The 46034-nt window shown below is 56.3% G+C and carries 37 protein-coding genes and 3 tRNA genes; 21 read left to right on the forward strand and 19 right to left on the reverse strand.

The genetic code is table 11. The features are described from left to right. Window positions 1-336: 336 nt before the first annotated feature. The 9 genes from ET418_RS17465 to gap all read right to left on the reverse strand — a co-directional run bounded on the left by ET418_RS17465 (window position 337) and on the right by gap (window position 10220). Window positions 337-1026 (reverse strand): HAD family hydrolase, encoded by a 690-nt coding sequence (locus ET418_RS17465; protein WP_149309847.1) that lies wholly within the window; start codon window positions 1024-1026, stop codon window positions 337-339. Continuing rightward, window positions 1020-1832 (reverse strand): phosphatase PAP2 family protein, encoded by an 813-nt coding sequence (locus ET418_RS17470; RefSeq protein WP_149309849.1) that lies wholly within the window; start codon window positions 1830-1832, stop codon window positions 1020-1022. Before ET418_RS17470 ends, ET418_RS17465 begins: the two co-directional genes overlap by 7 nt. Before the next feature lie 114 nt (window positions 1833-1946). Continuing rightward, window positions 1947-3146, reverse strand: coding sequence for a GumC family protein (locus ET418_RS17475; protein ID WP_149309851.1), 1200 nt, complete (start codon window positions 3144-3146; stop codon window positions 1947-1949). An 11-nt stretch (window positions 3147-3157) separates the two neighbouring features. After that, on the reverse strand, window positions 3158-5893 hold the full coding sequence (locus tag ET418_RS17480; protein ID WP_246153146.1) for an SLBB domain-containing protein: 2736 nt from the start codon (window positions 5891-5893) through the stop codon (window positions 3158-3160). 468 nt (window positions 5894-6361) lie between these two features. Next, window positions 6362-6448, reverse strand: a tRNA-Leu gene (locus ET418_RS17485). 62 nt (window positions 6449-6510) lie between these two features. Further along, the gene (gene secG / locus ET418_RS17490) at window positions 6511-6891 is read right to left on the reverse strand and encodes a preprotein translocase subunit SecG (protein ID WP_149309853.1); all 381 of its coding nucleotides are present in this window, start codon (window positions 6889-6891) and stop codon (window positions 6511-6513) included. 271 nt (window positions 6892-7162) lie between these two features. Then, window positions 7163-7918, reverse strand: a complete 756-nt coding sequence (gene tpiA, locus ET418_RS17495; protein ID WP_149309855.1) for a triose-phosphate isomerase — start codon at window positions 7916-7918, stop codon at window positions 7163-7165. Between the two features lie 8 nt (window positions 7919-7926). Then, a complete protein-coding gene (locus tag ET418_RS17500; RefSeq protein ID WP_149309857.1) occupies window positions 7927-9126 on the reverse strand; it encodes a phosphoglycerate kinase in 1200 nt (399 codons plus the stop codon). An 89-nt stretch (window positions 9127-9215) separates the two neighbouring features. Further along, window positions 9216-10220, reverse strand: a complete 1005-nt coding sequence (gene gap, locus ET418_RS17505) for a type I glyceraldehyde-3-phosphate dehydrogenase (protein WP_149309859.1) — start codon at window positions 10218-10220, stop codon at window positions 9216-9218. Between the two features lie 242 nt (window positions 10221-10462). On the opposite strand from gap, the gene ET418_RS17510 reads away from it, so the two are divergent. Further along, the gene (locus ET418_RS17510) at window positions 10463-12532 is read left to right on the forward strand and encodes an ATP-binding protein (protein WP_149309861.1); all 2070 of its coding nucleotides are present in this window, start codon (window positions 10463-10465) and stop codon (window positions 12530-12532) included. A gap of 146 nt (window positions 12533-12678) precedes the next feature. On the opposite strand, the gene ET418_RS17515 is transcribed toward ET418_RS17510, so the two are convergent. The 5 genes from ET418_RS17515 to ET418_RS17535 all read right to left on the reverse strand — a co-directional run bounded on the left by ET418_RS17515 (window position 12679) and on the right by ET418_RS17535 (window position 15584). Then, a tRNA-Gln gene (locus ET418_RS17515) sits at window positions 12679-12753 on the reverse strand. Window positions 12754-12794: 41 nt separating this feature from the next. Further along, window positions 12795-13346 carry a 2-oxoacid:acceptor oxidoreductase family protein gene (locus ET418_RS17520; protein ID WP_149309863.1) on the reverse strand — a complete coding sequence of 184 codons (552 nt, stop codon included), beginning with the start codon at window positions 13344-13346 and terminating at the stop codon, window positions 12795-12797. Window positions 13347-13505: 159 nt separating this feature from the next. Beyond that, window positions 13506-14249, reverse strand: a complete 744-nt coding sequence (locus tag ET418_RS17525) for a thiamine pyrophosphate-dependent enzyme (protein ID WP_149309864.1) — start codon at window positions 14247-14249, stop codon at window positions 13506-13508. Between the two features lie 46 nt (window positions 14250-14295). After that, window positions 14296-15354 carry a 3-methyl-2-oxobutanoate dehydrogenase subunit VorB gene (locus tag ET418_RS17530; RefSeq protein ID WP_149309866.1) on the reverse strand — a complete coding sequence of 353 codons (1059 nt, stop codon included), beginning with the start codon at window positions 15352-15354 and terminating at the stop codon, window positions 14296-14298. 14 nt (window positions 15355-15368) lie between these two features. After that, on the reverse strand, window positions 15369-15584 hold the full coding sequence (locus tag ET418_RS17535) for a 4Fe-4S dicluster domain-containing protein (RefSeq protein WP_149309868.1): 216 nt from the start codon (window positions 15582-15584) through the stop codon (window positions 15369-15371). 190 nt (window positions 15585-15774) lie between these two features. On the opposite strand from ET418_RS17535, the gene ET418_RS17540 reads away from it, so the two are divergent. From ET418_RS17540 to ET418_RS17565, 6 genes are all read left to right on the forward strand, one after another. Further along, window positions 15775-16791 (forward strand): energy-coupling factor ABC transporter permease, encoded by a 1017-nt coding sequence (locus tag ET418_RS17540; RefSeq protein ID WP_149309870.1) that lies wholly within the window; start codon window positions 15775-15777, stop codon window positions 16789-16791. A gap of 80 nt (window positions 16792-16871) precedes the next feature. Then, the gene (gene cbiQ / locus ET418_RS17545) at window positions 16872-17681 is read left to right on the forward strand and encodes a cobalt ECF transporter T component CbiQ (RefSeq protein ID WP_149309872.1); all 810 of its coding nucleotides are present in this window, start codon (window positions 16872-16874) and stop codon (window positions 17679-17681) included. After that, entirely contained in the window at window positions 17678-18433 is a 756-nt protein-coding gene (locus ET418_RS17550) for an energy-coupling factor ABC transporter ATP-binding protein (RefSeq protein WP_149309874.1), read from the forward strand. Before cbiQ ends, ET418_RS17550 begins: the two co-directional genes overlap by 4 nt. A gap of 448 nt (window positions 18434-18881) precedes the next feature. Beyond that, on the forward strand, window positions 18882-19499 hold the full coding sequence (locus ET418_RS17555) for a GIY-YIG nuclease family protein (protein ID WP_149309876.1): 618 nt from the start codon (window positions 18882-18884) through the stop codon (window positions 19497-19499). A gap of 320 nt (window positions 19500-19819) precedes the next feature. After that, a complete protein-coding gene (locus tag ET418_RS17560; protein WP_149309878.1) occupies window positions 19820-21001 on the forward strand; it encodes a hypothetical protein in 1182 nt (393 codons plus the stop codon). Window positions 21002-21066: 65 nt separating this feature from the next. Further along, window positions 21067-21588 (forward strand): coiled-coil domain-containing protein, encoded by a 522-nt coding sequence (locus ET418_RS17565; RefSeq protein WP_149309880.1) that lies wholly within the window; start codon window positions 21067-21069, stop codon window positions 21586-21588. A gap of 153 nt (window positions 21589-21741) precedes the next feature. Here the strand turns inward: ET418_RS17565 and ET418_RS17570 are convergent, their stop codons facing one another. The 3 genes from ET418_RS17570 to ET418_RS17580 all read right to left on the reverse strand — a co-directional run bounded on the left by ET418_RS17570 (window position 21742) and on the right by ET418_RS17580 (window position 24910). Continuing rightward, entirely contained in the window at window positions 21742-23121 is a 1380-nt protein-coding gene (locus ET418_RS17570; RefSeq protein WP_149309882.1) for a TatD family hydrolase, read from the reverse strand. Between the two features lie 92 nt (window positions 23122-23213). Continuing rightward, window positions 23214-24419, reverse strand: coding sequence for a tRNA pseudouridine(13) synthase TruD (gene truD, locus ET418_RS17575; protein WP_149309884.1), 1206 nt, complete (start codon window positions 24417-24419; stop codon window positions 23214-23216). Continuing rightward, window positions 24416-24910 carry a tRNA (cytidine(34)-2'-O)-methyltransferase gene (locus ET418_RS17580; RefSeq protein ID WP_149309886.1) on the reverse strand — a complete coding sequence of 165 codons (495 nt, stop codon included), beginning with the start codon at window positions 24908-24910 and terminating at the stop codon, window positions 24416-24418. Before ET418_RS17580 ends, truD begins: the two co-directional genes overlap by 4 nt. Window positions 24911-25064: 154 nt before the next feature. Here ET418_RS17580 and serA point away from each other — a divergent pair, with 154 nt between their 5' ends. The 5 genes from serA (at window position 25065) to ET418_RS17605 (ending at window position 28538) form a co-directional block, all read left to right on the forward strand. Continuing rightward, complete coding sequence (gene serA / locus ET418_RS17585; protein ID WP_149309887.1) at window positions 25065-26690, forward strand: phosphoglycerate dehydrogenase; 1626 nt, start codon at window positions 25065-25067, stop codon at window positions 26688-26690. 13 nt (window positions 26691-26703) lie between these two features. After that, a complete protein-coding gene (gene lgt, locus ET418_RS17590; RefSeq protein ID WP_149309889.1) occupies window positions 26704-27480 on the forward strand; it encodes a prolipoprotein diacylglyceryl transferase in 777 nt (258 codons plus the stop codon). A gap of 99 nt (window positions 27481-27579) precedes the next feature. After that, on the forward strand, window positions 27580-28101 hold the full coding sequence (locus ET418_RS17595) for a ferritin (protein ID WP_149309891.1): 522 nt from the start codon (window positions 27580-27582) through the stop codon (window positions 28099-28101). Between the two features lies 1 nt (window position 28102). Beyond that, complete coding sequence (locus ET418_RS17600; RefSeq protein WP_188055687.1) at window positions 28103-28333, forward strand: DUF1450 domain-containing protein; 231 nt, start codon at window positions 28103-28105, stop codon at window positions 28331-28333. Between the two features lie 128 nt (window positions 28334-28461). Beyond that, window positions 28462-28538: transfer RNA gene (locus tag ET418_RS17605), tRNA-Arg, on the forward strand. Window positions 28539-28618: 80 nt separating this feature from the next. Here the strand turns inward: ET418_RS17605 and ET418_RS17610 are convergent. Beyond that, window positions 28619-29548 (reverse strand): D-2-hydroxyacid dehydrogenase, encoded by a 930-nt coding sequence (locus ET418_RS17610; protein WP_149309895.1) that lies wholly within the window; start codon window positions 29546-29548, stop codon window positions 28619-28621. A 344-nt stretch (window positions 29549-29892) separates the two neighbouring features. On the opposite strand from ET418_RS17610, the gene ET418_RS17615 reads away from it, so the two are divergent. Further along, window positions 29893-30198 carry a cytochrome c3 family protein gene (locus ET418_RS17615; protein WP_149309897.1) on the forward strand — a complete coding sequence of 102 codons (306 nt, stop codon included), beginning with the start codon at window positions 29893-29895 and terminating at the stop codon, window positions 30196-30198. 112 nt (window positions 30199-30310) lie between these two features. On the opposite strand, the gene ET418_RS17620 is transcribed toward ET418_RS17615, so the two are convergent. Then, the gene (locus ET418_RS17620) at window positions 30311-31750 is read right to left on the reverse strand and encodes a sigma-54-dependent transcriptional regulator (protein WP_149309899.1); all 1440 of its coding nucleotides are present in this window, start codon (window positions 31748-31750) and stop codon (window positions 30311-30313) included. Window positions 31751-32170: 420 nt separating this feature from the next. Here ET418_RS17620 and ET418_RS17625 point away from each other — a divergent pair, with 420 nt between their 5' ends. The 8 genes from ET418_RS17625 to xerD all read left to right on the forward strand — a co-directional run bounded on the left by ET418_RS17625 (window position 32171) and on the right by xerD (window position 45801). Then, window positions 32171-34864 carry a PAS domain S-box protein gene (locus tag ET418_RS17625; protein ID WP_149309901.1) on the forward strand — a complete coding sequence of 898 codons (2694 nt, stop codon included), beginning with the start codon at window positions 32171-32173 and terminating at the stop codon, window positions 34862-34864. Window position 34865: 1 nt separating this feature from the next. Continuing rightward, window positions 34866-36368 (forward strand): sensor histidine kinase, encoded by a 1503-nt coding sequence (locus ET418_RS17630; RefSeq protein ID WP_188055689.1) that lies wholly within the window; start codon window positions 34866-34868, stop codon window positions 36366-36368. Window positions 36369-36639: 271 nt separating this feature from the next. Beyond that, complete coding sequence (locus tag ET418_RS17635; protein ID WP_149309905.1) at window positions 36640-40086, forward strand: pyruvate carboxylase; 3447 nt, start codon at window positions 36640-36642, stop codon at window positions 40084-40086. 183 nt (window positions 40087-40269) lie between these two features. Further along, window positions 40270-41262 (forward strand): ADP-ribosylglycohydrolase family protein, encoded by a 993-nt coding sequence (locus ET418_RS17640; protein ID WP_149309907.1) that lies wholly within the window; start codon window positions 40270-40272, stop codon window positions 41260-41262. Window positions 41263-41412: 150 nt separating this feature from the next. Continuing rightward, window positions 41413-44121 (forward strand): [protein-PII] uridylyltransferase, encoded by a 2709-nt coding sequence (glnD, locus tag ET418_RS17645; RefSeq protein WP_149309909.1) that lies wholly within the window; start codon window positions 41413-41415, stop codon window positions 44119-44121. Between the two features lie 24 nt (window positions 44122-44145). Further along, complete coding sequence (locus ET418_RS17650; protein ID WP_149309911.1) at window positions 44146-44577, forward strand: DUF2231 domain-containing protein; 432 nt, start codon at window positions 44146-44148, stop codon at window positions 44575-44577. A gap of 55 nt (window positions 44578-44632) precedes the next feature. Beyond that, window positions 44633-44860 (forward strand): VF530 family protein, encoded by a 228-nt coding sequence (locus ET418_RS17655; RefSeq protein WP_218043415.1) that lies wholly within the window; start codon window positions 44633-44635, stop codon window positions 44858-44860. 53 nt (window positions 44861-44913) lie between these two features. After that, the gene (gene xerD, locus ET418_RS17660) at window positions 44914-45801 is read left to right on the forward strand and encodes a site-specific tyrosine recombinase XerD (protein WP_149309913.1); all 888 of its coding nucleotides are present in this window, start codon (window positions 44914-44916) and stop codon (window positions 45799-45801) included. Window positions 45802-46034 lie beyond the last annotated feature (233 nt).

Genomic DNA, 46034 nt, shown 5'->3' on the forward strand with positions numbered 1-46034 from the left:
GCCGATGATACTGCACGGGTAGCTGTGTGGGAAAGTAGGTCGCCGCCGGGAATAATTAAAAACAACGAGCCCTTCAGGATCATACCTGAAGGGCTCGCTTGCGTTTGGACTCACGGAAATCGTGAATCGTGAATGGTGAATGGTGAATGGTGAATGGTGAATGGTGAATCGTGAATGAGGTCAGGCCAGGTCTTCATTCACGTCTCACTATTCACCATTCACAGACTCTTCTGTCATGCACAGACTATATTTCCCGCCACTAGTAAATGATGAATCTAACCGTAAGACTCCGCTATGCTGCGAACTTCGTCGCGATCCTGCTGATGATCAGGGGGATTAAGGATGTACCGTGAAGGGGATAAGTTCTTCGAGTGAATCGAGGACGACCGAGGCCTCAGAGATGAGCGCTTTCGGGTAGCTGTTGGTTAGGCCGATTACTTGTAGGCCGGCACCCTTTGCAGCGGTAATTCCCGCCGGCGTGTCCTCAATGGCGATGGTTCGGTCAGGCGTTAGGGCGGCATGAGAGGCGAGCTTTTCGAATGCGAGACGGTAGGTTTCCGGGTCTGGCTTGCTTTTCGTAACATCATCGGCGGTCACGATAACGTCAAAACAGTTGGCTATGCCAAGCTGCTCCACTATAGGAGCGATATCGGACTGCAGGGCACCGCTGCTGATGGCAAGGGGTACTTTCATATGGTGCAGTTTTTTGATCAACTCTACGACCCCTGGGTAGCTTGTAATGCCATCCTGGATGACGGTTTGGAAGATCTCAGCCTTGCGCTCCACGAGTGAGGAGAGTGTTGCGGTATCGAGCGGCCTGTTTTGAGTGGCGAACGCTTCTACAAAGGCGTCTCGATCATCAAAGCCCATATAGATATCCACATACTGCTGCCACGAAAAGCCGAGCCCGAGTGGTTCCAGGATGCGCTGGAACGCCTTGTAGTGCAGCGGTTCCGTATCCACGATAACGCCGTCGAAGTCGAAGATGACGGCATTGGCCTCCAGGCCCACCGGAAAAACTACCATTTCCCCACCATTGCCAGCCCTGCTCCATTCTCAAAGGCCTGAGGAACTATCGCCACTTTCTGTCCCGCTGCATGATAATGGGTGACGACCCGGCCGCACAACTCTCCCAAAGCCGCACCCATAATCACATCGCTGGCCCAGTGCTTGTTCTGGTACAGACGCGAGAACCCGACAAACGTCGCCGCCGTGTAATATGCGGTTTTCAGGGTGAGGCTCTCGGAGGTCGATGCCATGACGGAGGCCAGGGCAAAGGAACTGGCGGTGTGCATGGACGGGAATGAATCGTAATTGTTCTTGAACCGAAGCGGTTTGAAGTCGCCCTTGGACGTGGTGGTATCGGGGCGCCCCCGGCCGGTCGCCTCCTTGAGCAGGAAGGTCGAGGCATCGGTCAGGATGAGCGATTCTCCCAGCATCTCTCCGACCTCCTTCCACTTTGGCGAGTCCGCGGCGATGGCGCCGCCGTAGACCAGTGCCGCAAAACCCAGATGAATAAAAGGATCACCTGCCAGGGAACCGGCGTCGGCGGCCTTGTCGAGGGACTTGCCCCTGCGGGTCTGGAGTTTGTCGTGGATGTCCTTGTCAAACACGTAGGTAAGGCCGACAGCCCCCGCTACGCCGATTGTTACGAGGATATTGCCGTTATCGACTTGGAACGGCGTCCGGACCAGTTCAACGGTCTCATGCCCCAATCTCGAGACACCGCTGCCGATTTCATTACCAATGGTGATATCCCCAATTTCGGACGCATGCCCCAGTGCCGGGATCAGCAGGAGGAACGTTATCAGACCTACGATAGATTTTCTCAAGGTTGCTCCACAAACAGCGAAATAGACCGGCCGGATGGCGCGGTACACAGCGAGCCGACAAAGTCGGCGACAAAACAATGGCTATCTCCCGGAAAAAATGGTGACTTATGACGGTTAACGGTCATGGGGCCTGAACCGGAGTGAATTTTTGATGTCACGGATGATAACGGCATCTTCAGGGGATAGTTTCGAAAGATACTCCTGGATAAATACGAGGAATATGGAGGCAAAGAAGGCCGTAACGGCAGCGAGAATAACTATCATGGAGCGTCTTGGTTTGCTCTTCTTCAAGGGGGCAACCGCCTCATCCAGCACCTGCACCGAAGAGGAGTCCTTGGCTTCGCTGATCTTTGCCACCTCGTACTGCTTGGTGAGTTGTTCGAAAATGGCTTCTTGTGTCTTCAATTCGCGCATTTTGCGGACGTATTCCACACCCAGGCCTGGGATATTGCCAACCGCCGGAATCACATCGTTGCCACCGCTGCCGCTCATTGAGCCAAGCTGGCCCTTGAGACGGGCGATGCCGGCCTGAAGTGCCTTTACTTCACTGCTCTCATCGGTCATGGAATTGCGGAGCGTGGCGAGTTGCCCCTCCTTGGTGATGATCTCCGCCTTCAGGCGCGCTATCCCCTCAATGGCCACCGTTGCCTGGGAATCAACCTTGAAGGTCTTATACTTTTCCTGGAAGGCCTTCATGTCGTTCTCTGCGTTGCGCAGGTCCTGCTTTACCACTTCCAGCCGCTTCTCCAGAAACACGCGCTCCGCTCCCGCCTTGGAGAGGTTGAGCTCGACACTGCGTCGCCCCAACTCGGCCACGAAGGTATTGGCCAACTGCGCTGCCTTTTGGGGATCTCGGCTTTCGGCGTCGATACTGATGATCCCGTCCTTGCCGGCTTTGAACTTGACAGCGCCTTCAAGTTTTTTTCTGGTTTCGTCGATGGACTTGGCTTCGAATTCTTTTTGAAGGCTCAGCCGCTTAATGACGGAGTCCGCCACTGAGCGGCTCTTGAGGATGCCGAGGTAGAGGTCGGTAGAACCTCCCAAACCACCCATGCCACCCGCCAGGGAAGCCAGGCCGCCGGCTTGGCTGAGCAGAGCGGAAAGACCGCCGCCCGACTCCTTCTGAGGGGGGAGTATTTTTGCGCTGGCGCTGTAGATATTTTTCAGTGTCAGCGAATAGCAGACCGCTATGATCACGGCGGCAGTGCATATCTTGATAATGACCGACTTGCGCCTAGCGACCACCTGCAGGAGTTCGAGGAGGTTGATTTCCTCTTCTTCGGGAAGTGGGGATTGTTCTTGAGTTGCGTTCATGGGGTCACTCATCATTTGAGCCCTATCAGGACCGTGCCTGCCGTAAGGGCGATCTGGGATATGATCGTGGTGATATCCTTGATATCGCGAAGCCACGCCGTGCGCTCCAATTTTTGCGGTACAACCAGGGTATCGCCCGGCTCCAGGTAGGATGACATGAAACTGCCAAGGGTCCACTGCTTGGCATCGTCACTCCACTTTATGCCGAAGGATGCCTGTTGCCGGCTGAAAACCGTACCGTCGGCCTTGATGATGAACATCTCGTCGACTTCGGCATCACTGGTGGCTCCGCCGGCCTTGTTGAGATAGTTTCCCACGGAACTGCTTTCGGGAACATACACGAAAGAGATGGGGTTGTAGACCTGCCCCAAGACGTTGACCACATTGGTCCGGGTCGGGACTTCCAGGATGTCCCCGCCTTCCATTTCCAGGTCATAGCTGCTCTTCTTCAGTTCCCCCAACGGGGCAAGCCGGATGACCACGCGACCTTCGGCCTTCAATAGCTTCATCCGCTCAAGATCTTTTTGCAAGCCGTCCAGGGCGGATTTCGTGGCTTCAAGCTCTTCCTTGGAGGCGGCGACAGAGGCAAGGGCGGCCTGTTTCTGGTTGATTTCCTTTTCCGTCTTGACAAGGATCTCGTCCATCCGCTTCTGTTGTTCTTTTTGGACGGAGCGCCGGGTAAACTTTGCCCCTCTCAGGTAGGCCTTCTCGGTGAAACCGCCGGCACGGGCAATAACGGAACTTAGTTTCTCGCCTCTGGCCACCGAGTAGACGCCGGGATACTGCACTTCTCCCTTGAGTCGAATGAACTTATCCGTTGAATCGGTCCACCCGACAATGCCACGAACAATCAGTACATCGTCCGATTTAAGGGAAAGGTTGTGGGCGGGGTCGCCGCTGATGGCCTTGCCCAGGTCAATCTGCGTGCGTGACGCGGTCGCCTTGTCGCCGGCGACCTCCACGCGGCTGAGTTCGGCCATGTCGAGCAGGGCATTCCGTTTCGCGCTGCCGGCGGCGGAGACGAGATCTCGCACCGTCATGCCGGGGTGAAATTCGTATTTTCCCGGATTAACGACAAAACCGTTTATGATGACGCTCTGTTTTTCCTGCATCTCCCAGCGTGAAGATACCTTGATGGTGTCCTGCTCCTGGAGGGCGACGTTTTCGGCCTCATTGCCCTCCAGGGCTTTGCGGAGGTTGAAATGCAGCATTTCCTTATGATAATCGGGCAGGGCAAGACGGGTGATTTCGGCGGATTCCAGGTACGATTCGGGCAGCAGATCTGCAAAAGAGGAGATAAGGTCCTTTACACGCATTCCCTTGCGGAATTGATATTCGCCCGGCCTGGCGACATTCCCCTTGAGGCTGACAACTTGGCGAACCGCCTCCTGAACGGGAAATATCTTTACCATATCCCGATCCTGTATCCCTACGCCGGCTGTCGCGCTATCCATGTGACCATCCTTGGGTTCGTAATCAAGGGCGATCTTGGCGCTGTTGCCGGAGAAACGTTCTATCTGGATCCTGCCGGTAAATCCGCTGGCGGTAATGCCGCCCGCCATCTGGATGACATCGGCCAGCGTCTGGGTGCCTTTCACTTCGTAAATTGCGGGACGCTTTACCTCCCCCGCAACGGCCACGATGGGGCCGATAACCGGGACGAAGAGGGTGTCGCCGTTCTGGAGGCGGACATCCTTGCTGCGGTCCCCGGAAAGGAACATGTCGTAGAGATCGATATTCTCAGCCGGCTTGCCGTTGCGGGTGAGCTTGATCGCGCGCAACGAGCCGTTTTTCGTGGGCCCGCCCGCCGCCGACAGGGCGTTGACAACCGTGGCAAGGGAACTGATGGGGTAGCTGCCGGGTAATTCGACCTCGCCCACCACAAAAACCTGGATGGTCTTTAATTTTCCAAGGGAGATATTCATGTTGTAGTTTTTGAAGTAACGGGACATGACCTTCTCAATGGCCTCTTTGGCCTTTTCGTAGGAGAGTCCCCATACCTTAACAACCCCTGCCCGGGGAATCATGACCTCGCCATTGCGATCTACGGTAAGGGTGTACCGGGCATTGATGGACCCCCAGATGGAGAGGTTGAGGCTATCACCCGGCCCCATGACGTAATTGTCCCCCACGGGGAGGTTATCCGTCGCCTCGAGCAACTGGGCGCTGTTTTTGAAAAAGTCGTAGCCGAATTGCCGGAGTTCACGCTTGAACGGTTCGGGGGTGAGTTTGTCTTGCAATGTTTGGTTTTTACGGGAAAAGACTTTTTCCAGGGAAGAACCGAGCTCTTCAGCGGGAAGTGGGATGATCTTGATCTCTTCCGATTTTGTAATGCGCTTTTGCTCTCGGTTTATGGCAATGATCTGAATGAAGTAAACCTGGTGGTTCTTTAAATCACGCAGGGTATAGGTCGTGTCATTCCCGACATCGATGGCTTTGATCGGTTTGTTTGGAGCAAGCCCTATCTGGATTCGATATTGAACCGCTTCATCTTCCTGGGGCTTGCGATATCCTGATGGCTGCCAGCTGAGGCGGGTCAAGCCGTCGCCCGGCTCAGCCTTTACTACCAAACGGTTTTTCAGCTTGTTCTTGTCGGAGATGATCTTGCCGCTATCGGAAATTTTTTTCTCGTCAGCTTGTGCCCCCCCCAGAAGGTCGTTGTCAAAACTTTCCTCGGGTGTCAACTCCTGTTCCCGCATGCTGCCGTCAGGCTGGATGCGTTGATCATCCTGAAAAGTATTGTTCAAGGGGGAACGCTGATTGCCGGAATAGTTGCCGCTGTTCTGCTGAGGGGAATAGGTGTTCTGTTGGTAGGGGTCTGCTTGGGTTGCTTTTCTTGGAGTCTGTTCTTGAAAGATACTGTCTGTTTGGTCCGTAAGACCATCATACGAGTCAAGCGACCAAGCATTTGTCCCCACGCAGGCCGTTACTAGTGCCGTTGCCAGAAACATCTGCCGAAATAAATATGTTACTCGCGACATTTTTAAAAACCCCACAGTCATATTTGTCTATGTAAATATAAACTTATAACATTTTGCAGGGGATAAAAGCAATCCAAAACCGTGACGATGGCCATTTGTCGTGTAATGGCTGAATACATCGTACGGACAAATAACTCTTTAAGTATGCAAAAAACCGTTTTTACTTACTGACTGACGTAGTAGTAAAAACGGTTTCAAGGTTACTCTTATGTAGTTGTTTTCTTAATTGTGGGTTGGTGCCGAAGGCGAGACTCGAACTCGCATGGGCTATTGCCCGCCACCCCCTCAAGATGGTGTGTCTACCAGTTCCACCACTCCGGCAATTGAATTTACTCTAATAACATAACCACAGTGTGTAATCAAGTACAAACTAAGGTGCAAAATTATTTTTGCTGCTGGGGAGGCGCTGCCGGTGCGCCTGGCATGTCGGCCGGTTTGCTCTGCTGGGCAGGCGTCATCGGTTGCGGCATCTGAACCGGCATTTTCGTGGTGGCGGCGGATTTGCCTTTGCCTGACATGATCGAGGATGAGGACGGTTGACCTGAGATGTAGGCCAATGTCAGTGAGGTCAACATGAAAATGACGGCAGCACCCGTTGTCATTTTACTCAGGAATGTGGTGCCGCCGCCGGCACCGAAAACCGATTGGCTGCCGCCGCTACCGAATGATGCGCCCATTTCGGCGCCTTTGCCGGATTGCAGCAAGACAACGGCAATCATGAATATGCTGACCAGAACGTGCAGTAACGTAAGAGCAATAATCATCTCGTATCCTCTGGAAGTTTAATGCGAAAAATTTTTATACCACAGGAATTTCGAATTTGTAAAGTCTTTATCCTAGAAAAAGCATTTGCCACAGAGCTACAGGGACACGGAGGTAACAAAAACAAAATGTTGCATCATGGAGAAGCCTGTCGGTGCTTCTCCGTTTTGGTGCATGTTTTTGTTGAAAAAACTCTGTTATTTTCTCCGCTTCTTTGCGGCTCTGTGGCCTAACTGCCGTTGTACGGTTGGTGATTTTGTCAGGGCTGCGGCCCTATTCGGCAAAATTGGCTATGGCGGCAAACGATTCCGCCTTGAGGCTCGCTCCGCCCACCAGGGCACCATCGATATCGGGTTGCGTCATCAGCCCCTTGACGTTGTCCGGTTTGACACTACCGCCGTAGAGTATGCGCATGCCGTCGGCGCTGCCCTGGTCAAAACACCGTGCCATGAGGTTGCGGATAAAGGCGTGCACTTCTTGCGCCTGGGCATCGCTGGCGGTCTTTCCGGTCCCTATGGCCCAGACCGGTTCATAGGCGATGATCACCTTGGACAGGGCTTCCGGTGGGAGGCCTTCCAGGCCGCCCCGCACTTGAGACTCGATAACGGCAAAGGTCTTGTTTGCCTCACGCTCGGCCAGGGTTTCGCCAACGCAGACGATCGCTGTCAGGCCCGCATTTATGGCGGCCTTGACCTTCTTGTTGACGGTTGCGTCGGTCTCGCCAAAGTATTGGCGCCGTTCCGAATGCCCAATGATGACATGGCTGCAACCGACGTCTTTCAGCATTTTGGGGGCCACCTCGCCGGTGAAGGCACCTTCCTCCTCCCAGTAACAGTCTTGGGCGGCAAGGTGGACGTTGGACCCGGCAAGCGCGTCCGCCACACGGCTGAGGGCCGTGAATGGCGGAGCGACGACGATCTCGGTTCCTTTGGCCGCGGCCACAAGCGGTTTGAGGTCATTGACCATGCCGGTCGCTTCGCCGATGGTTTTGAACAGTTTCCAGTTTCCTGCAATGACAGGCGTGCGCATGGTCCCCCCTATTTTTTGGCCTTGATGTCGAGAGCTTTTACTCCCGGCAGGGTTTTGCCTTCCAGCAACTCCAGGAACGCGCCGCCGCCGGTTGATATGTAGCTGACCTTCCCGGCAACTCCCGCCTTGCGAACGGCCGCATCGGTGTCACCGCCGCCGATGATGGTGGTGGCGTAACAGTTGCCCACCGCCTCGGCCACTGAAAAGGTGCCCCGGGCAAAGGCGTCCATCTCGAATACCCCCATGGGGCCGTTCCAGATAACGGTCTTGGCATCCCGTAATGTCTCGGCAAAGAGGGTTGCCGAGGCTGGGCCGATGTCGAGGGCCATCCACCCCTCGGGTATCTCCTGCACGGGGGTGATGAAGTTGGTTGCCGTGGCTTCGAAGGCGTTGGCCACGATGCAATCCACCGGGAGGTAGAAGGTAACTCCGCGCTTTTGCGCCTTGTCCATGATCTTTTTGGCGGTGGGGATCAGTTCGTCCTCCACCAGGGACTTGCCGACAGAGTACCCCATGGCCTTGAGAAACGTGAAGGCCATGCCGCCGCCGATCACGATCTTGTCGACCTTGTTGACCAGTGTCTGCAGCACTTCCAGCTTGCCGGACACTTTGGCTCCGCCAAGTATGGCAACCAGCGGACGAACCGGATTACTCATGGCTTTGTCGAAGAAGGTCATTTCGTTGCGCATCAGGAATCCTGCCGCAATGGTCGGAATACATCTGGTGATGGCCTCCACCGAGGCATGGGCGCGATGGGATACCGCAAAAGCGTCATTAACGTAAATTTCGCAACCATTGGTGAGTTGCTTGGCAAAGGCGACATCATTTTTCTCTTCGCCCGGATAGAATCGGACGTTTTCAAGCATCACCACGTCGCCCGGCTTCATGGCGTCGAGCAGTGCGCTCACCTCCGGGCCAAAACAATCGGGGGCCTGCCTGACCTTTTTGCCGAGCAGTTCCGACAGACGTTTGGCGGCCGGAGCCATGGTGTACTTCGCATTCTTTTCACCCTTGGGGCGTCCCAGATGGGAGGCCAACACCACTTTTGCCCCCTGTTCCACGGCATACTTGATGGTCGGTACGGCGCCGGCAATGCGGGTGTCTTCGGTAATATTCCCTTTGTCGTCCTGGGGAACGTTGAAGTCGACCCGGATAAAAACTCTTTTGTTTTTCAAGTCCTTGATCTGGTCGATATAGCGGATCGGCATATGGCCCTCCTCAAAAATGGCGCAACGATGCGCTGGCAAAAAAAGAGGGGGAATCGGATTCCCCCCCAGGTGACTGCCACGTTACTGTGTTATTTCTTGGAAGCGATCAGCTTGAAAAGATCAACCACCCGATTTGAAAAACCGGCCTCGTTGTCGTACCAACTGATAACCTTGACCATGTTGTCGCCGATTACCTTGGTGCAGGATGCGTCAACAGATGAGGAAGCCGGCCGGCCGTTGAAATCGACGGAGACTAGCGGTTCCTCCACGTAGTCCAGTATTCCCTTGAGTGGCCCCCTGGCCGCTTTTTTCAAAGCTGCGTTGACTTTGACGGCATCGGCCTTCTTCTTCAGGGTGGCGACAAGATCGACAACAGAGACGTTCGGCGTTGGGACACGGATGGCCATGCCGTCCAGTTTGCCCTTGAGCTCGGGGAGGACCAGGGCGACGGCCTTGGCAGCTCCGGTGGTCGTGGGAATCATGGAGAGGGCCGCGGCGCGGGCGCGGCGCAGGTCCTTGTGGGGTTGGTCGAGGATGCGTTGGTCGTTGGTGTAGGAGTGCACCGTGGTCACAAGCCCCTTCTCGATACCGAAGACATCGTTGAGCACCTTTGCCACCGGCGCCAAACAGTTGGTGGTGCAGGAAGCGTTGGAAATAATGTGGTGCTTTTTGGGATCATAGAGGTGTTCATTGACACCCATGACGATGGTGATATCCTCGTTGGTGGCCGGCGCGGAGATGACGACCTTTTTGGCGCCGGCCTTTATGTGCAGTTCCGCCTTTTCCTTTGAGGTGAACAGGCCGGTTGACTCCAGGACAACATCAATCTTGTCCTTTTTCCAGGGGAGTTCCGCCGGGTCTTTGAGCGCATAGATCTTAATCGCTTTGCCATTGACAATCAGTTGCTTGTCTTTCGCTTCCACTTTGCCGGGGAAGGTGCCATGCACGGAATCGTACTTGAACAGGTGCGCCAGGGTTGCCGCATCGGTCAAATCATTGATCGCCACAAACTCGATGTTTTTGTCCTTGCACGCCGCTCTTAGAACCATCCTTCCGATTCTGCCAAAGCCGTTGATTGCAACCCGTAACGCCATGCTCCCCTCCTTTGGGTGGTATATGGACGATGCTTTGCCCTTGCTTGGTTCATTGCATAAACTGCATAGTCGTTTAATAATAAAACATCTTTACAAATCGTCAACCATTAATTTCCTCATGATGCGGATCGTAATGATGGAAATTCGGAAATAGCGATTCAGTTTTTTTTATATCATGATATAATATTTTTTTTATTTCAAAGCAACTTACCCGGACCACCAAACAAGGCCCTTTTACTCCGATGAAGCAATCACTTGAGAAACGCATAATTCTGTTTTCCTTCGTCATCCTTTCGATGACCACCCTTGCCAACACCGGAATGGATATTGCCGTGTTTCGCAGGGACTATATCCAGGAAATGGAGTTGCGCTCCCAGGGCCTGGCGGCGGCCTTTAAGGCAAACATCGAGAAGGTGCTTGCCCTGGGGATCAATATTCGCGATGTGGCCGGGTTGGCGGATAAATGCCGGGAGATCGTTCAGTCCGACCCTGAAATGGCCTATTGCGCCATAAAGGGGAAAGACGGTGCCGTACTGTTCGTCAGCGACAGTTCCTTTGCCCAACTGGATTTTTCGCGCTCCGGGAGTGGGGAAGGGGACAAGGGCACGCTGAACAGCAACACCATAGAAGGCCCCAAGGGCAGCTACTACGATACCCAGACTCCCGTCAGAACCTTTGACGGCGAAACGGCGGCCTCCATCCATATCGGTTTCCCGCAGCAGGTCATCGATCAGAAGGTGCATGCTATTGTCCTCAGGTCCATCATCGTCTTTTTTGCGTTTTTCATCGCCTCCTTTGCCCTTGTCGTCTATTTCCTCAAACGCAGCATTATGGAGCCCATTTCCAGTCTGCTCGAGGGCGTTACCCGAATTTCCCGCGGCGATTTCACCACTCCCATGCAAGAGTTGCCCGTCTATGAGCTGAATGAGCTGAGTGTCAAGATCAACGCAATGGCGGCCGCGCTCGAAACCCGCGATACGGCATTGCGTGACAATTACAAGGAACTGTCGGCAACACACTCTCAACTCCACGATTCATACCAACAATTGGAAAAGCTCAGCCTGGAACTGGAAAAATCAGAGGAGATTTATAAAAAGCTTTTGGAGGAGTCCGGGGATGCGATCATCATTCTCGATCAGAGTGAAACCATAATTATCGCCAACAAGATGGTCGAGGAGTTCCTCGGCTATCCGGCAACCGATTTTGTCGGCAAACACGTTACCGCCCTGCTCTTGTTGCTCAAGCTCGAAAACATTCAGCACTTTTTGCGGGATATTGCCGACGCCTTCCAAGGGAACCATGTAACAAGGGAGGTTGTCATTTTCAACAGCCGCCAGGAACAGTTGGTGGGGATGATTCGCGCCAGTTGCGTCGCCATGGGGGAAAACAGCCTGTTGCAGGTCATCATACGGGATGTCACGAAGGAACGGGAAATCATCACCAACCTGGAAAAGAGCGCTGCTGGCCTGGCGCGGCTGAATCGGATGAAGGATTCGTTCCTGGGGCTTGCTTCCCATGAGCTGAAAACCCCGTTGACCGTTGTCATGGGGTATGCGGATTTGCTGCAATCCGACCTGAAGGATCAACTGCCCGCTGCCGCCCACGAGATGGTCCAGAATATCTCCAACGCCGCCGCACGTCTCGATACGGTCATCAAGGATATGATCGACGTATCGAAAATCGACCAGAAGCAGCTTGACCTTCATCTTGAACAGGTCGATGTGAACGGCCTCGTGGAAGAGACCATACGGGAATTGCGCTTTTTCTTCGCCTTGCGCAAACAGGAGATCGGTGTCGCGCTGGATAATTCGCTTCCCATGATCCACGGCGACAGGACACGGCTTCTCCAACTCTTGTCCAATATCCTGGGCAATGCCATCAAGTTCACGCCCGATGGTGGGCGCATATCCGTCAAAACCTCCCTCAAATACTTGCGGCGAGATCCGCAGGTCGCCGGATTCGACGGCGTTTTTTCGTTGAATACCGACAAGGAACAGCAGGTTTTTCTGGAAATCATCGTATCGGACACCGGGATCGGCATTGATCAGGATGACCAGATGCGCATCTTTGACAAGTTTTACGAGGTGGGCAATATCGAAGAGCACAGCTCCGGCAAGGTCGCCTTCAAATCCCGGGGGGCAGGCCTTGGGCTCTCCATCGCAAAGGGCGTTGCCGAAATGCATGGCGGCTCCATCTGGGTGGAATCCCAGGGCTACGATCAAAGCACGTGTCCAGGAACCACGTTCCATATCTTGCTGCCCATAGAACCGTTGTCGCTGGCGGGCGGAACTGCCGTTGACACCATGAACTGACCCGCGCCCCGCCGTTGTGAAAGCCGCTCCTTAATCGGAGCGGCTTTTTTTATTGGTTTAATATATTGTTTTTAGAATGTCCGAATTTGTCCGCAGAAACCACTAAAAAGGCCCTTCACAGAAAGTCTGCGAAGGGCCGTATTTACTGGCTGGGGTGCGAGGATTCGAACCTCGGAATGTTGGAGTCAGAGTCCAATGCCTTACCGCTTGGCGACACCCCAATAATTGGGATTCTTCTTTTAGCAAATAGCAGGGGGGCGCGTCAAGTGTTTCTTTGTATTGCCGCCGCTGCCCCAGCCCGGATCGCCTTGATATTGGCCGGGATCAGGCGATGATTCCGCTCGGGCAAAGCTTTTTTCAGGGCGTCTTCCAGAGATTCGAGGGCCAGGGAACCGCTCTTGGCGGCGTAGGCCCCGCATGCCACCATGTTGACCATGCGCATATCCCCCAGTTCGAGGGCGATTTCGTTCATGGGCACCGCCACGAGTTCCACCCCCGGCAATTGGCTGCCGTCGGCCTCCACCAGGGTCGAGTTGATGATACAGATGCCGCCCGGTTTGACTTTTGCTGCGTACTTGTCGAAGGAAAGCTGGTTGAGGACGATGGCGACCGACGGGCTGCCCACCACCGGCGATCCGGTGTCGCCATCGGAAAAGACCACGGTGCACATGGCTGCACCGCCGCGTTTCTCCACGCCGTAGGCGGGAAAAAACGAGACATTCTTGTTTTCATGGATGGCGGCGTAGGAGAGCAGGTTGCCGGCAAGCAGCACTCCTTGGCCTCCGTAGCCGGCTATAAAGACATCGTGACGCATGTTTTCTCCCGTATTCTTAACAGGCTGTTGAAAAACTCAGGTTGTTCAAAAATAGTCAGATCGTCGCACCCGCAGAAGGCCCTGAGGAGGCGTAGCAGCGCTACGCCGCACGAAAGGGGCTTCGAGGACGCGGCGAGATGGCTGTTTTTCAACAACCTCTTAAAGGTTAGCGGTGTTGCGATACACGCCCAGCGGGAAATACGGGATCATTTCGCTGCCCACCCGTTCATTGGCTGCCAGCGGCTTCATGCCCCAGTTGGTAGGACATGCGGCCAAGGCCTCGATAAAGGAAAATCCCCTCCCTTCCACCTGGTAGCGAAAGGCGGTCTTGATCATCTTTTTGGCCTGCATGACGTTTTTGGGAGAATTGACCGCCACGCGGGCCGAGAAAGCAACCCCTTCCAATTGTGCCAGCAGTTCGGCCATGCGGATCGGATAGCCGTCCTTGGCCTGGTTGCGGCCATAGGGAGAGGTGGAGGTTTTTTGTCCCACCATGGTTGTGGGGGCCATCTGGCCGCCGGTCATGCCGTAGGTGGTATTGTTGACGAAGATCACGGTGATATCCTCGCCCCGGTTGGCGGCGTGGATGATCTCCGAGGTGCCGATGGCGGCCAGATCACCGTCCCCCTGATAGGTAAAGACGATCCGGTCGTCGCGTGAGCGTTTCGCCCCGGTGGCGACAGCAGGCGCCCGGCCGTGGGGCGCCTCGATAACGTCAATATCGAAATAGCCGTACAGAAAGACCGAACAGCCCACGGACGCGACCCCGATAGTCTTGCTTCTGATATCGAATTCGTCCATGGCTTCGGCCACCAGACGATGAATGGAGCCGTGGTGGCAGCCGGGGCAGAAGTGGGTCTGGACATCTTTCAGGCTCTCGGGCCTGGTGAATACCTGTCTCATCGAATTCCTCATCCGCAGGGCGCGGCCACAGGGGCGCGCCTGCGCGTCAATAATGCTTTCTGATCTGCTCGAAAAGCTCCTCCGGCGTCGGCAGCGAGCCGGCGCCCGGAGGGCGCCCATAGAATGATACCTCGGCGTCGCGGGCCACGGAAAGGCGCACATCCTCCACCATCTGGCCGGTGCTGAGCTCAATGGTCAGGAAATTCTTGCAGTTCCTTGAGATGGTCTCATAGGCCAGCTTGGGGAACGGGAAGAGGGTGATCGGCCGCAGCAGGCCAACCTTCATGCCCGCCTCCCGCGCCATGGAGATAGCGGTTTTGGCAATGCGGGCCGTTGAGCCGAAGGCGGTCACCACCAGCTTCGCGTCCTCGGTCTGGACCTCTTCACAGCGGTTTTCCTTTTCAGCCAGTTCCTGATAGCGGGCATGCATCTTCCAGTGGAACGCTTCCATCTCGCCGTCGCCCAGGTAGAGGGATTTGACGACGTTTTGCGGTTCTCCCGCTTCCCGGCCGCGCACCGCCCACTCCTTGGCGGGCAAAACGGTCTGGGGACGGGGATGCGCCGTAAGCGACTCCTTCATCTGGCCGATAACCGAATCGGCCAGCACCATGGCCGGTATCCGGTAGAGGTCCGACAGGTCGAAGGCCAGCATGGTCAGGTCGTACATCTCCTGCACCGAGGCCGGGGCCAGCACGATGATGCGGTAGCCGCCATGACCGCCGCCCCGCGTGGCCTGAAAGTAGTCGGCCTGGGATGCGTCGATGCCGCCCAGGCCGGGACCGGCCCGCATGATATCGACGATCACGCCGGGCAACTCCGAGCCGGCCATGTAGGAGATGCCTTCCTGCTTGAGGGAGATGCCGGGGCCGGATGAGGAGGTCATAGCGCGCACGCCGGTGGCCGACGCCCCCAACAGCATGTTGATGGCGCCGATTTCACTCTCGGCCTGGATGAATTCCCCCCCCAGGGGAGGTAGTTCGCGTGAAAGGTATTCGGGGATGTCGCTTTGCGGCGTGATGGGGTAACCGAAGTAGTAGCGGCACCCGGCCTCTATGGCAGCCATGGCAACCGCTTCGTTTCCCTTGACGAAAAGTTTTTCGGACAACCGTGCCTCCGTATCTATTTCTCTTTAAAGACCATGATGGCCACATCAGGGCACATCTCGGCGCACAGCGCGCAGCCGGTGCACTTCCCCGAGTCGGAAAAGAGCGCAACGGTGAACCCGTGGCTGTTGGGTGTATCGCTCAGTGTGACCAGCTTTTGCGGGCAGGCGATGGTGCAGAGTCCGCATCCCTTGCAGCGCGCCTCGTCAATGGTGATGTGTGTATACGACATGATGAGATTCCTTTTTGTTGGGTCGAATTTATACAAATATCAGATTTGCTCCCGATGAGTCAAGTTTGTTGCACTGATTCAGCCAAAACTGGAGGGAAAATGGAGCTGTTTTTTTGTTGACACCTCCTCTTTGGTAATCGTATATTTGCCGTGCTACACAAATACGATTTCGTAACACGGAGGATGTGCCATGCACATGGCAGACGCACTGTTATCCCCGGCGGTCGGTGGTACGATGTGGGCGGTTTCCGCTGGGGCGATTGCCTACAGTTCCGCCAAGGTGCGCAAGGAGTTGGATGACCGCAAGGTGCCGCTCATGGGCGTGCTGGGGGCGTTTCTTTTTGCCGCCCAGATGATCAACTTCACCATTCCGGCCACCGGGTCCAGCGGCCACCTGGGGGGAGGGCTCCTTCTGACGATGCTGCTTGGTCCCTATGCGGCCTTCCTCACCATTTCGTCGGTCCTCATGGTCCAGGCGCTCTTCTTTGCCGACGGCGGTTTGCTGGCCTTGGGCTGTAATATATTCAATATGGGGTTTATCCCCGCCTTCCTGGTGTACCCCCTGGTCTATACAAGGGTCGCCGGCCCTGCACCGGGCCGGAAGCGCCTTGTGGCGGCAACCATGATCTCGGCCATTATCGGCTTGCAGTTGGGTCCCTTGTGCGTGGTGCTGGAAACCGTCTTCTCCGGGATCTCGGCCCTGCCGTTTTCGACCTTTGCGTTGCTGATGCAGCCCATCCACCTGGCCATCGGTGTGGTGGAAGGGGTTGTCACGGTTGTGATCGTGACCTTTGTCCATGCGGCCCGGCCGGAGATTATCCCGGGAGCCATGGGCGCACGTCCCTTGGGCCGGCGCCCGTTTCGCGCGGTGCTTGTTTCCGTTTTCGCGGTGGCCATCCTGACCGGGGGCGTTCTCTCCGGGTTTGCCTCGAAAAATCCCGATGGCCTCGAATGGGCCATTGCCAAGGTCACGGGAGCGGAGGCGTTGCAGGGGACCGAACAGGGGCTGCATGCCGCCATGACCGCCCTCCAGAAGAAAACCGCTTTCCTGCCCGACTATGGGTTCAAAAAAGACGGCAACAGGGGAGGGCGTAACGCAACCGACAGCCTTGGCACCAGCCTTTCGGGGGTTGTCGGCGGCGTGCTGACCCTGGCTATCGTCTTTTTGAGCGGGTTCCTGTTGAAGCGGCGCCGCCCGACGGCCTGAATCCTCTCGTCCGGGGCGGGATTCGGACAATGATGAGCGGGGAGAGCGTGCAGCTCTCCCTTTTTTGCGGGAGATGATCGATGTGCAGTATCGACGGCACACTGCTGGACTTTAAAAATCTGGACCGACTGGCTGCCGGGGATACGGGCATCCATCGCCTCGACCCGCGGGCAAAGGTAGTGGTGACGCTCGTCTTCGTCGTCTGTGTCGTTTCATGCGGCAAATACGAACTGGCGGCGCTGCTCCCCTTTTTCCTGTTCCCGGTATTCATGGTGACGCTCGCCGACATCCCGGCCCTGTACCTGGCAAAGAAGATCGCCGTCATCATCCCGTTTGCCGTCATGGTCGGCATGTTCAATCCCTTGTTGGACCGGCAGGCGGTGCTGCATGTGGGAGCGCTGGGCATCTCGGGAGGGTGGGTGTCCTTTGCATCCATCGTGGTGCGGGCCATTCTCACGGTCAGTTCGGCCCTGGTTCTGGTGGCCGTAACCGGCTTTCCCGCCATCTGTGCCGCATTGGAGCGTATGGGCATGCCCCAGCCCTTTGCCGTGCAACTGCTCTTTCTCTATCGGTATATCTTCGTGTTGACGGAAGAGGGGGCGCAGGTGTCCCGGGCTCGGGAGCTGCGGACCTTCGGGGGCCGGGGGCGGGGCATCAGGGTCTATGGCTCCATGATCGGCCATTTGCTGCTCAGGACCTGGATGCGGGCGGAACGCATCCATATGGCCATGCTGGCGCGAGGGTTTTCCGGCGCGTTTCACACCCGCCGGCAGTTCTGTTTCGGCACCAGGGAGACGGCATTCGTCCTGGGCTGGAGCCTGTTCTTCATTACCGCGAGATCGGTACCGGTGGCCCATCTGCTCGGGTCGCTCGTAACGGGAATACTATGAGTCACCACATTGTTGAAGTAAAAGGGCTGCACCATACCTATCCCGACGGGACGTTGGCCCTGCGGAATATTTCATTGCGCATCACCCATGGGGAGTCGGTGGCGGTCATCGGCGCCAACGGTGCGGGCAAGTCAACCCTGTTGCAGCATTTTAACGGGTATCTGACGCCGACGGCGGGCGAGATCCGTATCGGCGATTTTCCCCTCACCCGGGAAACCCTGCCGGATATCCGGCGCACGGTGGGCATGGTCTTTCAAAACCCCGACGACCAGTTGTTCATGCCCACGGTCTATGATGACGTTGCCTTTGGTCCGCTCAATCTCGGCCTGCCTGCCGGGGAGGTGGATGAGCGTGTGCGGGCGGCCCTGGCGAAGGTCGGGGCGGTGCATTTGCAGGGAAAACCGCCATACCGGCTTTCGGGCGGTGAAAAAAAACGGGTGGCGATCGCAACGGTGTTGTCCATGTCGCCCGACATTCTGGTCATGGACGAGCCGACCAATGGGCTCGATCCCTTTGCCCGGCGCCAGTTGATGGGACTGCTCAGGGAGTTCCGCCATACCAGAATCTTTACCAGTCACGACCTGGACATGGTCCTTGAACTCTGTGAGCGGACCATAGTACTTCACGAGGGCGAGGTCAAGGCGGATGGCCCGACCCGCGACATATTCGGCGATGCAGCCCTGCTCGCCGAATGCCGGCTCGAAAGACCGCTCTCCATGCAGGGTTGCCCGATCTGCGGCACCCGCGGGTAAGGCAATAACACCCGACACCATTTACGTTGTCAATCAACGGGGACGATCATGCTGTAAAGCTTTTCTTGTATCAAAATGACGCAATCAAGGGCGCCTGGACGTGTTCCAGGCGCCTTTTTTAATGTGAAAACAGGAGGATAAGCACATTGACCCTGCGTGTTAATTTTTTTAACACTTTGAATTTACGTTGAAATTCATTTTTGCGTGGAGTAGAAGGTGAAGTGCAGTGGGGGCGTTGGCATTTGTTGTTTTATTGAAGTAAGTTGAACTGACGCACCTTGGAGGCGACCGGGTGTGATCCTTCTTCGCTGAGTTTGGCAGCTAATCGGATCGAGGCGGGGGCGCGGAAGGAAATCTAGGCATGATTGACACCATGCCAACAAGGCGCTGAAGCGGATCAGCCATAAAGAGGTCTTCCGCTTAGTTCTGTGTTGATGAGGACTAATTAGTGAGTAGAAACGAAGGAATTTTGTATTTTCTTGTTAACAAGGCTATGCCTGGCCTTTTAAAAGTCGGCTACACCTTGAATGCACTCGAACAAAGGCTTTCCCAGCTAAACTCAACAGGTGTGCCATTTCCGTTTACAGTCGGCGCTTCATTTTTGGTTCAAAATCCAAAAAAGGTCGAGCAAGAAATTCATGCCCAGTTAAAGCAATATCGAATAAATGATAACCGTGAATTCTTTTGCATTTCTCTGCAGAAAGCTTTGGAGTCGGTCACGTCCATAGTTTTAAAACATGTCTCGATCTCCTGCGACAGCATCAATAATCAAATCGATGAAGCATCTGCTCTGGCCCATGATTTAGAGCAAATTGATATTAACATTCTCAAAACACTTGCCACAGAGAAACGTTCACAAGGACTCCCGGTTTACAATGTTGGAGACCCAGATGAAAGTGATTTGGAGACAGAAAATCGTCTTGCAAATCTCAAAGAGAGGCGATTAGTTGAAGAAAAGAGGAGCAGAGAAACTTGGCAAGGCAACCTCTGGAGGATCACAAGCAAAGGTGTTAAGTTTTTGTTTGACCACAACCTGATTGACGCAACAAAACGTACCCTTTTGTAGTATCTGAAGTGAAGATAACGGTCTCGGCTTCAGGGCTCTTTTGAATCCAAATCATCAACCATCGGGTGGTGCGGTGACCCCGCACACCCTCAGTCCCGTTGAAAAGAAGGGCCAATAAGGGGACAGGCTACTTATTGATCCCTCTGCTACTCATTTGGTGCCTGTCCCCTTATTGGTGCCCAAGTTGTTATGTTAATGTTCTAAGTTGGCATCTTGGAAGCCTGGCCCCATTTTTTTCACGGGTTAGATTCAAAAATGATAAATGCGTCAATGTTTAGACGCGACACCTAGATTTTACGTTAGCTTAATAGGAAATAAACATGAAATCAGCAACCTTGCATTCTTTGATGACAGCGCGAACCTTATATTCAGAGGCAAAAGGGCTCATTGAGGCCAACGACCGACATATGTGCACAGCCGGCCTTGTTATTCTTCAGGATGCACTCGAAATAATATTTGTGGCGCTTCTAACTGAAAAAGGAATTGACGAAAAGAAAAGTCTAGAATCAAAAGGTTTCGATGAATTAATTGGTGAACTAAAAAGTGCAGGAATAACTGTGCCAAAATCTGGAACACTGAAGGCTCTTAACAAACAAAGAGTCATTTCTAAGCATTATGGTCAATTAGCAGAACCGGTAACCGTTAGAGGCTATGCCGAAGCCGCAGATACAGCCGTAGATGCTATTATTCCGCTAGTTATAGGAAAAAAATTAAATGACATATTCTTGTCAGAACTTATTGAAGAAGGCGAATCGCTTAGTTTCTTGAATTCTGCAGCAGCATTGATCGAGCAAAAACAGTATCTTGAAGCCTTAATAGAAGTTCGGAAAGCAATATTTGTTGAAATTGAATACGAATATGCGATTCACAAATGGGCAGATTATGACCCACAAACTTCAACTTTAGGCTTTCTTTCCACATGGTCTAAAGGAGGCAATAAAGCGTATTCATGGACTAAAAATAAAGAATGGATCGACAAAAATGTAAAAGTGCCAGTTGATTACGTTCAAGTAGATCATGAACGATTAAGAATGGATGCAATGGAGTGGGGTGTAAATACCGCTGAGTTGGAAAATCTTCGCCGATTAACACCACGTGTATTCAGGCCAGAAAAAGAAGCACAATGGCACGTCCACTTTGATATTGAATTTCCGCCTAACGAGGCAACCGAATCTAATGCGAACTATTGTTTAGATCAAACTGTGTCAATTCTACTTAGGAAACAACAGCACGCTAAGAAAAAGCGATGGCCCAAGAAAGAAGTCAAATTTGCTTCGCCAACCATTTACATTGATCAGGATATTTATTCCAAAGCATCTCAAGATTCAGAAGTGGTTCACACGATACATCAAGATTATAAATATGAAATAGACAGTATTGTCACTGGCTTTGATCCATCTGAAAAATATTACAGAATACATGGATCTAAAGCAGACGAAAGTCAGGCAATAGGTAGTTGGATATTTGGGTACTTATTAATTATAGAAGATATTGTCAGCTAACAATCGGCGGCAGACGGATGTTAATCCGCTTAGAGGTCGCTTTGTTTCATAAAATGGAGTAAATAATGAGTACCGACATAATCTTTTACACGCAACTCGCTTCAATTATTACCTTCCTTGTTGCTCTATTTGTCCCTTATAAAATTCTTATCGCACAGAAGGACGCATCAATCGAGCTTCTCAAGCAGGAGATCGAAACTATGAAGCGCAAATTAAATGACGCAGAATCCCAGTCACCAGATGTATTGGTTACTGCACTCTCAACAAGGGTTGGAATTGCCAAGGAAGAAATTGAAAGGCTCAAACAGGATGGAGATGCACACAAAGTAAAGATAAACGAAAAAGAGAATCAGCTTTGTAGGTTAGAAGAGCAACTTGCAGTATTGAACGAGTTAATCAAAGACAGCGAACTCGTCTGCCCCATATGCAAGGCTCCATTGATGACGCGAGTCTCTCATACAATATACGGATATTGTGATGGGCGAGAAGTTGATGCTGATATCGAATACCTCGAATATGAATGCGGCTATACAACTGATGGTGGTGAAGATAAATCCCCATGTGGCAAAAATAGAAATGCCAACTAGGAAGAAGCAACGGCCTAAAACCTCCGGTGTTCTCCCAATTCGTTACAAAAGAAAGTGTTCTTCTCAGTGCCCATATTTGTCCGCGCTGGGGACCCAGCACAGACGCGAACCACCCCGTTCTCTCCCGTGACAACGATCACGGACATTTCACCTTCAGCCCACCTCGGAATATTCCCGCACGCGAAACTCCACACCCAACGATTCGGCCAGCCTGCGGCAGGCGTCAATATCGACCCCCGGCACGGTTACGGCGCTGGCCACGACCTGGGGGATATGCTCCCGTGCCGCGCGGATGAAGTCGCAAACGCCCTCGAATCCTGCATCGCCAAAGGGGGTGTTGCAGATCTGGTCGTAGGTGGTGCTGTCCGGGGCGTTCAGGCTGACGGAGATGCTGTCCACCAGCCCGGCCAGTTCGGGCAGGATGTTGCGCTGGTGGACCAGGTTGGCCTGGCCGTCGGTGTTGATGCGGATGCGGTAGCCGCGCCCCTTGAGCTCGGCCGCCACCCGCTTGACCAGGTCCAGGCGGATCAGCGACTCGCCGTAGCCGCAGAAAACCACTTCATCAATTCCCTCCGGTTGGCCGACAGCCGCCATGATCTCTTCGAAGGAAGGCTCCCCGTCCAGAAGCAGGTTGTGCCCCTTGACGGTGAAGTCGTCGAACTTCGCGCAGAAGCTGCACCGGTTCGAACAGCGATTGGTGATGTTCAGGTAGAGGGAGTTGCGGATCATGTAGGCGATCTTGGTGGACTGGTCCCACAGGCGGATGCCGAACAGGTCGCGGCAGTTCTTGGTGGTGATCCGGGCCACATCATCCAGGGACAACCCCTTGGTCTCGGCCACCTTCTCCGCCGTCAGGCGTACATAGGCCGGCTCGTTGCGTTTTCCGCGGTGGGGAACCGGCGTCAGGTACGGGCAGTCTGTCTCCACCAGCAGGCGATCGATGCTGACGCCACGCAGCACAGCGCGCAACGCCTCGTTGGCCGGGTAGGTGACCGTGCCCGTGATGGAGATGTATAATCCCATGTCGATGGCTTGGGCGGCCATGGCGGCATCGCCGGAGAAACAGTGCAGCACCCCCTTGTGTACCCGCTCCTCCCGCAGGATTGCCAGCATGAGCTCATGGGCGTCACGGTCGTGGATGACGACCGGCAGCTCCAGTTCGTGTGCCATGCGCAAGAAACGGCGGAACACGATCTCCTGCTCGTCGCGGGGGCAATAGTCACGGTAAAAGTCCAGGCCGATCTCTCCGATGGCCACCACCTTTGCACTGGACCGGGCCAGGTCCCGGATAACGTCGTAGCACTGTTCCGTCACCCGGCCTGCATCCTGGGGATGGACCCCGACCGCCGCATACATATGGGGATACTTCTCTGCCAGTGCGACCGACTCGCGGCTTGATTCTATGTCGGTGCCCACCACCAGCATGGCACCCACCCCGGCATCCTCGGCGCGTTTCAGCATGGCATCGAAATCGCCGGCATAGTCGCGGTAGTAGATGTGGGCGTGGGAATCGATCAGGATGTTGTTGGTCATCTATTCCGTTCCTTTAGTGAATGGTGAATGATGAATGGCTAGAATTTGATTTTACTATTCACGATTCACCATTCACGATTTGTAAAATGTGATCAGAAGTTTTTGGTGATCTCCCGCAGCAGTGCTGTGGCGTAGCTTCCCTTGACCAGGCTGAACTCCAGTTCCAGCCTATCGCCTTCGATCCGAAAAGAGGGGGCTTCCAGCGGTATCCGCAGCGGTCGCCGCTCCCCTTCCATCCTCAAACCGCCCCCCATGTCGAAATCAGCCGGCCGTATCTGTTCATTGTCGAGAATCTGCTGTTCGATTTCAAGCGGTTTTCCCGCAGGCTGCTTCATCTTGCAGCCGAAGATCGGCCCGGTGGCGGATATCTCAAAGGTGCGGGTCCGTTCCGCCTCCGTATCCGCATCCTCCACCAGAAAGCAGGCGCCGTTCACGTGCTTCCATGCCAGGTCTCCCGGCAGCAGGGCGTCGATCTGTTGGATGCGGTGTTCCACCACCTGATCGAAGAGCCAGGATTGCAGGGCCGAGAGGTAGAGCTTTTTCAGACGGGGATGAATGACGGCAAAGGCCCGCTCGAACCCGTCCGGCCTGGCGGCAAGCCGTTGCAGCACCTCCCGCTCGCTCCGGCAGTGGCGGGGAAACAACTCCAGAGCCCCGGCCAGGTCGCCCCGTTGATAGGCCTCGATCCCGGCTCTCCACTGTTCGTCGCGCACCGCCTCCGGTTCGCCCATGAGCCGGTCCGTCGCCCCCTGCCAGTCGTGCCGCAGCATGGCGGCGCCGATCAGGTGGGAATTTCCCTGGCTGCCGTAGCGCTGGTAGCCGAAATAGTTGGGCACGCCCCGCTGTTGCAGGATCTCCAGAACCGCGGGGACGACCTCCCCGGCATGCGGCGCGATGTCCCGGACAACGATGCGGAAACGGTTCCCCTTGAGGTGACCCAGTTTGAGTTTGTTGGTGTGGCGGGTGGCGGAGACGATCTTCAGGCCATCCAGTTCTACCCCTTCAGCCGCTTCCGGCTTGACGTGCTCCACGGAGATGGTCTGCCGGGTGACACCGGCGGCATCCTTCATCCCGGCGTAACCGATGGCGCGTTCCGCGACATTGAGATGCCGGGCAATGCGGCGAATGGCCTCCAAGGTGGTGATGCCGCGCTTTTCCACGATCAGGTAGGCGTGGTCGCCGGAGCCGCAGGGCTGATAGGCCGGAATCTCCTCCACCAGAAAGTCGTCGCAGGATTCCTTGATCGTGCCACCGATGCCGGGGAGGGAAGCGGTCAGGTAGGGGCGTGGGGGTATCATGGTGCCTCCCGTTCAGTGTGGTCGAGCTGGCCTGACTGGCGCAGGGCTTCGTACAGGACAATCCCCGCCGATGTGGACAGGTTCAGGCTCCGTACGGCACCGGCCGGCATGGGGATCGTGATGCAGGTGTCCGGATTGGCGTTGAGCAACTCTTCCGGCAAGCCCCTGGTTTCACGCCCGAAGACCAGAAAATCCCCCGGCCGGAAGGCGGCATCCAGATAGCTGCGGGCGACCTTGGTGCTGAGATAGAAAAAACGGCCCTGGGGCGCGCTCGATTGGAGCTCTTCCAAACTATCCCAGCGGCGCATCGCCACATGCTTCCAGTAATCGAGGCCGGCACGTTTCAGGTGCTTGTCGTCGATGGAAAACCCGAGTTGCCCCACCAGATGCAGGACACTGCCGGTGGCGGCGCAGAGGCGGGCGATATTGCCGGTGTTGGGAGGGATCTCCGGTTCGACCAGCACGATGTTGAATGGTATGTTTGGGGGCACGGACTCTTCCTCGACGGTATAATAAAAATTTAAACCATAGACCACTTGCATCCCAAAATCAACACAACCGGCCCCGTATACCCTCCCGGCTCTTGCAATTTTTATCCGTCAAGGCTACTATGATGCCACAAATTATTGATACTGGGGAGTTGCAATGAAGATTATCGTAACTGATGAAGTATCTGCGGAAGGTCTTGCCCTGTTGACCCAGGATGCGCGCATCCAACTGGATGTAAAGCTGGGGTTGAAGAAAGATGAACTGCTGGCGGTCATCGGCGACTATGAAGCAATCATCACCCGCAGCGGCACTACCGTTGACAAAGCCCTGTTGGACGCGGCCACCAAGCTGAAGATCGTTGCCCGGGCCGGGGTCGGCATCGACAACGTGGATGTGGACTACGCCAGCTCCAAGGGTGTCATCGTGGTAAACGCGCCATTCGGCAACACCAACAGCGCCGCAGAGCATACCCTGGCGCTTTTGCTCTCCTTCTGCCGCAACGTCACCATTGCCAACGCCAGCCTGAAAGCGGGGGAATGGAAGCGGGGCCCCTTTACCGGCCACGAGTTGAAGGGCCGGGTCGCCGGTGTGATCGGCCTCGGCAAGGTGGGAGGCCGGGTAGCGGCACGGCTCAAAGCGTTTGAATGCGAGGTGTTGGCCTGCGACCCGTATGTTTCGGTCAAGCGCGCCAACGACCTGGGGGTCAAACTGGTATCCCACGATGAGATCTACAAGAATTGCGACATCATCACGGTTCACACCCCCCTGACCGACGAAACCCGCAACATGGTCGGCCCCCGCGAATTCGGGCTGATGAAGAGCGGCGTCATCATCCTCAATGTGGCGCGGGGCGGCATCATCAACGAGCAGGCGCTGCTGGATAATCTCGTCTCCGGCAAGGTGCTCGGCGGCGCCGTCGACGTCTGGAGCCAGGAACCGCCCGCGTCAGAGACGCTCAAACAACTGATCGCCAACAAAAAACTGGTGGTCACCCCGCACCTGGGGGCCAACACCTTTGAAGCCCAGATCAACGTGGCCATCGACGTCTCCCGCGAGATCATCAACTACCTGGACGACAAGCCGATGGAAAACGCCGTCAATATCCCCCGCTTCGACCTTGCCCTCATGGACCAGATGCGGCCGTTCCTCAACCTGATGAGCGTCATGTGCGACTTCGGTATCCAGCTGGTGGACACCAATCTGGAAAAGGTCAGTTTCGGCTTTGCCGGCAATATCGCCCATTACGACTGTTCGCCCCTGACCGTCTGCGGCCTGACCGCCCTGTTGAACCGTGTGGTGGACCAGGACGTCAACATGGTCAATGCCTCGCTGATCGCCGACCAGATGGGCATCGTGGTGGAAGAGTCCAAGACGACCCAGGGAGGCGCCTTCTCCAACGTCGTCACCCTGATCATCGAAGGGGAGGGCAAGCGCCGACTGGTTTCGGGCACGCTTTTCGAAGGTTCCCCCCGCATCGTGCGGCTGCGCGATTATTCCATGGACTTCACCCCGGAAGAGCACATGCTGCTCCTGAACTACGATGACCGCCCCGGCATAATCGGCAAGGTCGGCACCATCCTGGGACAGTACAACATCAATATCGGTTCAATGAACCTGGGACGGCACGAAAAGAAGGGCGAGGCCATGGTGTTGCTCTCCCTTGATTCGGCCGTGCCCGAGAACGTCCTCCAGGAGATAAAGGCCGCCGCCGCCGCCTCCTACATCAGGGCGTTGCGCATGCGCGTCGGAGCCTGCACCCGCAGTTGCGGCTGCGGCGCCTGAGGCTCCCGGCCCCATGCAGTTTCCCCATATCGACCCTGTTTTCCTGAGCATCGGCCCGCTCCAGTTTCGCTGGTACGGGCTGATGTACGTTCTGGCCTTCGCTGCCACCTATTTCATCCTCAGCTCCGAGGTGCGCCGCAAACAATACCCCCTGACCAAGGACGACGTGGCGGACTTGGTCTTTTACGGCGCCATGGGGGTGGTGTTGGGGGGACGGCTCGGCTATATCCTCTTCTACGACCTGAAAGTCTACCTCGCCGACCCGTTGCAGGTCTTTGCGGTCTGGAAGGGTGGCATGTCCTTCCACGGCGGTTTTCTGGGGGTCATCCTCTCCTTCGTCCTGTTTGCCCGGCGCAAGACGATCTCCTTCTGGGCGCTGATCGACATGGCGGCCCAGTGCGCCCCCATCGGCCTGGGACTCGGTAGGATCGGCAACTTCATCAACGGGGAGTTGTACGGCAGGCAGACGGACGTTCCCTGGGGGATGGTCTTTCCGGGAGGGGGCGAACTGCCGCGCCACCCCTCGCAACTCTATGAGGCACTGCTGGAGGGGCTGGTTCTGTTCTTCATCGTGCGGATCATGTCCCGGCGGTCGGATGTGACCGGTATCCCGGCTTGGACCTTCTGCGCCGGCTATGGCCTGTTCCGGTTTATCGTCGAACTTTTCCGCCAACCCGATGCCCAGATCGGTTTCTTCTTCAACTTCTTTTCCATGGGGCAGCTTTTGAGCCTGCCCATGTTCCTCGTGGGCAGTTTCATGGTATTCAGGCTCTCCCGACGGGCCGCCTGAATCCGAACGCTCCCCCCGGACGCTGCTGAAAGGGCTTTCAATCGCCTGATTCAGGGGTATACTCAGATAAACTACATATCCGACAGGAGGCACGACACCATGATAAGCAAAAAAGTGGCTGACTCGCTCAACAAGCACATGAACCTTGAGCTCTATTCCGCGCATATCTATCTTTCCATGTCCTCCTGCGCCAATGAGATGGGGCTGAAGGGCGCCGCCAACTGGTTCATGGTACAGTACCGTGAGGAGATGGTCCATTTCATGAAGTTCTATACCTACCTCGTTGACCAGGGGATGAATATCGAACTCCTGTCCAGCAAGGCCGTGCCGAACACCTACAAGTCGCTGTTGGAAATGATGCAGAGAACCCTGACCCATGAGGAGCTTATCAGCAAGTGTATCAATGACTTGAGCGAACAGGCGGTTCAGGCGAAAGACCATGCCACCCAGATTTTTCTGCAATGGTTTGTGACCGAACAGGTCGAGGAAGAGAACAATGACCGGGATCTGATCGCCAAGCTCAAGCTGGTCGGCGACAATGGCCACGGTATTCTGATGATCGATGCCGACATGGCGCAGCGTGTGTTTGTGCAGCCCGTCGGCGCCCCCCTCGCGGTGTAGCGTGAAGATCCGTTTCTGCGAACATAACAAGGGCAAGGGCAAGGTGTACCGCCGCCTGAAAGAGGAATTCCCCGATCTCAACATCAAGATCAAGGAATGCGTAAAACAGTGCTCTGCCTGTCGGGAAATGCCCATGGCCACGGTGGACAAGGAAAAAATCACCGCCCGTGACGGGGATGGGCTGTACGACAAGATCGTTGCGGCGATTCGAGAGAAGCTGACGAAGGACTGATGGACACTGGACGCCGGGCCTCCCCCCGGCGTTTTTCGTCTTCGCTTGCCTGCCTGCGCGTGATTGACGGTTGCCGTCGGCGGAGTTTTGTGCTACATATCACAACTTCCTCTTCGTCAACAGAGTATGCGCCCGTAGCTCAGTTGGATAGAGCAACGGCCTTCTAAGCCGTGGGCCGCAGGTTCGAATCCTGCCGGGCGCACCAATCCTCATTGAATCCGATTAACTGCTTTTGCGGTTGTCGGACTCTTTTTTTCTGCCGTAAACCGTACCGCGCTGCTTTTCTCACATCTCCCGTAAAATCCCTACCCACTCATGGATGAAAAGATCGAGATACTCCCGGCTGATGGCGCTGGAGTGGGGCGTGATCACCACATTGGGCTGTTCCCAGAGCGCCGAGGTGGGTGGTAGCGGCTCCTCGGCAAAGACATCCAGTCCGGCGCCGGCGAGTCGACCCGTTTTGAGGGCGCTGAGAAGATCTTCCTCCCGGTAGCAGTTGCCGCGTCCCAAATTGTACAGGTAGGCCCCCGGCTTCATGGCATTGAAATGCCGCTGGGTAAAGATGCCGTCGGTTTCCGCCCCACCGGGCAAAACCAGGACCACGTGATCGGCATCGGGGAGTTCCTCTTCCAGGCTGCCGAAGGGGATCACGTTGTCAACGTGCGGGGCGCCCTCGAACCCTCTCGTATCACGCTTGACCGCGGTAATGCGTGCCCCAAAGGCTGCCAGCAGTTCGGCCATGGACCGGCCCAGCGATCCAAACCCGACGATCAGCACCCTCTGGCTGAAGAGCGCTACACACTCGCTGTAGCCGGGGCGGTCCCAGATCCTGCCCTGCTGGTCGGACAGCGATTTCCCCACATGCCGGTTGAAGTGGAGCATCATGGCGAGGAGGCTTTCACGCATGATGCGGCCGTGGAAGCTGCCGTAGAAGGTCTTCACCCGGCCGGTCGGGTCTGCAGCCACCCAATCATGCCCGGCGGCGGGCGTAAAGAGGGCCTTCAGCCTTGGAGCGCTTTCGTACCAAGCGGGCTTGAACACCCAGGTCAATGCGCAATCGGCTGCCGGAAGCCGGTCAAGGAAATCACTATTCCCTTCGGCGACGGTAATACGGGTGCCGGGAAGCATCCCGCGGATCAGGTCGAGATGACGCGGTTTGAGGGAAAAGGCGTCTACGTTGTTGTGAAGATGGACGAGGAGGTTGTGGATTTTCATGGTTGTGCCCGCGAGATCGTATTTGTGTTGGGAACGTATCATACCTGCAAAATCTATAAATTCAACCGCGAACCGCCCCTGCAGTGTTTGTGGGGCGCATCATTTGAGACCTCGTTTGATCAGGAAAAACGGCGGAGAGGGAGGCAATTCCCTGTCCGGCCGGAGCGCAAAAGCTTCCCACGGAGGAAAAAATGCTTTTCATTTCTGAAAAGTCATTTAAAATCAGAGCTTCCACTATGATAATGGTGTATACATACGATGTATTCGGTCTTTCACGTCAGGCGACTGTTCTTGTGGGGTGACGACCGGGTAGCTGGAATCAAAGCCACAGGAGGATGGATCTAATGGGGAAAAGATTGGTGATGCCGATGATTGCGTTGTTGCTGTATGGGATGCCTTCAGCCGTTCCGGCGGTGGCTGCTCCGAATCCCGGCCCGGAGGTCATCAACCTCAAGATGGGGGTCATGGTGCTCCCGTTCCAGCATAGAAAACATCAGAAGGATTTGAACAACGAATGCTTTCACTGTCACACGCGCGAAAGTGGCAAGATTGATAATTGGGGCAAGGACACCGCCCACAAAATCTGCATTTCCTGCCACGATCTCTACGACAAAGGCCCGGTTGAGTGTCAGCAGTGCCATAAAAAATAGTTTTCTGATTATCCGGCATTTCCCGGCCCGCCCACAAGGCGGGCTTTTTTTGTCCGCTCTTCCGGGGGCCGACCGCTGTGCTGGTCCCATCGCCCCGCCGCGGAATGCAGAATTATGCGGCGGGGCCCTTCTTGATCCGTTGCAACCGATTGTTGAGGGCTTGCCGTGTGATGCCCAGCAGTCGGGCGGCTACCCCCTGGTTGTTCTTTGCGATTTCCAGCGCCCTGCGGATCAGTTCCGTTTCGGCGTGCTTCAGGGTCGGGAACCGGTCGAAGGTGACGCCGTTGACCCCCACGAGATTCTGGGGCGCGGAGGAGGCGCCCTGGAACGGGAACGAATCCCGCTCCCGCTCGATAAGTTCACAGAAGTACTCGGACGACAGTTTCGATGAGGCGGCTTTGGTCACGCTATCAAAGACCATGGCCTTGAGCTCGCGGACATTGCCGGGAAAATCGTAGCTGCACAGGAGATCTACCAGTTCCTTCCGGTACGTAGGACGTTTCTTGTCAAAGATCTTGGCGGTCTCATCAATGAAGTGGTCAAGAAGGAGCGGTATGTCGTCAAGGCGGTCCCGGAGGGGGGGGATTGTCACTTGATGTGTGCAGAGGCGGTAGTAAAAGTCCTTGCGGAATTTCCCCTCGTTTACCAAGTGCCGTAAGCTGCGGTTTGAAGCGACCACAAGGCGCGCATTGCTTTGGAGAGGGTCGTCCGACCCCAGGGGGTAGTATTCGTTTTCCTGGAGAAGGCGGAGCAGTTTTACCTGGGACAGCTCGTTCAGGTCGCCGATCTCGTCCAGGAATATGGTGCCGTTGGCCGCCTTTTTTATGAGGCCGTCCCGGTCCTGGTTCGCCCCGGTGTAGGCCCCCTTTTTATGGCCGAAGAGCGTATCGGAAAACATCAGGTCGTCCAACCCCGAGATGTTGATGGTTACAAACTCTCCCTTGCGCTTGCTCATGGTGTGTATCGCCTTGGCAACGAGTTCCTTGCCTACGCCGGTTTCCCCATTGATCAGGACCGCCTGATGGGAATTCGATATGACCTCCACATACTGCATGAGGGAGAGCATGTTCTTGTTGTGTGTAATGATCGAATGGCGGGAGGCGATGGCTGAGGGTAAGCCGACGGCCTGCTCCGGGTCCTGAAGAAAGCTCAAGCCGTCGTTCAGGGAGCGCAGTTCCAGCGCCCGGCTGATGCTGGCCATGAAACGGTTGATCGATATGGGCTTGGTCAGGTAATCGACCGCTCCGGCCTTGATGCACTCGATTGCAGAATCAATCTGGTTCTCCGCCGTCACGATGATTACCGGGACATGCGGCTTGTTCTTGGTAAAAAGCTCAAGGAGGTACATGCCGTGGAGCCTGGGCATGGAGAGATCCAGCACCACGGCATGTACCTCCTGGGTGTTGAAGTACTCGAGTGCCCTGCGGCTGTCTTCAAAGGGGATGACGTTTTCGTATCCGTCATGGCAGAGCAACGACTCGAGGAGTGACAGGGCCTGGGTGTCGTCATCCACGATCATGATGGGCGTTTTATCGTTGTTTTTGTTTTCCATGGTCAACTCGCATATGGTCGGATTTTTCAGCTTGATGCGCGTAGCAGGAACAAATGATGCGTACCTTCTTTCCCAAAATCGGTGCTGTTGAGGTGCTTTTCCCGAATACTACATCAAAACAATCAGCATTTCAATCGACCAGGATACCTGCCGAAATAAATAAGCGGGATTTATTGCACACATAGACGCCGTTCCCCGGTGTCGGACCGGTCTGTTTCTGTGGGAACAGGACTCTCGTCGGCCATGTCTGCGCCCATGGCATTTCCAGCTCGTTCATTACGGCTTCGACATTAAAAAATATAGAGGTGAAATTGTTGTGATCTTTTGCTATGAATATGCATGATGGCCTTAGGATAAAAGTGGTCCTTAATGGACGAAGAATCGTAGTGGCAATCTCTTCCGGGAGTAGCTGATCCGACCATGGCTGAGACACGACAACATGTTGTATCATTGGCAGCAGCAGTCGCACTCTGTGGCGTCATCTTCGTTATCGACCTGCTGACCCCACCCGGTGCTGCGGTCTGGATCGGTTACCTCTTCATACCGCTGTTCCTGTTCCGGTGGCTGGGGGTCGGACCGGTCACATGGCTGGCCGGCGCCTGCACCGTGCTGATGCTTGTGGACCTCCTGGCGACACCTCCGGCCACCCATTTCGAAATTTCCCTCTTCAACCGAATCCTGGCAATAATCGTACTGTGGCTATCGGTCGCCTTTCTGAGAATGCATGCGCGGATGCAGGCATCGTGCGTGGAAAGCGAGGCGCGTTACGACAGTCTGTTCAACAGCAGCAATGACGCGATGCTGATAATTGAGCCTCACCATGGGAGTATTGTGGATGCCAATCCGGCAGCGGTCGCGTTCTACGGCTATCCCAAAGAGCAACTTACCGCCATGCGCATATTCGACATCAATACGAATGATGAGGCCGAAACCAGGGATAATATGAAACATGCCGGCAACGGCGCCTCTTCGCGTTTTGTGTTTCAGCATCGCCTGGCAGACGGCTCCCTGCGGAGTGTGGAAGTTTCTTCTGGCACCATCAGTTTTCGGGGTAGGGATCATCTCTTTTCCATCGTTGCCGATATCACCGAACGAAAACGGGTTGAGCAGGAACTCCAGCAGGCCCATGCAGAACTCGAACAGCGGGTTGCCGAACGGACCTGTGAACTGGCGGACACGATCCAGGTTCTGAAAATGGAGATTGCCGAGCGGGAGCGGGTTGAAGATGCCCTGCGGGAGAACGAGGAACGCTACCGCTCCCTCTTCAACAACAGCATCGACGGCATCCTGCTTGCCACCTCCGGCGGCGATGTGCTGGAAGCCAATCCCGAGGCCTGCCGCATCCTCGGGATGACAGAAGCGGAGGTGTGTGGCCGGAACAGACAGGACATCGTCGACATGACGGATGAGCGGGCAACGATCCTGCTCGATGAGCGGGCGCATACCGGCAAGGCGCGTGGCGAGGTCATGTTTATTCGCAAGGATGGCAGCAGGGTCCCCTGCGACATAAGCTCATCGCTCTTTGCCGACAAGGATGGGAACCTCAGGGCGTGCATCATCTTTCGCGATGCGTCGGAACGGAAGAGGACGGAGGAATATCTCGTCAGGACGGCGGATGAGATCCGGGACCTGTACGACAACGCCCCCTGCGGCTACCACTCGCTGAACGATCACGGCGTCTTCGTGCTCATCAACGACACGGAACTCAATTGGTTGGGCTACCGTAGCCATGAGGTCATCGGCAAGATGAGCTTTAGCGACATCCTCGCGGATGGCAGCAAGGGGGTGTTTGCAGAAACCTTCTCCCGGTTGAAGCGGGAAGGCCAGGTAAAAGGGGCCGAATTCGAGTTGGTTCGTAAAGACGGTAGTCATATGTCGGTCATGGTCAATGCGGTTGCCATCCGGGACGGGGACGGCAACTACGTCATGTGCCGAGCCACCGCGTTCGATATTACCGCCCTCAAGCAGACGGAATCGGCGCTGCGCAGGAGTAACGAGCGTTACATGCTTGCCGTTCAGGGGGCCAGCGACAGCATCTGGGACTGGGACCTGGAGACCAATACGGCTTTTGTCTCGTCCCGCTGGAAAGAGATGCTGGGGTACGGCGAGAATGAAATAGATAATGTCATGGAAGAATGGATGAGCTTGATCCATCCCGATGATTATCAGGTCGCATTGGAGGCTCTGAATAACTATCTGGATGGGCGTATCCCCGAGTTCTGTCTGGAATGCCGCCTGCGTCACCAAGACGGCAGCTATCGTTGGGTATTGACGCGCGGCGCCTGTTTTCGTGACAGCGACGGCAATCCCCACCGTATGGCCGGGTCCCACACCGATATCACCGAGCGGAAACTGGCCGAACAGCAATTGCTGGCGGAGACCGCCGAACGTCTGCGTACGGAGCAGGATCTCCGGGAGAAGGAGCGGTTGATGCTGCTCCAGAGCCGTCAGGCCGCAATGGGCGAGATGATCGGCAATATCGCCCATCAGTGGCGCCAGCCGCTTAATACCCTCGGACTCATCATCCAGAGGTTGCAGCTTTTTTATAACTCCGGTAAGTTCGACGCCAATTTCCTGCGGGAGAATACGCAGGAAGCGATGAAACTTGTCTATCACATGTCCCGGACCATTGATGATTTCAGGAACTTTTTCAAGCCGGACAAGGAAAAGAGCTCCTTCAGCGTACATGCCACCATCCTGCAAACCATCTCGCTGATCAACGAAAGCTTCAAGGCCCATCATATACAGATCGATGCGGACACGGAGGGCGATGTGCGGGTTCTCGGTTTTCCCAATGAATATTCCCAGGTGGTTCTCAATATCCTGCTGAACGCGCGTGACGCCTTCGCGGAGCGCGGCATGGATGACGCCAGGGTCGTGATCAGGAGCTTCTGCAGGGAGGGGGCGTCCGTGGTCACCATACGCGACAATGCGGGCGGTATCCCTGCCCATATTCTGGAGAAGATGTTTGAACCTTATTTTACGACAAAGGGGCCGGACATGGGGACCGGCATCGGTTTGTTCATGGCCAAAACCATCATAGAAAAAAATATGAACGGCACGCTCAGCGCCCGCAACAGGGGCGATGGCGCCGAATTCACGATCGAGGTTTGATATGCGGGCCGCCCAGCCGTCAATTTCTGTCTTGTATGTGGAGGATGAACAGAGCGCCCGGGATATCCTCGGCTCGGTATTTAAAAGCAAGTACCGTTTCACGCGCCTCGATGCTGCCGAGAACGGGGAACAGGGGCTTGCGCTCTTCAAACAGCATCACCACGATATCGTTATTACGGACATCAGCATGCCGGTTATGGATGGCGTTGAAATGGCTGCCTCCATACGGGACATTGCCCCGGAAACGGCCATCATTGTCTTGACGGCCCACAGTGGGACGAGATACCTGCTGGACTCCATCGAGCTGGGCATAAACAATTACGTGCTCAAACCGGTGAATTACGAAAAACTCTTTGCCGCCATCGACAAAAACATTGCCATGATCACGCTGAAAAGGAAGGTCGCCTCCCAACACCGTTTTATCTGCAAGCTCTCCCGCGCCGTCGAACAGAGCCCCAGTACGGTGTTGATAACCGATGAGCGCGGAGAGATCGAATATGCAAATCCCAAGTTTTTTGAACTTACCGGCTACTCCCCCGATGAGGTCCTGGGGAAGAACCCGCGCATTCTCAAGTCAGGGGACATGTCACCAGCCTTTTATGACGCCCTGTGGCGTACCATCACTTCGGGGAAGGAATGGTACGGAGAATTTCTGAACCGGAAAAAGAACGCGGAGCTTTATTGGGAGTCTGCCGCCATTTCTCCGGTCATCGACGAAACCGGCGCCATTACCAACTACGTTGCCGTAAAGGAAGATATAACCGCCCGCAAGCGTGCCGAAGAAAAGATCGAAGCCCTCAACGCCGCGCTGGCGGACCGCGCACGGGAACTGGAATCCGCCAATGCGGATCTGGAGGCATTCAATTATACTGTCTCCCACGATTTGCGGAATCCGTTGACCATTATCAGCAGCTACAGTCAGTTGCTCTTGGACAAGTGCGGTGCAAGCCTGGATGAACAGGGTGAAAAAATCGTCGGGATCATCAGCCACAAAGCAAAGCAGATGGAGGATCTGCTGTCGGCCCTTATCGTTTTTTCCAAGTTGTCGCAACAGGTTGTCGACAAAGAAACGGTGGATCTCACTGCGATTGCCTCCGGCATCAGGGCGGAATTGCATATGAAGGAGCCGGAGCGGCAGGCCGGGTTTTGCATCCAGGAGGGGGTTTCTTGTCGCGCCGACAAACACCTGATGTACCTCGTTTTGAGCAACCTCATGGGAAACGCCTGGAAATACACCGCTCTCAAAGACGAGCCGCAGATAGAATTCGGTATGGCCACCACCGATGGGAAGCCGGTGTATTTTGTCCGGGATAACGGCGTCGGATTCGATATGGACAAGGCAGACAGGATGTTCGGAACCTTTCAGCGCCTGCATACCGACGGCAATTTCGAGGGATTTGGCATCGGGCTGGCAACCGTGCAGCGCATCATCAACAAGCACCAGGGGCGCATCTGGGCCGAGGGGGAACCGGGCAAAGGCGCCACGTTCTTCTTTTCGTTCTGACCCCGAATCACCCGCACCGCTTCGCGTAACAAGCGTCTTTCCTGACTCCACTCGGCGCTACCTTTCCTGTATCCCTACCGATGCCATCACGACCTGAAAAATCGTAGTTGACAAAGCCCCCTCAATCTGGTTTATTGTCGCCATTGTTTACGGTATAACTATTTAAAATAGCTGAATAAATTTAGTTTTGCTAAATGTTTGGCGGTTTCAGGCGCACGAATTTCACCCACGTTAAATGTTCCACGGTACCCCTACACTTCGGAGGACATTCATGCAGAAACAGAAGTTCCGCAAGGTCATGGCCGCCAATCGCGGCGAGATCGCCATCCGTATCTTTCGGGCCTGTACCGAATTGGGTATCGGCACGGTAGCCATCTATTCGGAAGAGGACAAGCTGTCGCTCCACCGCTACAAGGCCGACGAGGCCTACCTGGTCGGCAAGGGCAAGGCGCCCATCGACGCCTACCTGGGGATTGACGAGATCATCGCCCTGGCCCTCAAGGCGGATGTGGACGCCATCCACCCCGGTTACGGCTTTTTGGCCGAAAACGCCGAGTTTGCCGAGAAGTGCGAGGCAAACGGGATCGCCTTCATCGGCCCCACCGCCGAAATGCAGCGTGCCCTGGGAGACAAGGTGGCGGCCCGCAAGGTGGCCTTTGCCGCTGGGGTCCCGACCGTACCCGGCACCGAAGAGCCCATCGGGAAAGAGGAGGAAGCGCTCAGGTTCGCCAAGGAACACGGCTACCCGATCATCATCAAGGCCGCGGCGGGCGGCGGCGGCCGCGGCATGCGCGTGGCCCACAACAAGAAGGAGTTGTTGGAGGGGTTGGTGGCCGCCGGGAGCGAAGCCAAGGCGGCCTTTGGCAATCCGGCCGTATTCCTGGAACGCTACTTGGCTAATCCCAAGCATATCGAGGTGCAGGTGCTGGGGGATAACTTCGGCAATCTGGTGCACTTCTATGAGCGTGACTGCTCCATCCAGCGCCGCCACCAGAAGGTGGTGGAATTCGCCCCCTCCCTGTCCCTGTCCCAAAAGACCCGCGAGGAGTTGTGCGACGCGGCCCTCAAGATCGCCGGTCAGGTCAAGTACCGTAATGCCGGGACCGTGGAGTTCCTGCTGGACCAGGAGGGGAACTGGTACTTCATCGAGATGAACCCCCGCATCCAGGTGGAGCACACGGTGACCGAGATGATCACCGGCCGCAATCTGGTGCAGGACCAGATCCTGATCGCCTGCGGCCACAAGCTGTCCGACCCGGAGATCAACATCTCCAGCCAGAGCGCCATCGATATGCGCGGCTACGCCATCCAGTGCCGTATCACCACCGAAGACCCGGCCAACAACTTCGCCCCGGACTTCGGCACCCTGACCACCTACCGTTCGGCGGCCGGTTGCGGGGTGCGGCTGGATGCGGGCAACGCCTTCACCGGCGCGAAGATCACCCCCCATTACGACTCCCTGCTGGTCAAAATCAGTTCCTGGGGGCTGACCTTCCAGGCCGCTGCCAACATCATGAACCGCGCCCTGCAGGAGTTTCGCGTGCGCGGCGTCAAGACCAACATCGGTTTCCTGGAGAACGTCGTCGCCCACCCGGTCTTTCTCAAGGGGGATTGCGACACCTCGTTCATCGAGAAGCACCCGGAACTGCTCAAGGTCCGGGAGAAAAAAGACCGGGCCAGCAAGGTGCTCAAATTCCTGGGCGAGGTGGTTGTCAACGGTTCGCCCGGCATCGCCAAGCCGCTCAAGTCCGCCGACCTGCTGGAGGCCCGGGTACCGGAAACCGACGTGACCAAACCTCGTCCATCCGGCTCCCGCGACCTGTTCATGAAACTGGGGGCCGAGGGGCTTTCCAAGTGGATCCTGGAACAGAATAAACTGCTTTTGACCGATACGACCATGCGCGACGCCCACCAGTCCAACCTGGCCACCCGTGTGCGCACCTACGACCTGCTCAGGATCGCCGAGCCGACCTCCCATCTGGGGGCCGATCTATTCTCCCTCGAATGCTGGGGCGGCGCCACCTTCGACGTCTCCATGCGTTTCCTCAGGGAGGACCCCTGGCAGCGATTGCACAAACTCTCCGAACAGATCCCGAACATCCTGTTCCAGATGCTCCTGCGCGGCTCAAACGCCGTGGGCTACACCAACTACCCGGACAACGTGGTGCAGAAGTTCGTGGAAGAGGCCGCCAACTCGGGCATCGACATCTTCCGCATCTTCGACTCCCTCAACTGGACCACCGGCATGCGGGTGGCCATGGATGCGGTGCGCAAGACCGGCAAGATCTGCGAGGCCGCCATCTGCTACACCGGCGACATCACCGACCCCAAGCGGGACAAGTATCCCCTGGAATACTATGTGAATATGGCCAAGGAGTTGGAAGCCATGGGCGCCCATATCCTGGCCATCAAGGACATGGCCGGTCTGCTCAAACCGTTGGCCGCCTATAAGCTGGTCAAGGCGCTCAAGGAAAATATCGGTATCCCGGTCCATCTCCATACCCACGACACCTCCAGCAACGGCAGCGCCATCCTGCTCAAGGCCAGCGAGGCCGGGGTGGACATCGTCGATGCGGCCCTGTCGTCCCTGTCCGGCCTGACGGCCCAGCCCAACCTGAACGCCCTGGTGGCGGCCCTGGAGGGGAGTGAGCGCGATCCCAAGGTCAACGCCCCCGGCCTGCAAAAACTGGCCAACTACTGGGAGACGGTGCGGGACTATTACTCACCCTTCGAGTCGGGCCTCAAGTCCGGTACGGCCGAGGTCTACCACCATGAGATCCCGGGCGGCCAGTATTCCAACTACAAACCCCAGGTGGCCGGTCTGGGCCTTCTGGAACGCTGGGATGAGTGCAAGGAGATGTACCACAAGGTCAACCTCCTGTTCGGCGACATCGTCAAGGTCACGCCGTCATCCAAGGTGGTGGGCGACATGGCCATGTTCCTGGTCAAGAACAATCTGGAGCCGAACGATGTCTTCACCGCTGGGGAGGAACTGGCCTTCCCCGAGTCGGTGGTGGGGATGTTCAAGGGGATGCTGGGCCAGCCCTACCAAGGGTGGCCGCAGGATCTGCAGCGGATCATCCTGAGGGGGGAACAACCGATTACCTGCCGCCCCGGCGAGTTGCTGGAACCGGTGGATTTCGACGAGGAACGGCTCAAATTGGAGGAGAAGCTGGAGCATGCGGTCAGTGACAAGGCCATGGTCTCCAATATCCTCTACCCCCACGTGTATCCCGAATTCGACCGCCACCGTCAGGAGTACTCCGACACCTCGGTCATTCCCACGCCGATCTTCTTCTACGGCCTGGAACCGGGGCAGGAAACCTCCATCGAAATCGAACCGGGCAAGACCCTGATCATCAAGCTCAACGCCGTGGGGCGCGTGCAGGCCGACGGCACCCGCACCGTGTACTTCGAACTGAACGGCAACAACCGCTCGGTGGTCATCCGCGACCAGTCGGTCAAGAGCGATGAGGCGTTGCGCGAGAAGGCCGACAAGGGCAACCCCAACCATCTCGGCGCCCCTATGCCGGGCAAGGTGCTCAAGGTCAACGTCAAGGCCGGCGATCTGGTCAGGGGCGGCGACGTGCTGATGGTGACCGAAGCCATGAAGATGGAGACCAACATCAAGGCCAGGGCCGACGCCAAGGTAGCCGAAGTGAAGTTCAAAGAGGGGGAGAAGGTAGAGAAGGAAGACCTGATCATCGTCATGGGCTGATGGGAACCAACAAATAGCGTGCAAAAATAAACGCCCCGTTTCGGACTTCCGAGGCGGGGCGTTTTTTTTGCACTTGTTGTTTTCTGCCTCACGTGGAACGGCAGCATTTTTTCCCATAGTGGCGGGAAAGCGGTATACTGAATGTACAGTAAGTGTTCTGTGCAGTCAGGGGAGGTTGCGAGTATGGATAGCAAAAAAACGCTCAACAGTCAGGATGTTTCCCTTGCCAGCCGTATCGCCGGGGCGGTGTGGGGGCAGTTTGTAGGGGATGCCTTCTGTCTCGGAAGCCACTGGATTTACGACCTGAATGAATTGGAACGGCTCTTCCCTGGGGGGCCGCAAGGTTTTGACCCGCCGGCCGAGGGGCATTATCACTTCGGTAAGGAACCGGGGGAGTTGACCCACTACGGCGATGCCGCGCTGCTCCTGCTCCGTTCGTTGCTGGAACGGGACTGCTTCGATGCCACCGATTTCGGGAGCCGCTTCGTGGCCATAATGGAATGCCCGGCCTACAAGGGGTACCGGGATCATGCCGCCAGGGAGACGCTGGCCAACTACCGGGCATTCCGGGAGGCCCATCCTGATGCGGCCTACAGCTTCCAGGAGGGGGCCGACGACGACCAGCCGGCCACCATCAGCCGTTTGGCGCCTCTGGCCGCGCGCTATTTCCGCAGCAGCGATTACCTTCTCCAGGTGGAACGGGCCACCCGGGTCTGTCAGAATAACGACCGGGCCGTGGTTTACCTCAAGGCCCACGCCATGATCCTGCGCGAGCTGTTCCTGGGGCGCTCTCTGGACGACGCATTCAAAAGGACTGTGGAGTTGATGGATGGGGAGGGGCTTTTGGGCGCCGAAGTCAGCGGGAAGATTACGGATGCCTTTTCGTCCCGCACCCTGCCGGTGCGTACGGTGACGGCCCGGTTCGGTCAGACGTGTCCCCTGGCCAGCAGCTTTCCTGCGGCCGTCCACTGCGCACTGCACCATGCCGACGATTTCGGGGGGGCACTGAAAGCCACGGCGGCAGCCGGCGGTGACAACGCCGGCCGGGCGGCTATGGTTGGGGCTTGGCTGGGGGCATCTCTGGGCGTTTCCGCCATCCCCGGAGAATGGTGCCTGCGCCTCAAGGCCCACGCCGAGATCGAGAACGGCATCGGCCGTTTGATGCGAGTGGAGTGAAATCGCTTCCAGGCGGCTTCGGCCGCCTTTTTATTGCTTTTGACTCACCGGCGCGCCTGACGTATAATCCCTCTCGTACGGTCGCCGACGATGCCTGTCCGTATCATAACCGTCATACCGGACGGCATCGTTTCCCCCGAGAGGAGCCCCATGCAATTCTTTATAGACCCTTATTTCCCCGATGACATAAACGCTGTTGGCGACGCAGGCATGGCCGGATTCGAAGAGAAACGGCCGTTGTATTTTTCCGGCTGCAAGAATTTTCTCGACCACTACCGCGAAGAGATCAAGTTGCTGCACAACGAGGGCGCCTCCGGCAGCGAGGTGGCGCATCTGATCTGCGACATGATGGACGAACTGAACAACAAGCTCTTCCAGAGCATCCTGTACGACGTCGACGGCGGCAGCATGTTGGAACACATCAGCCTGGTGGCGGTGGGGGGATATGGCCGCGGCGAACTGAATCCCTACTCCGATATCGACATCATGTTCCTGCACGACGGCAGCATGCCGGCGGCACGGGTGGAGGACGTGGCCCTGAAAATGCTGTATTTTCTCTGGGATATGCGTCTGGACGTGGGCTATTCGGTCCGGCAGATCTCCGACTGCGTCGAAATGGCCGCCGCTGACAGCACGGTCAAGACCGCCCTGATCGACGCCCGTTACTTGAGCGGTCCCCGGCAGCTGTTCGATAACCTCTCCAAGGTGATCCTGACCCAGATCATGACCAAATCCAGCGACAAGTACATCAAGGAAAAGATGGCCGACATGAAGAGCCGCCGGGAAAAATACGGCTCGACCGTCTACCTGTTGGAACCGAACCTGAAGGAAGGCGAGGGGGGGTTGCGCGACCTGCAGACCGCCATGTGGACGGCGCGCGTCAAATACAAGTTTACCAGCCCCAAGGAATTGATCATCAAGGGCATATTGACGGAAGAGGAACTGGACACCTATTACGCGGCCCTCGACTATCTCTGGCGCATCCGCAATGAACTGCATTATTTCAACGGCCGCAAGAACGACCAGCTCACCTTTGACGCACAGGTGCACCTGGCCCGGTTCATGGGGTACCAGGATCACGGCAAGGTCCTTGCCGTGGAAGATTTCATGCGTGACTACTACCGCCACGCCAACCGGGTCGAACACTTTGCTTCAAGCCTGGTGTCCCAATGCATCTGGCGTGATGAAGGAGCCCTGAAGATCCTCGGTTATTTCGTGCGCCGCCCGGTGGGGGACGGCTGTTTCGTGCTCAAAGGGGAGTTGATCATCCCGGACGAGGCGGTGGTGGAGAAAAACCCGGTTGTCCTGATGCGCATCTTCGAGCTGGCCCAGAAGCACGGCGTCCTCCTGAACGTCCGTGTCAAGGCGTTGGTCCGCAAAAGCCTGTATCTGGTCAACGACAAATTCCGCCGCAACCGCGAGGTGAACCAGTCGTTTCTAACGATCCTCCGCTCGCCCAAGGGGGTGGCCGAAACCCTGCGGAGCATGCATCACCTGGAGTTCCTCAACCGTTACATCCCGGAGTTGGAACATATCTACTGCAAGGTGCAGCACGACATCTACCATATCTATACGGTGGACATCCATACCCTGTTTGCCGTGGAAGAGGCCGAGAAGATGCTGACCGGCCAAGCGAAGGAACTGCTCCCCTTTCCGTGCGAGGTCGCCTCCCAGATCGGCAAGCGCGAACTGCTGCTGCTGGCGGTCCTGTTTCACGACATCGGCAAGGGGGAGGGGGGAGGTCACGCCGAAAAGGGCGCCGCCATGATCCCCACCATTGCCCGGCGCATGGGGCTTTCCAAGGAAGGTACCGAACGCCTGGAATTCCTGGTGCGCCAGCACCTGTTGTTTGCCCACATCTCTCAGCGCCGCGACCTGCACGACGAACGGATGGTGGTCCAGTTCGCGCGCCAGATGGAAACCAGCGAAAACCTGAAAATGCTGTACCTGTTGACCATTTCCGACGTCAGGGCGGTTGGCTCGGATGTCTGGACCAACTGGAAGGCGCTCCTGTTCCAGGAGTTGTACGAAAAGGCCTTCAACGTCCTGGAACGGGGCGATTTCCACCTGGAGGCCAGCAGCGAACGGGTCAAGGGGGTTATCAAGAGGGTCACGGAATTGCTGCAGGACGATTTCCCGGTGGCGACGGTCCGGGAAGAACTCAAGGCCATGCCGGTCCGGCTCTTGCTCTCCAATGACCTGGCCCTGATCTCCGGCCACGCCCGGCTGCTGCTCGGCCTGGAAACGAGCGACCTGCTCATGAAGGTCGTCCATCAGCAGGAGAGCGGCTATTCCGAGTTCACCATCTGCACCCACGACATGCCTGGCCTGTTCTCGCGCATTACCGGTGTCATGGCCGCCAACGGCGTCAACATCCTGGGTGCTCAGATCAACACAAGCCGTAACGGCAAGGTGCTGGACATACTCCAGGTCAACTCTCCCCAAGGCATGGTCATTACCGACGAACAGCGCTGGCAAAAGGTCCAGGACGATATGCACCTGGCCCTGCATGGTGACGTCAGCGTGGCGGAGCTTGTGGAGAACCGTCAGCGCCCCTCGCTCCTCACCGCGCGTCCCATCCCGCGTTTTCCGACCCGGGTGGAGATCGACAACGAGGTGTCGGAAGACTATACGGTCATCGATATCTACACCCATGACAAGGTCGGACTGCTCTACCTGATCACCAGCACCCTGACCCATCTGGGGCTCTACATCGGCGTTTCCAAGATTTCCACCAAGGTCGATCAGGTTGCTGACGTCTTTTATGTACGGGATATCTTCGGCCAGAAGATCGTATCCGAAGAGAAGTTACAGGAGATCATACCGTACCTGATGCGGGCCATCGACGAGTGGGTATAATATCAAGGTACTGAGGGGAAAAATATGACCGACGACCAGAAAAGGAAGATTCCTCACCTGCACCCCGTATGTGTGCACTTTCCCCAGGCCCTCTTTCCGGTCGCCTTTGCCGCGGCACTGATCTATCTGGCGCTGGGACTTCGGGAATTCGAGGCCGGTGCCTATGTGTGCGTCCTTTTGGGTTTGCTTTCCGTGCCCGTGGCCGCCCTGAGCGGGGTCATCGACTGGAAGCTCCGTTTCCGGGGGGCCATGACCCGGGTGTTCAAGATCAAGATGGCCGGCTCGGGACTCCTGGTTATCCTGGCCCTGCCGGCGGCGCTGTTGCGCGCCTCTCATCCCGATCTGCTCCTCCATCCCATCCAGGATGCCGGCTGGGGCTACCTGCTTCTGCTGGCCGCCTGTGCCGCTGATTGCACTGTTCTCGGATTTTACGGTGGCCGGCTGGTGTTTCACTGATGGTGCGAAGAACAGGGAAAACCATGGAACAACAATTCTGCAATCAGGCAGGCATATGATGGAAAAGCACTCCAACGACCCGCTGCACGGCGTCACGCTGAAGATGATGCTGGCGGAACTGGTCGATCATTACGGTTGGGTGGAGTTGGGGAAACGTATCGATATCAGGTGTTTCACCCACGACCCGAGTATGGGGTCCAGCTTGACGTTTTTGCGCAAGACCCCCTGGGCCAGGGACAAGGTCGATGAACTGTATCTGCGATGGAAACTGGAGGAGTCGTAGGTGATCGGTTCCGGCCGTGAATTGTGCGCCATTCCTGGGGAAATTTGGATTCCATGAACGACTACCTCGATCTGTTCATAAACTATCTGGCCGTGGAAAAGGGGCTCTCCGGCAACACCCAGGAGGCCTACAGCCGCGACCTGACGCGTTACCTCGATTTTCTCGAAAAGCAGGGCGCCACATCTCCCGGCAGCGTGAAAGCTACGGATATTGCACTCTTCATGGGACGGCTGAAAGACCGGGGGATCGGCCCGCGCAGCCGGGCGCGCTGCCTGTCGGCCATTCGTATGTTCCACAAGTTCCTGATGGTGGAAAACTACGCCGAAACCAATCCGACCTCGATTATCGAAGCGCCCCGCATCCTGCATAAATTGCCGGGATTTCTCACGACCCAGGAAGTGGATGCCCTGTTCGCCGCCTGCGCCGGCACGTCGGCCGAGAACCTTCGCGACCTGGCCATGCTGGAGTTGCTCTATGCCACCGGCCTGCGGGTTTCGGAACTGGTCGGCCTCAAACTGCGCGAGGTCAATCTGGACTCCGGTTACCTGATGACCGTGGGGAAGGGGAACAAGGAGCGTCTGGTGCCCATCGGCGAGTCGGCCCGGGATAAGGTCGGGACGTATCTTGCGGCGGTACGCACCAAGCTCGATCCGCGGTGCGCGAACCCCTTTCTCTTTCTTTCCCGTCTCGGCGCGGACATGAGCCGTCAGGCGTTCTGGAGCATCGTCAAGAAGCGGTCCTTGATGGCCGGCATCCGCAAGAACATCTCGCCCCACACCCTGCGGCACTCCTTCGCCACCCACCTGCTGGAAAACGGCGCCGACCTGCGCAGCGTACAGATCATGCTGGGGCACGCCGATCTCTCCACCACCCAGATCTACACCCACGTCACCCGCGAACGGCTGAAACGGCTGCATCAACAAATCCACCCGCGGGGGTAGACGGTCCAAAGCGAATATTCGCCACGGGGAAAAAAGGTATTGACGGTGGGAGTGATAGTTGTTATAACCAGCGTCCCATTTGACGCGGAGAGTTTTGCCGAGTCGTTGGGGGCGGAAAAAAAGGAGTTTGGCCGGAAAAAACTTCTTGACAATGTCGGCTTGATTTAGTACTTTGTTCGTCTGTCACGGAACGCATCTGGTCTTTGAAAACCGAATAGCAGGAAGTTGTGAGA

Source organism: Oryzomonas rubra, from assembly GCF_008369015.1.
Classification (GTDB): domain Bacteria; phylum Desulfobacterota; class Desulfuromonadia; order Geobacterales; family Pseudopelobacteraceae; genus Oryzomonas; species Oryzomonas japonica.

Excerpts from the sequence above, each read along its gene's own strand:
- ET418_RS17465 (WP_149309847.1), bottom strand. The coding sequence starts at position 1,026 with ATGGTAGTTTTTCCGGTGGGCCTGGAGGCCAATGCCGTCATCTTCGAC.
- ET418_RS17475 (WP_149309851.1), bottom strand. The coding sequence starts at position 3,146 with ATGAACGCAACTCAAGAACAATCCCCACTTCCCGAAGAAGAGGAAATC.
- secG (WP_149309853.1), bottom strand. The coding sequence starts at position 6,891 with ATGATTATTGCTCTTACGTTACTGCACGTTCTGGTCAGCATATTCATG.
- tpiA (WP_149309855.1), bottom strand. The coding sequence starts at position 7,918 with ATGCGCACGCCTGTCATTGCAGGAAACTGGAAACTGTTCAAAACCATC.
- ET418_RS17500 (WP_149309857.1), bottom strand. The coding sequence starts at position 9,126 with ATGCCGATCCGCTATATCGACCAGATCAAGGACTTGAAAAACAAAAGA.
- gap (WP_149309859.1), bottom strand. The coding sequence starts at position 10,220 with ATGGCGTTACGGGTTGCAATCAACGGCTTTGGCAGAATCGGAAGGATG.
- ET418_RS17510 (WP_149309861.1), top strand. The coding sequence starts at position 10,463 with ATGAAGCAATCACTTGAGAAACGCATAATTCTGTTTTCCTTCGTCATC.
- ET418_RS17520 (WP_149309863.1), bottom strand. The coding sequence starts at position 13,346 with ATGCGTCACGATGTCTTTATAGCCGGCTACGGAGGCCAAGGAGTGCTG.
- ET418_RS17525 (WP_149309864.1), bottom strand. The coding sequence starts at position 14,249 with ATGAGACAGGTATTCACCAGGCCCGAGAGCCTGAAAGATGTCCAGACC.
- ET418_RS17535 (WP_149309868.1), bottom strand. The coding sequence starts at position 15,584 with ATGTCGTATACACACATCACCATTGACGAGGCGCGCTGCAAGGGATGC.
- ET418_RS17540 (WP_149309870.1), top strand. The coding sequence starts at position 15,775 with ATGCACATGGCAGACGCACTGTTATCCCCGGCGGTCGGTGGTACGATG.
- cbiQ (WP_149309872.1), top strand. The coding sequence starts at position 16,872 with ATGTGCAGTATCGACGGCACACTGCTGGACTTTAAAAATCTGGACCGA.
- ET418_RS17550 (WP_149309874.1), top strand. The coding sequence starts at position 17,678 with ATGAGTCACCACATTGTTGAAGTAAAAGGGCTGCACCATACCTATCCC.
- ET418_RS17560 (WP_149309878.1), top strand. The coding sequence starts at position 19,820 with ATGAAATCAGCAACCTTGCATTCTTTGATGACAGCGCGAACCTTATAT.
- ET418_RS17565 (WP_149309880.1), top strand. The coding sequence starts at position 21,067 with ATGAGTACCGACATAATCTTTTACACGCAACTCGCTTCAATTATTACC.
- ET418_RS17570 (WP_149309882.1), bottom strand. The coding sequence starts at position 23,121 with ATGACCAACAACATCCTGATCGATTCCCACGCCCACATCTACTACCGC.
- truD (WP_149309884.1), bottom strand. The coding sequence starts at position 24,419 with ATGATACCCCCACGCCCCTACCTGACCGCTTCCCTCCCCGGCATCGGT.
- serA (WP_149309887.1), top strand. The coding sequence starts at position 25,065 with ATGAAGATTATCGTAACTGATGAAGTATCTGCGGAAGGTCTTGCCCTG.
- lgt (WP_149309889.1), top strand. The coding sequence starts at position 26,704 with ATGCAGTTTCCCCATATCGACCCTGTTTTCCTGAGCATCGGCCCGCTC.
- ET418_RS17595 (WP_149309891.1), top strand. The coding sequence starts at position 27,580 with ATGATAAGCAAAAAAGTGGCTGACTCGCTCAACAAGCACATGAACCTT.
- ET418_RS17610 (WP_149309895.1), bottom strand. The coding sequence starts at position 29,548 with ATGAAAATCCACAACCTCCTCGTCCATCTTCACAACAACGTAGACGCC.
- ET418_RS17615 (WP_149309897.1), top strand. The coding sequence starts at position 29,893 with ATGGGGAAAAGATTGGTGATGCCGATGATTGCGTTGTTGCTGTATGGG.
- ET418_RS17620 (WP_149309899.1), bottom strand. The coding sequence starts at position 31,750 with ATGGAAAACAAAAACAACGATAAAACGCCCATCATGATCGTGGATGAC.
- ET418_RS17625 (WP_149309901.1), top strand. The coding sequence starts at position 32,171 with ATGGCTGAGACACGACAACATGTTGTATCATTGGCAGCAGCAGTCGCA.
- ET418_RS17630 (WP_188055689.1), top strand. The coding sequence starts at position 34,866 with ATGCGGGCCGCCCAGCCGTCAATTTCTGTCTTGTATGTGGAGGATGAA.
- ET418_RS17635 (WP_149309905.1), top strand. The coding sequence starts at position 36,640 with ATGCAGAAACAGAAGTTCCGCAAGGTCATGGCCGCCAATCGCGGCGAG.
- ET418_RS17640 (WP_149309907.1), top strand. The coding sequence starts at position 40,270 with ATGGATAGCAAAAAAACGCTCAACAGTCAGGATGTTTCCCTTGCCAGC.
- glnD (WP_149309909.1), top strand. The coding sequence starts at position 41,413 with ATGCAATTCTTTATAGACCCTTATTTCCCCGATGACATAAACGCTGTT.
- ET418_RS17650 (WP_149309911.1), top strand. The coding sequence starts at position 44,146 with ATGACCGACGACCAGAAAAGGAAGATTCCTCACCTGCACCCCGTATGT.
- ET418_RS17655 (WP_218043415.1), top strand. The coding sequence starts at position 44,633 with ATGATGGAAAAGCACTCCAACGACCCGCTGCACGGCGTCACGCTGAAG.
- xerD (WP_149309913.1), top strand. The coding sequence starts at position 44,914 with ATGAACGACTACCTCGATCTGTTCATAAACTATCTGGCCGTGGAAAAG.